This window comes from Rhodospirillaceae bacterium, from assembly GCA_002728255.1.
GTDB lineage: Bacteria > Pseudomonadota > Alphaproteobacteria > UBA7887 > UBA7887.
The window spans coordinates 57,672-107,043 of record PBWV01000044.1; the positions used below are offsets into that span (position 1 = coordinate 57,672).

General features: G+C 47.7%; 55 protein-coding genes and 2 tRNA genes (1 of these 57 running past the window's edge). 2 read left to right on the forward strand and 55 right to left on the reverse strand.

Annotation, left to right across the window (positions count from 1 at the left end; translation table 11 throughout):
- From CMM32_11130 to CMM32_11150, 5 genes are all read right to left on the reverse strand, one after another.
- A protein-coding gene (locus CMM32_11130; GenBank protein ID MBT07447.1) for a cytochrome C biogenesis protein CcdA crosses the window boundary here: on the reverse strand, positions 1 to 213 show its 5' end (the start). The gene continues 342 nt to the left of window position 1, outside the view; only the first 213 of its 555 coding nucleotides appear in the window; it begins with the start codon at positions 211 to 213; its stop codon lies beyond the left edge, outside the window.
- Positions 200 to 1,546: a sulfite dehydrogenase gene (gene soxC, locus CMM32_11135; GenBank protein MBT07448.1), complete on the reverse strand. Its 1,347-nt coding sequence runs from the start codon at positions 1,544 to 1,546 to the stop codon at positions 200 to 202. The genes CMM32_11130 and soxC overlap by 14 nt, the downstream gene beginning before the upstream one ends.
- A gap of 90 nt (positions 1,547 to 1,636) precedes the next feature.
- Positions 1,637 to 3,727 (reverse strand): hypothetical protein, encoded by a 2,091-nt coding sequence (locus CMM32_11140; protein MBT07449.1) that lies wholly within the window; start codon positions 3,725 to 3,727, stop codon positions 1,637 to 1,639.
- A gap of 40 nt (positions 3,728 to 3,767) precedes the next feature.
- Positions 3,768 to 4,829 carry an NAD-dependent dehydratase gene (locus CMM32_11145; protein MBT07450.1) on the reverse strand — a complete coding sequence of 354 codons (1,062 nt, stop codon included), beginning with the start codon at positions 4,827 to 4,829 and terminating at the stop codon, positions 3,768 to 3,770.
- Entirely contained in the window at positions 4,808 to 5,641 is an 834-nt protein-coding gene (locus CMM32_11150; GenBank protein MBT07451.1) for a hypothetical protein, read from the reverse strand. The genes CMM32_11145 and CMM32_11150 overlap by 22 nt, the downstream gene beginning before the upstream one ends.
- 138 nt (positions 5,642 to 5,779) lie before the next feature.
- Between CMM32_11150 and CMM32_11155 the strand changes: the two genes are divergently transcribed.
- Entirely contained in the window at positions 5,780 to 6,970 is a 1,191-nt protein-coding gene (locus CMM32_11155) for a carnitine dehydratase (GenBank protein MBT07452.1), read from the forward strand.
- On the opposite strand, the gene CMM32_11160 is transcribed toward CMM32_11155, so the two are convergent.
- From CMM32_11160 to CMM32_11170, 3 genes are all read right to left on the reverse strand, one after another.
- Positions 6,967 to 8,190 carry a mandelate racemase/muconate lactonizing protein gene (locus tag CMM32_11160; protein ID MBT07453.1) on the reverse strand — a complete coding sequence of 408 codons (1,224 nt, stop codon included), beginning with the start codon at positions 8,188 to 8,190 and terminating at the stop codon, positions 6,967 to 6,969. The two genes, CMM32_11155 and CMM32_11160, sit on opposite strands and share 4 nt — an antisense overlap.
- A gap of 57 nt (positions 8,191 to 8,247) precedes the next feature.
- A complete protein-coding gene (gene mgtE / locus CMM32_11165) occupies positions 8,248 to 9,615 on the reverse strand; it encodes a magnesium transporter (GenBank protein MBT07454.1) in 1,368 nt (455 codons plus the stop codon).
- A gap of 111 nt (positions 9,616 to 9,726) precedes the next feature.
- Positions 9,727 to 9,813: transfer RNA gene (locus CMM32_11170), tRNA-Leu, on the reverse strand.
- Between the two features lie 85 nt (positions 9,814 to 9,898).
- Between CMM32_11170 and CMM32_11175 the strand changes: the two genes are divergently transcribed.
- The gene (locus CMM32_11175; protein MBT07455.1) at positions 9,899 to 10,552 is read left to right on the forward strand and encodes a lipoate-protein ligase B; all 654 of its coding nucleotides are present in this window, start codon (positions 9,899 to 9,901) and stop codon (positions 10,550 to 10,552) included.
- A 16-nt stretch (positions 10,553 to 10,568) separates the two neighbouring features.
- On the opposite strand, the gene CMM32_11180 is transcribed toward CMM32_11175, so the two are convergent.
- The 47 genes from CMM32_11180 to CMM32_11410 all read right to left on the reverse strand — a co-directional run bounded on the left by CMM32_11180 (position 10,569) and on the right by CMM32_11410 (position 49,372).
- Positions 10,569 to 12,581 (reverse strand): acetyl/propionyl-CoA carboxylase subunit alpha, encoded by a 2,013-nt coding sequence (locus CMM32_11180; protein MBT07456.1) that lies wholly within the window; start codon positions 12,579 to 12,581, stop codon positions 10,569 to 10,571.
- Between the two features lie 100 nt (positions 12,582 to 12,681).
- Positions 12,682 to 14,214, reverse strand: coding sequence for a methylmalonyl-CoA carboxyltransferase (locus tag CMM32_11185; GenBank protein ID MBT07457.1), 1,533 nt, complete (start codon positions 14,212 to 14,214; stop codon positions 12,682 to 12,684).
- Between the two features lie 172 nt (positions 14,215 to 14,386).
- Positions 14,387 to 15,445, reverse strand: a complete 1,059-nt coding sequence (locus CMM32_11190; GenBank protein ID MBT07458.1) for an RNA pseudouridine synthase — start codon at positions 15,443 to 15,445, stop codon at positions 14,387 to 14,389.
- Positions 15,334 to 15,714 (reverse strand): fluoride efflux transporter CrcB, encoded by a 381-nt coding sequence (gene crcB / locus CMM32_11195; protein ID MBT07459.1) that lies wholly within the window; start codon positions 15,712 to 15,714, stop codon positions 15,334 to 15,336. The genes CMM32_11190 and crcB overlap by 112 nt, the downstream gene beginning before the upstream one ends.
- 124 nt (positions 15,715 to 15,838) lie before the next feature.
- Entirely contained in the window at positions 15,839 to 17,080 is a 1,242-nt protein-coding gene (locus CMM32_11200; protein MBT07460.1) for an AAA family ATPase, read from the reverse strand.
- A 59-nt stretch (positions 17,081 to 17,139) separates the two neighbouring features.
- Positions 17,140 to 18,648, reverse strand: coding sequence for a serine protease (locus tag CMM32_11205; GenBank protein MBT07461.1), 1,509 nt, complete (start codon positions 18,646 to 18,648; stop codon positions 17,140 to 17,142).
- The gene (locus tag CMM32_11210) at positions 18,629 to 19,066 is read right to left on the reverse strand and encodes a 50S ribosomal protein L17 (protein ID MBT07462.1); all 438 of its coding nucleotides are present in this window, start codon (positions 19,064 to 19,066) and stop codon (positions 18,629 to 18,631) included. The genes CMM32_11205 and CMM32_11210 overlap by 20 nt, the downstream gene beginning before the upstream one ends.
- 26 nt (positions 19,067 to 19,092) lie before the next feature.
- Positions 19,093 to 20,109 (reverse strand): DNA-directed RNA polymerase subunit alpha, encoded by a 1,017-nt coding sequence (locus CMM32_11215; protein MBT07463.1) that lies wholly within the window; start codon positions 20,107 to 20,109, stop codon positions 19,093 to 19,095.
- Positions 20,110 to 20,208: 99 nt separating this feature from the next.
- Positions 20,209 to 20,601, reverse strand: a complete 393-nt coding sequence (locus tag CMM32_11220; protein MBT07464.1) for a 30S ribosomal protein S11 — start codon at positions 20,599 to 20,601, stop codon at positions 20,209 to 20,211.
- Between the two features lie 22 nt (positions 20,602 to 20,623).
- Positions 20,624 to 20,995: a 30S ribosomal protein S13 gene (locus tag CMM32_11225; GenBank protein ID MBT07465.1), complete on the reverse strand. Its 372-nt coding sequence runs from the start codon at positions 20,993 to 20,995 to the stop codon at positions 20,624 to 20,626.
- 95 nt (positions 20,996 to 21,090) lie between these two features.
- A complete protein-coding gene (locus CMM32_11230; protein ID MBT07466.1) occupies positions 21,091 to 21,750 on the reverse strand; it encodes an adenylate kinase in 660 nt (219 codons plus the stop codon).
- Positions 21,747 to 23,090 (reverse strand): preprotein translocase subunit SecY, encoded by a 1,344-nt coding sequence (locus tag CMM32_11235; GenBank protein ID MBT07467.1) that lies wholly within the window; start codon positions 23,088 to 23,090, stop codon positions 21,747 to 21,749. The genes CMM32_11230 and CMM32_11235 overlap by 4 nt, the downstream gene beginning before the upstream one ends.
- A gap of 33 nt (positions 23,091 to 23,123) precedes the next feature.
- Positions 23,124 to 23,645 (reverse strand): 50S ribosomal protein L15, encoded by a 522-nt coding sequence (locus CMM32_11240; protein MBT07468.1) that lies wholly within the window; start codon positions 23,643 to 23,645, stop codon positions 23,124 to 23,126.
- Between the two features lie 37 nt (positions 23,646 to 23,682).
- The gene (rpmD, locus tag CMM32_11245; protein MBT07469.1) at positions 23,683 to 23,880 is read right to left on the reverse strand and encodes a 50S ribosomal protein L30; all 198 of its coding nucleotides are present in this window, start codon (positions 23,878 to 23,880) and stop codon (positions 23,683 to 23,685) included.
- A complete protein-coding gene (locus CMM32_11250; GenBank protein ID MBT07470.1) occupies positions 23,867 to 24,478 on the reverse strand; it encodes a 30S ribosomal protein S5 in 612 nt (203 codons plus the stop codon). Before CMM32_11250 ends, rpmD begins: the two co-directional genes overlap by 14 nt.
- Positions 24,479 to 24,497: 19 nt before the next feature.
- Complete coding sequence (locus CMM32_11255; protein MBT07471.1) at positions 24,498 to 24,860, reverse strand: 50S ribosomal protein L18; 363 nt, start codon at positions 24,858 to 24,860, stop codon at positions 24,498 to 24,500.
- 8 nt (positions 24,861 to 24,868) lie between these two features.
- Positions 24,869 to 25,402, reverse strand: coding sequence for a 50S ribosomal protein L6 (locus tag CMM32_11260; protein MBT07472.1), 534 nt, complete (start codon positions 25,400 to 25,402; stop codon positions 24,869 to 24,871).
- Between the two features lie 37 nt (positions 25,403 to 25,439).
- Positions 25,440 to 25,838, reverse strand: coding sequence for a 30S ribosomal protein S8 (locus tag CMM32_11265; GenBank protein MBT07473.1), 399 nt, complete (start codon positions 25,836 to 25,838; stop codon positions 25,440 to 25,442).
- 10 nt (positions 25,839 to 25,848) lie between these two features.
- A complete protein-coding gene (locus CMM32_11270; GenBank protein ID MBT07474.1) occupies positions 25,849 to 26,154 on the reverse strand; it encodes a 30S ribosomal protein S14 in 306 nt (101 codons plus the stop codon).
- A 33-nt stretch (positions 26,155 to 26,187) separates the two neighbouring features.
- Positions 26,188 to 26,727 (reverse strand): 50S ribosomal protein L5, encoded by a 540-nt coding sequence (locus tag CMM32_11275; GenBank protein ID MBT07475.1) that lies wholly within the window; start codon positions 26,725 to 26,727, stop codon positions 26,188 to 26,190.
- A 7-nt stretch (positions 26,728 to 26,734) separates the two neighbouring features.
- Positions 26,735 to 27,058: a 50S ribosomal protein L24 gene (locus tag CMM32_11280; protein MBT07476.1), complete on the reverse strand. Its 324-nt coding sequence runs from the start codon at positions 27,056 to 27,058 to the stop codon at positions 26,735 to 26,737.
- Positions 27,058 to 27,426: a 50S ribosomal protein L14 gene (locus CMM32_11285; GenBank protein ID MBT07477.1), complete on the reverse strand. Its 369-nt coding sequence runs from the start codon at positions 27,424 to 27,426 to the stop codon at positions 27,058 to 27,060. Before CMM32_11285 ends, CMM32_11280 begins: the two co-directional genes overlap by 1 nt.
- Before the next feature lie 43 nt (positions 27,427 to 27,469).
- A complete protein-coding gene (gene rpsQ, locus CMM32_11290; protein ID MBT07478.1) occupies positions 27,470 to 27,703 on the reverse strand; it encodes a 30S ribosomal protein S17 in 234 nt (77 codons plus the stop codon).
- 35 nt (positions 27,704 to 27,738) lie between these two features.
- Positions 27,739 to 27,936, reverse strand: coding sequence for a 50S ribosomal protein L29 (locus CMM32_11295; protein ID MBT07479.1), 198 nt, complete (start codon positions 27,934 to 27,936; stop codon positions 27,739 to 27,741).
- Positions 27,933 to 28,358 carry a 50S ribosomal protein L16 gene (locus CMM32_11300; protein ID MBT07480.1) on the reverse strand — a complete coding sequence of 142 codons (426 nt, stop codon included), beginning with the start codon at positions 28,356 to 28,358 and terminating at the stop codon, positions 27,933 to 27,935. The genes CMM32_11295 and CMM32_11300 overlap by 4 nt, the downstream gene beginning before the upstream one ends.
- Before the next feature lie 15 nt (positions 28,359 to 28,373).
- Entirely contained in the window at positions 28,374 to 29,054 is a 681-nt protein-coding gene (locus tag CMM32_11305; GenBank protein ID MBT07481.1) for a 30S ribosomal protein S3, read from the reverse strand.
- Positions 29,055 to 29,057: 3 nt separating this feature from the next.
- The gene (locus CMM32_11310; protein MBT07482.1) at positions 29,058 to 29,435 is read right to left on the reverse strand and encodes a 50S ribosomal protein L22; all 378 of its coding nucleotides are present in this window, start codon (positions 29,433 to 29,435) and stop codon (positions 29,058 to 29,060) included.
- A 3-nt stretch (positions 29,436 to 29,438) separates the two neighbouring features.
- Positions 29,439 to 29,717: a 30S ribosomal protein S19 gene (locus tag CMM32_11315; protein ID MBT07483.1), complete on the reverse strand. Its 279-nt coding sequence runs from the start codon at positions 29,715 to 29,717 to the stop codon at positions 29,439 to 29,441.
- A 13-nt stretch (positions 29,718 to 29,730) separates the two neighbouring features.
- Complete coding sequence (locus CMM32_11320; protein ID MBT07484.1) at positions 29,731 to 30,561, reverse strand: 50S ribosomal protein L2; 831 nt, start codon at positions 30,559 to 30,561, stop codon at positions 29,731 to 29,733.
- A gap of 13 nt (positions 30,562 to 30,574) precedes the next feature.
- Positions 30,575 to 30,868 (reverse strand): 50S ribosomal protein L23, encoded by a 294-nt coding sequence (locus CMM32_11325; protein ID MBT07485.1) that lies wholly within the window; start codon positions 30,866 to 30,868, stop codon positions 30,575 to 30,577.
- The gene (locus CMM32_11330; protein ID MBT07486.1) at positions 30,865 to 31,485 is read right to left on the reverse strand and encodes a 50S ribosomal protein L4; all 621 of its coding nucleotides are present in this window, start codon (positions 31,483 to 31,485) and stop codon (positions 30,865 to 30,867) included. Before CMM32_11330 ends, CMM32_11325 begins: the two co-directional genes overlap by 4 nt.
- Positions 31,485 to 32,258: a 50S ribosomal protein L3 gene (locus CMM32_11335; GenBank protein MBT07487.1), complete on the reverse strand. Its 774-nt coding sequence runs from the start codon at positions 32,256 to 32,258 to the stop codon at positions 31,485 to 31,487. The genes CMM32_11330 and CMM32_11335 overlap by 1 nt, the downstream gene beginning before the upstream one ends.
- A gap of 10 nt (positions 32,259 to 32,268) precedes the next feature.
- Entirely contained in the window at positions 32,269 to 32,577 is a 309-nt protein-coding gene (locus CMM32_11340; GenBank protein MBT07488.1) for a 30S ribosomal protein S10, read from the reverse strand.
- 55 nt (positions 32,578 to 32,632) lie between these two features.
- Entirely contained in the window at positions 32,633 to 33,823 is a 1,191-nt protein-coding gene (tuf, locus tag CMM32_11345) for an elongation factor Tu (protein MBT07489.1), read from the reverse strand.
- A gap of 66 nt (positions 33,824 to 33,889) precedes the next feature.
- The gene (gene fusA / locus CMM32_11350) at positions 33,890 to 35,965 is read right to left on the reverse strand and encodes an elongation factor G (GenBank protein MBT07490.1); all 2,076 of its coding nucleotides are present in this window, start codon (positions 35,963 to 35,965) and stop codon (positions 33,890 to 33,892) included.
- Between the two features lie 33 nt (positions 35,966 to 35,998).
- Positions 35,999 to 36,469: a 30S ribosomal protein S7 gene (locus CMM32_11355; protein ID MBT07491.1), complete on the reverse strand. Its 471-nt coding sequence runs from the start codon at positions 36,467 to 36,469 to the stop codon at positions 35,999 to 36,001.
- Positions 36,470 to 36,489: 20 nt separating this feature from the next.
- Positions 36,490 to 36,861 carry a 30S ribosomal protein S12 gene (locus tag CMM32_11360; protein ID MBT07492.1) on the reverse strand — a complete coding sequence of 124 codons (372 nt, stop codon included), beginning with the start codon at positions 36,859 to 36,861 and terminating at the stop codon, positions 36,490 to 36,492.
- A 242-nt stretch (positions 36,862 to 37,103) separates the two neighbouring features.
- Positions 37,104 to 41,312: a DNA-directed RNA polymerase subunit beta' gene (gene rpoC, locus CMM32_11365; GenBank protein ID MBT07493.1), complete on the reverse strand. Its 4,209-nt coding sequence runs from the start codon at positions 41,310 to 41,312 to the stop codon at positions 37,104 to 37,106.
- Positions 41,313 to 41,382: 70 nt separating this feature from the next.
- The gene (rpoB, locus tag CMM32_11370) at positions 41,383 to 45,696 is read right to left on the reverse strand and encodes a DNA-directed RNA polymerase subunit beta (GenBank protein ID MBT07494.1); all 4,314 of its coding nucleotides are present in this window, start codon (positions 45,694 to 45,696) and stop codon (positions 41,383 to 41,385) included.
- A 185-nt stretch (positions 45,697 to 45,881) separates the two neighbouring features.
- Positions 45,882 to 46,259 (reverse strand): 50S ribosomal protein L7/L12, encoded by a 378-nt coding sequence (locus CMM32_11375; protein ID MBT07495.1) that lies wholly within the window; start codon positions 46,257 to 46,259, stop codon positions 45,882 to 45,884.
- Positions 46,260 to 46,340: 81 nt separating this feature from the next.
- Positions 46,341 to 46,847: a 50S ribosomal protein L10 gene (locus CMM32_11380; protein MBT07496.1), complete on the reverse strand. Its 507-nt coding sequence runs from the start codon at positions 46,845 to 46,847 to the stop codon at positions 46,341 to 46,343.
- Between the two features lie 315 nt (positions 46,848 to 47,162).
- Complete coding sequence (locus CMM32_11385) at positions 47,163 to 47,876, reverse strand: 50S ribosomal protein L1 (GenBank protein MBT07497.1); 714 nt, start codon at positions 47,874 to 47,876, stop codon at positions 47,163 to 47,165.
- A gap of 4 nt (positions 47,877 to 47,880) precedes the next feature.
- Complete coding sequence (rplK, locus tag CMM32_11390; protein ID MBT07498.1) at positions 47,881 to 48,312, reverse strand: 50S ribosomal protein L11; 432 nt, start codon at positions 48,310 to 48,312, stop codon at positions 47,881 to 47,883.
- 83 nt (positions 48,313 to 48,395) lie between these two features.
- Positions 48,396 to 48,926 (reverse strand): transcription termination/antitermination protein NusG, encoded by a 531-nt coding sequence (locus CMM32_11395; GenBank protein MBT07499.1) that lies wholly within the window; start codon positions 48,924 to 48,926, stop codon positions 48,396 to 48,398.
- A gap of 6 nt (positions 48,927 to 48,932) precedes the next feature.
- Positions 48,933 to 49,130 (reverse strand): preprotein translocase subunit SecE, encoded by a 198-nt coding sequence (locus CMM32_11400; protein MBT07500.1) that lies wholly within the window; start codon positions 49,128 to 49,130, stop codon positions 48,933 to 48,935.
- Between the two features lie 48 nt (positions 49,131 to 49,178).
- Positions 49,179 to 49,254 (reverse strand) — tRNA-Trp (locus CMM32_11405).
- A gap of 49 nt (positions 49,255 to 49,303) precedes the next feature.
- A complete protein-coding gene (locus CMM32_11410; GenBank protein ID MBT07501.1) occupies positions 49,304 to 49,372 on the reverse strand; it encodes a hypothetical protein in 69 nt (22 codons plus the stop codon).

Genomic DNA, 49,372 nt, shown 5'->3' on the forward strand with positions numbered 1-49,372 from the left:
ATCCGTGAAAACTGTGAACCCCAACCGAGAATCGCCTTCACCATTGGGTAAACCGCTCCCCTCTGGACCAATGCTTATATCCCAGCCAGAAAGCGCCCCAGGTTCAACTGAAACCCCCAGTTTGGGCCCCTGTAATTCTCCCCCTAATGCAAAACCTGAGAATGCAAACCCTGCAAAGAATACAAGCACCCGAAACGTCTTATATAAAAACATTAGTTACCTCTCCGTTTCGAGCAATGCTCCAGGTTTGAATAGCATTACAATGATAAAGCTGGCCTTCCGCATACTGTGCAGACCATACATCTCTTCGAAGTTGCGTATTACCTGCCTCATCAGTAGCACGGCTTTGCAATAATGTTGGCAAGCCATCCCACTTCCATGGAAGGCGAAAACGCGTCAGCGCCATTGATAAAGGCTCCCCATCCAGGGCCGCAACAGCCCAAGTTGCCCCTCCATCCGCAGAAACTTCAACTTTTACTATTTTACCGCTTCCAGACCATGCTAAGCCGGATATCTCGTAAAACCCTGGACCATCCATTACTAGACCACCCGCTGGCCTAGTAATGGTAGACTTAACGCCCATCGTGTAAGTGAACTGACGAGCCACACCATCAGGCATTAAATCAGAATATTTAGATGTCTCATCCTTAGTGTAGGTGGGGCCGCTGGTCACCTTGATTCGCCTTAGCCATTTGACCGACATATTTCCCTCAAAACCAGGAAGCAACAACCTCATTGGATAGCCCTGTTCAGGCCTCAACATTTCTCCATTTTGGTAAATCGCTATTATGGCATCATCCATTGCCTTTCGCAGAGGAATGCTGCGGCTCATCCCAGCTGAATCTGCTCCCTCCGCCAATATCCATTTCCCCTCTGGAAGTAGTCCCGCCTCATCCAATAAAAGGTTTAAGGGAATGCCAGTCCACTCAGCACCCGACACGAGTCCGTGAATCATACCTACCGAAACTTGGGTGGCCTCGGGAAACAAATTACTGTTAAAGAAACTATTTCCCGCGCACTCTATAAAATAGTTTCTTGAAATCATTGGATAGCGACTAAGGCTAGCCATCGAAAACTTGAGCGAACGCTGAACCAGCCCGTGAATAAGAAATTCGTGCTCATCTGGGTTAATCGTGGGGCGCCCATTATGGCTACGCTCAAAATGTAACCCATTGGGGGTAATAGTACCTTCTAGTGACTGCAACGGTGTCATAGCCACCCCGGCACCTGGCGCAAGGTCTCCGTAGGGCTGCAAGATTTTTCGCTGGACAGAACTTTCAGCCCCTGCCGGCTTCCCATAGCCCCTGAAACTCGCGCCGGGGATCTTCATAGAATCCGGTAAAAAGGCTCCGATAGATTGGGCGCCCGATTGTGAATCAAATACGGGAGCCTCATAATTTATAGCCTCCTCCGTCGAAGTATCATCCGCCCTTCCCGCCTTCGCAAAAACAGCAATTGATCCTGCTAACAACCCACCTTGCACAAATAAACGACGATCCAACAAGCCATTCTTAGCTGCCAAATCAGCCTCTAACTCAGTTCTCATCAGATCTTTGCCTGCCTTACCTTTACTCTTCATTCAGAGCCCCCTATGACTAATATATGCAATAACCCGTAATACACTCTTGTTCGACGCCTACGATACCACCAGCTTCTCCCGCCTTTCACGCCTCTGTATTAATGGTGGACAGACCATGTCATCGTAATAAGCAGTTTGGCACTTTAGACATTGATAACACTCGCTTATATTTATCTCTCCATCTAGCTGAATAGCCTGAACAGGACATAAGTCTCTACAAATATTGCAACTACTTCCACATTCAGGGCGCCGTTTTAACCATTCCAGCACCCGAATCCTTCCGGCTATTGCCAACCCTGCTCCCAGCGGGCAGAGATACCTACAAAACGGCCTCTCGACAAATAAGCTAATGCCCAGGAGCAATAGGGCAAACAAGGTGTACGGCCAAGAGCGGATAAAGTGGGTCATTATGACCGTATTGAACGGCTCCACCTCTATGGCTTTCGACAGGTAAACCGGACTAAAAAATGTCAAAGACACTAGGCCTATAAGTACAAAATATTTCAGTGCCCATAGTCGCCTATTTACCACAGAAGAAATATTCAACTGCTTGATACTTAACCAACGCGACAATTGACTCACGACATCTTGCAGAGCACCAAAAGGGCACAACCAACCACAAAAAACACCTCTGCCAAGGAGCAACGTAACTATCAGAGTAAAGCCCATAATTATCACAATTAGCGGGTCAAGGAGCAGAGATTCTAGGGACCACTGCAGTTTCGGAGCTCGCATTAATGATAGAAGATGCATTACCGACAACTGAGCCCCTGTATACCACCCCACCCAAATTAGAGTGAAAACCATGAACCCATTTTTAATAATTCTTAACGTTTTTGGTGTTCGTACTATTGTCCCCTGGAGCACCAGAATTGTGCATAGAATTAAGAAAGCGAGGAACATAATTGCAAGTGCAGAACTCGCCTCAAGCCAAACACTTACCCAAAGAGGCGTTACTTTTTCTCTCTTTCTTTGTTCCACAGCAACCTGATGTGGAATAGGTTCTATTACTATTTCCTGTGGCGGAGAATAAGGTAGGCTCCACGTATTACCATAACTCTCATCACCAATAGACTTTATTTGAATTGCCCAAGGGCGCGTCGGATCAAACTTTTCCTGGGATCCAATGGTCAACAACCAAGCACGCGATAAACCCAGGAATGGAACGTTTTCGACTTCCCTCGTAGGCACCCCATTTAGGCTCTTAACCCAACCATTTTGCCTGAGACTAAGCTCAAATAACGCCTGAGTATCATCCTTAAGCGAGAGAGCTACCTCCTCGGGAAACAACGAGCCGCCTGCCCCAAGCCAAATTAGAGCTCCACTAGATTCGGGTTCTTCTATATCCAACCCTAAACTGAGATCATTTGCCAGAAGATTTTCCCTGATTAGCCTCGGTGAGGCGAGGGCAAGAAAAATTTGTTCTTTTGCAGTTGCAAATAATCCATTCACGCCATCAGAACCAACGTCCAGAGCGGTTGAAGAAAAAACAAAAGAGTCATCCAGAATCGCACTTCGTACCGCACCAATTGATAAAAGATCTTTCCAACTCAATTCCCTCTGACTGTGTAAATCAAGGCGACGACCTTCCCTTTCACCAGGACCATATAACTCCCTAGATACAGCCACAGCTCTCCCCGCCTCATAAACTGCCTCCAACATAATCAAGCTACTTCTCTTCGCTCCTTCAGCGTATACGGCAAGGTCTATGGGATTCGAATCTAAAACATCAAGCCCAGATAAAGCACTAACCATTTCCTCTAATGGAAGTCGTGAAGCTACACTGCCCACTAAAGGCTCTTGATGAGCAATGAGCGCCGCTCCAGTTATAATACCATTCATATCGACAGCGGAGATAATTTCGAAGGACTCACCGGCATAGCCTTCTGTCCCTAGCAAATCCCCAACAGAAAACGCGTACCCAACTATGGACAGGAAACCACTATTATTGACTTCCCCATAAACAGGCGCCGCAACAATTCGACCAGACGGCCGGCCGGCAGTCTCGGCACCGGGGAATATACTCTGTAACAAGCTAATAGGAATACTCTCTATAAAATGCTTTGGCCCCATGTCTGCCCTCAAACGATTACCACAATCCACTAACGCAATGAGTATGGAAATCAGGAGAATCTTAACCATATTCATATTGGGGACCTACCTGAAGTGCTTATACAGTTTTGTAATTTTAAGGTATTATCTTGGCGGCACGGTATTGTTGAAAATAGTCTAACAACATAGCGCGTGTATCAACAACCTCAACGAATCCCGCTGCTGTCAATTTTGTGGTACTCGTTAACAAATCCCAATCCTGACCAAAAATAAAGTCCCCGAAAGACCACTGCGCCAATGTGTCAATACTGTTCGGCTTCAAGTTCTGGCTTTCCACAATATTTTTCCATATCAGTGCTTTATCATTCATCACTTTTGTTAGTGTTAAGCCTCTTGGAATACCCAACGGCAACTGAAAAAAATTAGCAATTTCTGGCCACAAATTAGCCCATCGAAAACAGTCCCCATTAGTTACATTAAACGCTTGGTTAGCACATTGGCCGTTTGTAGCTATCCAGATAATAGCTTTAGCTAAATGGGATGCGGAAACAGCCTCCGCAATAACATTATAGTTCTTATCAGAGCCAGGAAACTCTAGAGGGATACCCAATGCACGGCTTAGTTCTGCATAAACCGCAATCAAAGATACCGGGTTTCTAGACTGCTGAGGCGCAAAATCATAGACAAGACAAGGCCGTGATACTGACCATCGCCACTCTCCACTTCTGGATGCCAAGTAATCTTGCTGGTCATAATAAAAATTTGGCCCCATATGTCGTGGGTCTTCCTCCCGGGCTGGCGTTCTGTAAGGTCCCAGATGGCATCCGTAATATTTAGCTCCATGAACAGCATGAATATGCTCAAGGGTCGGGCAAGATTTTTCAACTAGCCCCACAAGATTCTTGAGCATAGTAAGATTTTCTTCCACGGGTTCCACCATTCCTTCCCCGTGGTTAGCCCGTGCTGCGTAAAAGACATGAGTTATATCAGAGAGCCTAGACAAGACTAGTTTGCTAGATTCATAATCTAACAAATCTGTCTCTATATAATGGACGTTCCGAGAAACTCTCGTTGCTCTTCGGCAGAGGCCAGTCACCTTAAAATCAGCCTGCCCAAGTTGTTCGACTAGACGAAACCCCACCGTCCCCGTCGCCCCAGCCACTAATGCATGCCTCCTCACAATACTCTGCCTTTCCATCCAAGATTGGCAAGCTTCTTCCAACTCTCAACAAGATCATGGTCCGGATTTGTTGATATGATCTCCATAACAGACAACCCCTCAAAAGAAATCTTCCCAAGAGCCTCGTGAACGGAAGCAAAATCTACCTCGCCGGCTCCAACAGGGTCATGACGCCATTCGTGGCGGCCCGTATCAGATAGATGAATGAGGTCTACCGCACCCTCCAATTGCAGTAATTCTTTTGCTGGATTTTGTCCTGCATAATACCCATTAGCAACGTCATAAACTATTCCTACGTTTGGATGATTAATCTGACCTACTATATTTAACAGGTCCTTAGCTAACGGCACCGTCGTAATAGGCACATTTTCAATCAGCACCTTTGTCCCAGATTTCTTTGCGTGCTCTGCAAGAATCAAAACCCCCTCGAGAAGCCATTCTAGCATTAGTTTTTTTGGAGCAGGAAAGAGGGGGGACACCTTGCCTGGCACTAACACCACATATGGAACCGACCACAAACCTGCCAACTCAATCAACTCCTTAAAGCGCTGCTGCGTAAAATTCCTAGTGTCTGGGTTAGGGCTGGTGATATTATGGTCCATGATGGGCAAATTAAATGAGGTGACTCTTAGTTTCTCATCAGAGATTATGGCCGGCCTCCTATCACGCGACTCCCTGGGAATCTCTGATACCCAAATATGCGGAGAATTAAAAAGAAACTCAAAATTCTCAAATCCAATTTTTCTTAAATGTCTAGCGGCCTCAAATGCATGGTGACTATAAATATACGAATATGTATTTACAGAGATTGTTAGCGAAGGAGAACTCATTGTTTACTATTTTCTATGCATAACTGGTTGAAAATCATAAAATCAGTTGGCTTTCTAAAAGCTAACCACTACTACATATAGCATATGTAATAGATTGCTACTCAATACTATCCCTCTATTTGTACCCAGGAAAATGATATGTCCCCCAAATCAGCTAGCTTACTATCCGGAATCCGGGTGCTTGATTTTACGGCCTTTGTTGCTGGACCCTATTGCACAAGGCTCATGGCTGACCTAGGGGCAGATGTCGTAAAGGTGGAGCCTCCCCATGGCGACCTGCTCCGCCAAGTTGCACCCGTGCGGAACGGACATAGTACCTACTTTGGACAGTTAAATAGTGGGAAACGAAGCCTTTCTATAAATATTAAAAAGCCTACTGGAATCGCTGCAGTAATTCAGCTGGCTAATAAAGCCGATGTGATTGTCGAAAACTTTAAACCCGGAATAGTAAAGAAATTTGGGCTCGATTATGAAAAGCTCGCCACAAAGAAACCCAGCCTAGTATATTGCTCCATATCAGGTTATGGACAAACGGGACCTGGGGCCCAAAGACCGGCTTTTGCACCCATTGTGCATGCATCCAGCGGGTTCGATATGGCCCAGGCCGAATACCAAAATGGTATGACTACCCCTGCTAGAGGACGCCCCGTGGCTGCAGACGTATTAGCTGCCGTGCACTCATTAGCGGCTATTAATGCCGCGCTGTTCAGGCGCGAGCGAACAGGGGAAGGTGAGTATATCGATGTGGCCCTGATGGACTGCATCCACAGCATCCTTCCCTATGAATTTCAAAAGGCCTATTTCCCTGAATCTGCTGAAAAAGTGCCTGTCTACGCGCCCATTGAGACTCTAGATGGTTATATTCTTATTGCCCCCGTAACGAACAAGAATTTCACCGGTCTAGCGAAGGCTATAAACAAAGAAGAATGGTTGACTGACCCTAAATTTTCCGACTCTAAACAAAGATATTCAAATCTAGAGATTATATACGATTCGGTTGGAGAATGGGCGAACAAACGAACATCAGCCCAATGTGAAGAGACCCTCAACCTTAGCGGCTGTCCATTTGGAATATACAAGACTATTGGTGAAGCTCTAAAGGACCCTCAATACATTACCCGTAACAGTATTGCTGAGGTAGAAGATGCTGCTGGAAAATTCAAAGTCCCAAATTCACCTCTCCATCTTACGGTCGCAAAAGCTTCTCTTGGCACAAGAGTGCCATACCTCGGAGAACACAATAAGGACGTATTATCTGACTGGCTTGATTTTGAACAAGATACCATCCAGGATTTGCAAAATGACGGAACTCTCCAATCAGCACCCTAATGAGGATGAGCCTCAGAGTAATCACCAGGCGGGAAAATTTCTTCCTCAGATTCAATGCAGTCTTCAGCCAACGCCATATTCATTCCTGGTTGGTCTGTCAGGGAAAAGACCCCACTCTGCGGAACAAGTTTATTCTTTAGGAAATGCTGGTTGATTTGGTTCCACTTCAGTAAAAACTCTTGGTACGGAGTATGAATTGGGGACTGTGCAAACGAGAACGGAAGAGTGACATGCGTTGATCCACCGTGTGGGATTACCATTAGATCATGAACAGAGGCATATGCAGCTATCTTTAGTGTCTCAGACAACCCTCCACACCAATAAATATCCGGTTGAATTATATCCAAGGCCTCCGCATCAATAAAACGCTTAAACCCCCACCTGGTGTATTCATGCTCGGCTCCCGATAAGGGAATAGAAATTTTATCCTTTATTCTTCGGTAACTTGAAATTCGATCAGGCATAACACATTCCTCAAGCCAAAACGGACGATACTCAGCAATACGTTCCGCTAATGATAAAATATAGGGAACATCCATACTTTGCCAACAATCGAGCATAATCGCATCATGATCCCCTAGAGTTTCTCTGAGGGTCTTCACTAAAGTCACATTTTTATCTAATCCTTCGGGGCCACTCATAGGGCCATGGCGGAAAAACCATTTTTGCGCTGTGTACCCCGCCTGTTGGGTCTCTTTCGCTCTTTGCCTCACCAAGCCTTGATCTTCAACGTCGTAGCCTAACATACTGGCATATGCCGGCACCTCCTTCCTAGTGGGCCCGCCTATGAGCTTATGAACGGGCGCTCCAAAAAACAGACCCTTAAGATCCCAGAGAGCACAGTCAACCACACTTACCGCCCACATCGCCTCACCTTGTCTGCCATGGACAAGGCTTCGGTGCATCTGATCCCAGAGTAACTCGCTTGCCAAAGGATCCTTGCCCAATAACAGCTCCCTCAATTGGGTCGCAATGATGTAGGCCACCGCATCAGAAGTCGGACCAAAAACCCCGTTCAATCCCTCATCCGTCCCAATCTCCAAAAATACATTCGACAAGCGAAATTTCCCTGCTGAATCCTGGGTGCCTCCCCAGAACGGCATCGCATTTCGGTATTCAGGGTAAATATCAATTGGTCGGGCCAAGCGCGATTCCCAAAATGTTCCATCCCAATCAAAAGATCCTCGCACCTTTCTTAAGGTTACTCTATCAATTTTCATCTCTCTATCCTCGATGTTCGCCGGAAAGCAAAAGACCCCTCATCAGAATTCTAACTTTCAGAGCATAATTAATTTGGCAAGGCTAAGAAAAGCAAAAAATCCAACGACATCAGTAACTGTTGTCAAGAGGATACCAGCACTAATCGCCGGATCCAAACCAACTCTCCACATTCCTACTGGAATCACAATGCCTGAAACACCCGCTACTAGTAAGTTCACTATCATTGCCATCGCAATCACACTTGCCAATAATCCATCGGCGAACCAGAAATACGATAATGCGCCAGCCAAAAGTGCAAAAAAACATCCATTGTATCCACCGACAATCGTTTCCTTCCAAAAAATCCTCCAGGCATTCGTTGCCGTAAGCTCTCTGGTCGCCAGGGCCCTTACCGCAACTGTAAGGGTTTGAGTGCCGGCATTTCCACCCATCGACGCGACTATTGGCATAAGTATAGCTAGGGCAACGATTTGCTGTATGGTATCAGCGAACATAGCTATGGTTATTGAAGCTATTACAGCTGTGAAGAGATTCACAATCAACCAACTTGATCGCCTTCGGGCAGTTTGCACCGGACTAAAAAACAAATCACCTTCCGCAATCACACCGCCGAGACGATGTAAATCTTCTTCATGTTCTTCCTCAATAACATCAACCACATCATCTATAGTAATTTGCCCAATTAGGCGGCCTGTTGGATCCACTACCGCCGCCGACGTCAAATTATATTGCTCAAACTGGAAGGCTATCTCCTCTTGGTCCATGTTAACCGGGAACAGCTTTTGCTGATTTTCCATTATATCAGCCACAGCAACTGGCCTTTTAGTGCGCATAGCCCGACTTAAAGGGACCGCACCAATCGGCCTATGGCTCGCATCTACTACAAACAGTTCATAAAAGTCTTCTGGAAGATCGTCGCTGTCTCTCAGCCAATCGATGACCTGACCCACATTCCAAAGATGAGGTACCGCTACATAGTCTCGCTGCATTAGCCGACCAGCACTACTCTCCGGGTAGGCCAACGCTTCCGCAACAAGCTGGCGATCCGAGGCAGGCAATGCATCTAAGACCCGTTGCTGCTCCTCTTCACCCAAGTCCTCGAGGACTTCCGCCGCATCATCAGTTTCTAGCTCAGCAACATGGCCAGCGAGAATCCCTGGGTCCAGGTGATCCAATACTTCATCCCGAACCTGCTCATCTAATTCAGCCAACATCTCTGGATTAAGATCCTGACCGAGAGCAGTCACGAACAGATCTCTAAGCTCAGATGGCAGAGCCTCAGTCAAGTCAGCAATATCGGCGGCATGAAGGTTGCTGGCCAGTGCAGTTGCCACCTCACCTTTTTCCTCACGAAGAGCGGCCTCCACATCACGAACCAAATCCAGTGAGACGACCTGTATACCCCCCGATTTTTGATCCACCATAAATACACCATTCACTCGTCGGCTAGGCGCCCTCGCCCACCACTAGAGACCCAGTTCAGAACGTCAGCCAGTTTCTGCTTAGTTTACGTCTACAACCAAAAATAGGAAGGCTGGTGCGGTCGAGAAGACTCGAACTTCCACGGGATCTCTCCCACAGCGACCTCAACGCTGCGCGTCTACCAGTTCCGCCACGACCGCTTTCGCCTATTTCCTATGAGGCATGGCTGTACCGAGCCAGATAGCAAATCTACTATAACTGCGCAACATATGATAAACTATTAGCATGGCCACAATCCATTGGACAGCCTCAAATACCGTAGTCGATTACTTGGAATCTTTAGATTTTATGGCCAAAATCGTAGATTCCATTATAGCTGGAACAGGCCCAGAGGTAGTCTGGCTCCTTGAGCATCCTGAACTATACACTAGAGGCACCAGCGCACAACCGGATGAGCTCAAATACCAGCCTAATGCGCCAATTTACACCGCTGGAAGGGGCGGACGCTATACTTACCATGGTCCCGGACAAAGGGTCATTTACTTGATGATGGACCTTCGCAACCGCGGGCACGATATTAGAAAATATATATATGACCTAGAAACCTGGCTAATAAACTCCGTGGCGGAGTTTGGCATTGAAGGTCAACGAAGAGCGGGTCGGATTGGTGTATGGGTTGATCAGGGCAACAATGTTGAGGTAAAAATAGCAGCCATAGGAATTCGTATACGGAAATGGGTCACATTTCACGGGATCTCTCTAAATATCTCACCAGATCTCACTATGTACGAGCCTATAATCCCCTGTGGCATAAGAGAACATGGGATCTCCTCGCTACACCAACTCGGGATCCCCGCACTAATGAAAGATGTTGATGAAGCTCTTCTACGTAACTTTCAAAAAGTTTTTGGAAAAATTAGCGTAAATTCGGCTTTGTAAAGCATTTTTAGTAACGCTATAGATCAGCCTCATTATCTCCGGTCGACGCTATCTCCAGTATTATTTGATCCACAGATAAGCTATCGCCAGGAGCAACGTGAATAGATTCAACAATACCCTCGCTTTCAGCACACAAAAGATTTTCCATCTTCATAGCGTCAATTATGACTAAGCTATCCCCAATTCTCACCTTCTGGCCTTTTTCTACAAACAGCGAAATCACCTTGCCAGGCATAGGCGAAACTAAGCGGCCTCCATAGTTATCGCTCTCCTTTATTGGCATACGTCCCAGGAGTTCCGCAGCACGAATTGTATGAACCGAAGCATTTACCATTAGCCCTTGTCCCCACAACCTGTAGCCGTCTCTGCTCTTCTCGACCTGAAGGACTATTTCTCCTTCCGACAACTCCCCCAAAAATACGTCCTGGCCAGGGCTCCAATCGGTCACTACCCTATCTGTTAGGCCATCGTCCCACTTAATCTCCACGCCACCCTCACTTAAGGTGGCCTCCAATGCCACTTCTTCTGAATCTATGATCACAACCCATTTCACTGACGGTATATATCTACCCCCATCTGTCCGCCCAGAAATCTTTGCTCGACGGGTTAGTTCCAGCACCTCCATAGAAACAGCTGCAGAACAAAAACTTTTCTTCTCCTTGTCTTTTAAGGGACCGCCCTGAAATCCATTTGGATACACCCGTGATATTAAACTTGTACTGATATTTCCCGAACAAAACTCGTCGTGTTTCAAAATAGCACTGAGGAATGTGAGATTGTTGGCAACGCCTCGTATGCAAAAATGATCGAGTGACTTGGATAGTATATCAATAGCTGCTCGGCGGTTGGAACCATGGCCTATGACCTTAGCAATCATTGGATCATAAAATATTGGCACCTCATCACCCTCAACCACTCCTCCATCCACTCGACAGCCGGGAATTGATGGCTCCCTATACTTCTCCAAAATTCCGGTGGCAGGCAAAAAACCCTTGGTGGGGTCTTCCGCATATAAGCGAGCCTCCACCGCCCAACCTGAAATCAAAACATCTTTCTGGCCTATGGTAAGACTCTCACCTGCGGCGGAACGCAGCATTTGCTCCACCAAATCTAATCCAGATACCATTTCAGTCACCGGATGTTCTACCTGGAGGCGCGTATTCATTTCAAGAAAGTAAAATTCCTTCTTTGGGCTCACCACAAATTCAACTGTACCAACTGAATCATACTTAACCGCTCGAGCCAAGCTAATGGCTTGTTGGCCCATTGACGCTCGCATCTGAGTGTCCACAAACGAACTTGGGCACTCCTCAATAACCTTCTGATGACGCCGTTGGATGGAACACTCACGTTCATTTAAGTGCACAATATTCCCATGCTTGTCCGCCAGAATTTGGACTTCTATATGCCGTGGTTCCTCAATGAACTTCTCTATTAGAATTCGATCATCGCCAAAGCTTGTCCGCGCCTCGCTTTGCGCCAGGGGGAGAGCTGTTTTAACGCTTTCCACGTCGGAGGCAACCCGCATACCCTTGCCTCCACCCCCTCGACTCGCCTTAATCATAACTGGGAACCCTATCTTTCTTGCAATGCTAACAGCATGATCCAAATCACTTATCTCGCCCAAATAACCTGGGATAACGTTAACGCCCGCCTCCTTAGCCAGTTTCTTGGACCCAATTTTATCGCCCATCGCCATAATTGAATCAGGAGAAGGCCCTACAAAAACTAGTCCGGCATCACAAACCCGTTGCGCAAAGATACTATTCTCCGATAAGAACCCGTATCCGGGATGAACAGCATCTGCTCCCGTTTTCTCTGCTGCTTCCAATATTTTTTCTATCAGCAAATAACTTTCTGACGACGGACCTCGACCCACACATAGACTTTCATCCGCCATATTGACGTGTTTCGAATCAACATCTACCTCAGAATATATCGCAACTGTTTTTATTCCTAACCGCTGAGCGGTTTTCATAATCCGACAGGCAATTTCACCTCTATTTGCAACTAGAATTTTATCAAACAATGTCATCCCCTAGAGAAAAGTCATACGACCCTGAACCACGCCAATGATTAAATTATGAATAGGATTTTCTTCAGACCGCCAGTTCTTGTAACTTCATTTACTATAAAGGGATGTTGTCATGTTTTTTCCATGGATTCTCAAGATGTTTGGTTCTCAGCAACCTCAAGGACTTGCAAATTCTCGCACGCGTTTCCCTTGGCTGGATTATATCATCGACATAACCACGCTGCGCCGCCACGAAAGGATTCGTAAACTGCTCTCTGTACTCCTCCTCTTTCTTCGCGACATCCTCCTTACTTCCCAAAGAGCCCCGGAATATAATCTCAACAGCCCCCTTCGAACCCATGACCGCGATCTCGCCCATTGGCCATGAATAATTAACATCACCTCTCAAATGTTTGGAGCTCATTACATCATAAGCCCCCCCGTAGGCCTTGCGGGTTATGACAGTCACCTTTGGAACAGTAGCCTCGGCAAACGCAAATAATAGCTTTGCACCATGTTTAATTATCCCACCAAACTCCTGGGATGTGCCAGGAAGAAAGCCTGGGACGTCAACAAAGGTAAGTATCGGGATATTGAAACAATCACAAAAACGAACAAACCGCGCTGCCTTCCTGGAACTGTCAATATCCAAACACCCAGCCAAAACCATTGGTTGATTGGCAACCACTCCCACTGTGTGCCCCTCAAAACGGCCAAAACCAATTACAATGTTAGCAGCATAATCAGGCTGCAACTCCAGAAAATCTCCTTCGTCCACCGTCTTACGAATAAGCATTTTCATATCATATGGTTGGTTAGCATTTTCAGGAATTAATTTATCAAGTGAACACTCCAGCCGATCAACAGGATCATTGGTTGGCCAAGTTGGGACTCCTGAACGGTTTGATAGGGGTAGAAAGTCGAAAAACCTGCGAGACTCCAGGAGGGCCTCAACATCATTTGTGAAATGTTCATCCGCTACACCAGATTTTCCAGTATGGGTTTGGGATCCCCCAAGTTCTTCATGAGTAACTTCCTCGTGGGTAACGGTTTTTACAACATCCGGGCCCGTCACAAACATGTAAGATGAGTCCTTAACCATAAATATAAAGTCCGTCATTGCAGGCGAATAAACTGCCCCGCCTGCACATGGTCCCATCACCAAGGAGATTTGTGGTATAACTCCTGAAGCAAGAACATTTCTCTGAAAAACCTCAGCATAACCTCCCAAAGATGCGACACCCTCCTGTATTCGGGCTCCACCGGAATCGTTAATACCCAGGATAGGAATACCAACTTTCATTGCCTGATCCATAACCTTGCAAATTTTTTCGGCGTGAGCCTCACTGAGACTACCCCCAAATACAGTAAAATCTTGGCTAAATACAAATAATGGTCTGCCATTGATAGTCCCATGGCCTGTAATAACACCGTCTCCTGGAATCTTACTTGATTCCATCCCAAACTCAGTCGCCCTATGCTCCACAAAGGCGTCATACTCCTCAAAAGAACCCGGATCCAATAAAACCTCTAATCTTTCACGAGCGGTAAGTTTTCCCTTTGCATGTTGAGCATCGACCCGAGCTGGACCACCGCCTGCATGAGCAGCATGCCTCCTTCTTTCTAATTCTTTTGTAATTTCCTTCATTTCAGGATTTCCTACAAAATTCCTTTACCACGCCAAATTACAATAGGTCGCTAACTTGATAAAATACAGATAACTTCAAAACCTAGACAACAAAAGATGGAGAATATAAAGTCACAGCGGATCTTGGTCATATCATTTCTCTCATGCAAATGGAGCCCCTTACCATAAGTCCTCAATTTGGCCCGGCAAACCCTAATCCCTTCAAACACATTTTCATGTGGCTAGGAAGCGGGGCCTCTATATGGAGTTCTCTCCCGCTATCTCTATGCAGCACTAATTTTCTTGCATGAAGTTGAAGATGTCCAGCCCATTTCATGTTAGCATATCTAGCACTAGAGTTGTACTTCCTATCTCCTATGATGGGAGCACCCAGATCAACACAATGGACCCTTAGTTGGTGCATGCGACCCGTCAAAGGATAAAGACCAAGAAGCGCCGCCTTAGCCGAACTCCTATCCAGAATCTCATACCTGGTCTTAGCCCAACGGCCTTCGTTTGGTCCCACAACCACACGCTCTACACCGCCTACATGTGTTTTCCCCAATAAGTTCTCTACCTGACCACTCGTATGTTGGGGAACCCCTTCCACAATTGCCCAATAAGTCTTCTCAACACGACTACTTTGAAACGCGGAAGTTAACTCCCGTGCTGCAATTAGCGATTTTGCTAATAATAATACACCACTAGTATCTTTATCCAACCGGTGCACCAAACGGGGACGAGGACCTTCCCCTCTCACTAGGCTATGCGAAAGATTATCAACGTGGTAACCCTGTTTGGTTCCACCCTGTACGGCCAAACCTGCAGGCTTATTTAGCGCAATCATCGCGTCATCCTCAAATAAGATCCTCGAACGTAAACCACGGGCTTTTTCTTCTAATTTTCTATCGTAAGAACCTTCTGATTTTGAGTGCTGGAATGTCAGTGGAGGAATCCTGATTAACTGTCCAGCCTCCAGTCGCAGACCACCCTTTGCCCGGGCCCCATCCACACGAACTTGTCCAGTTCGGAGTAATTTATGCACCAACCCATGGGTCAGTGTTGGAAAGCGCCTACACAACCATTTATCCAAGCGGGATTCACGTTCCTCTTCAGACACCTTGAGCATCAAAATTTTGGTCATGCCACTATGGCCTTCACAACCATAACCCCTCCGATCAATCCAAAAACTGAAATCAAGACCGATGCGCATATATAGAGGAGCGCGAAGGACCACTGCCCACGCTCGCATAACTCCACTATATCAAGAGAAAAAGCAGAAAATGTGGTAAAAGCGCCCAGGAATCCGACTGTCATGAGTGTTTTAATTTCAGGTGTAACAAGAACGCTTTGGGCCGCTAACTCAGTAATTGCGCCCAGAAAAAACGAACCAAGTACGTTTACCATCAGAATGGCCCAAGGAAACCCGCCACCTACTAATGGACCTAAGTAACTGGTCAATAGATAGCGCCCTAAAGCACCCGCAGCCCCACCAATAGCAACAATTATAGCTACCTTCATCTACTCACCACTACAAACACGACATTCATCTCTTGCGGTCCAAAAAAGAGCAAAAATATATTGGCAAAGCACTTAATGTGTCTAAAAATTGCTATCGGAACACCAAACTTACCACGAAGATAACTCAAGAACTCGAAGAATCTCTTAAAGCCTCCCACTGTCGCAGTCTTTCTCCTATCTCACGTTCATAACCGTGAATGTTCGGACGATAAAATTGCTTCCTTTGCATCCCAGTGGGAAAATAGCTCTGCCCAGAAAACGCTGATTCCGTGTTATGGTCATAAATGTAACCACGCGAGTAGCCTTGGTCTCGCATTAATTGCGTCGGAGCATTCAAAATATGTTTTGGTGGGCGGAGAGAGCCACTATCCCTAGCAACCGTTTGCGCCTCACCAAAAGATACGTACACAGAATTTGACTTAGGCGCAGTGGCCAAAAAAATAACACCCTGAGCCAAGGCTAACTCCCCTTCCGGAGAGCCAATAAATTCATACGCTTGTTTCGCCGCCAACGCCTGCAACAGGGCGTTTGGATCAGCGAGGCCAATATCCTCAGTAGCAAACCGAACTAATCTGCGAGCAATATATATCGGATCTTCGCCACCTTGCAGCATCCGAGCCAACCAATACAACGCCGCATCCACGTCAGAACCCCGCAAGCTCTTGTGAAGAGCACTGATCAACCCATAATGCTCCTCCTGCGCTTTATCATAGAGCGGGGCTCTCTGAGAGAAAAGTGTTGCTATCTGCTCTCTATCAAAAATAGAACCATCGGCGCAATCAAAAACAATCTCTGCTAAATTGAGCAGAAACCGCCCATCCCCATCGGCCATAGCCTTCAAAGTATTACGGGCATCCACAGTAACAGGAAGCGCAGAACCCAAAGTTTGTTCACAAGAATCCAGTAATGCCTCTAGAGCATCACTATCCAGAGGATGAAGAACCAGAACTTGGCACCGAGACAAAAGAGCAGGTATAAGTTCAAATGATGGATTTTGGGTAGTTGCTCCAATCAGCGTAATTGTTCCATCCTCAATATATGGGAGAAAGGCATCCTGCTGCGCTCTATTAAACCTATGAATTTCGTCAACAAACATCAACGTCTTCAATCCATCTCTTTGTCGCACCTTTGCATTCTCAAAAACCTTTCGGAGCTCCGCAACCCCAGAAAACACTGCTGATGTCGCACAGAATTCATAATTGGTGTGTCGAGCTAGTAAACGGGCCAAACTGGTCTTTCCACATCCAGGCGGCCCCCATAACACCATGGAGACTAGCTTCCCAGAAGCCAGCATCCGACTAATTGGGCCTTCAACCCCCAGCAAATGATCCTGCCCTACCACCCGGTTGATGGCCGCAGGTCGCATTTTGTCCGCAAGAGGACGGTCCAGTCCATCACCTGAGTCTAAGTTAAAAAGATCCTCTGTCACAATCTAACTACTACGCTCATTAACTTACCACCTCGATCTATCTTAATTTCCCACTCTACAGGCTCTTGGTTCAATATTTTTAATAGTTGCTTGGTGGAAGTTATTTTCTCCCCTGCAAGCTCCAAAACAATATCTCCCACCCGAAGTCCAAGGCGAGCTGCATACCCAGATTCAACTCGCAGCACTACTACTCCAATTCGCGTCCACTCTAGCCCAAGTTCTTGCGCAAATCCTGGCGAAAGATTGCCAACAGTTGCCCCTGATAAAGGATTAGAGCCCTCCAGTACCATGACGTCTCGCGGTGGATCCTCCGGCGGCATAACTACCTGCATTGTTGTTTCGAAAATTTTCCCCTCCCTAAAAAATATGATCGGAATGTTGACACCTAAAGCGCTGGTAACCATCCGATAACGTAGACCTTGGGGATTATCAATATCATGACCATCGATAGATAAAATCACATCACCAATCTTGAGTCCTGCCTCCCAGGCAGGGCTCAAGGCGTGCATAGCCTTTATAATCATTCCCCTTGGAGTAGGGAGACCTAAGGCTCTCCCGATTTCATAATCTACCGACTGGCCTAATATACCCGACCATGGACGGACCGCCTTGCCTCCCGCCACCAAACTATCAACAATTACCCTCACGAGATTGGCAGGGATAGCAAACCCGATACCAATAGAACCCCCGCTTCGAGAAAAAATGGCGGTATTGACACCAATTAATTCGCTACTCAAATTAACCAAAGCACCGCCAGAGTTGCCAGGATTAATCGCTGCATCGGTCTGAATAAAGGACCGCCAATCAGATAGGCCCACAGCGCTTCGACCTAAGGCAGAAACTATGCCGCTCGTAACCGTCTGACCAACACCAAACGGATTCCCAATCGCTAAAACTATATCTCCGACCTCCAGACCATCCGAGTCTCCAAACTCAAGAAACGGCAGAGGCTCACCATCCGGGTCGATCAAAAGGACAGCTAGGTCAATTTTATCATCTGAGCCAACAATTTTAGCTTCAAACTCTCTCCGATCCGAAAGGACGACAATTATTTCATCACTGCCAGCAATAACGTGTTGGTTAGTAATTATGAGACCTTCCGACCCGATAACCACACCTGATCCTAAAGAGCTCTCGATTCTTTCACGGGGAACTCCAAACGGCATCCCTTCGAAAAATCGTTCGAAAAATGGATCACTGAATAGTGATCTGCTGCTAGTTGAAACCCGCCGTCGCGTGTAAATATTAACGACGGCAGGGGCAACCTTTCCTACAACTGGAGCGTAAGATAGTTGTACGGCATGTCTATCGGAAGGTATGGAAGGTTCGGCCATCGTCGGCCAAGAAGCCCAAGTAACCCCTAGAATGAGGCATCCTAGAACCAACCATCTTCGGTGTGAGAACTCACAAATGCCAGTATAGACTGAAAAAATTGAGAGCGCGGACTCTATCGAACCCGATAGATGCAGCCCAAATAAGAAACGCTTAGGCCGCCGCCTCAGCATCCTCGTCGGGCCCCGCATCTTCATCTACCGGACCCGAATCCTTCCCCTTTGCAGATTCGTCCCTATCCACAAACTCTATCACTGCCATGGGAGCATTATCGCCAAATCGGTTGCCCGTTTTGACCACCCGCACATAGCCGCCAGACCTATCTTCATACCGGTCTTTCAAGGAGGTGAATAATTTTTCCACTAAAGCAGTATCTCCGCCGAGTCTGGATAACGCCTGACGTCTAGAATGTAACCCTCCCTTTTTACCCAGGGTCACCAAGCGTTCAACCACACCACGCAAATCCTTAGCCTTTGGAAGGGTAGTCTCGATCTGTTCGTGCTTAACTAACGCAGCAGCCAGATTAATAAACATGGCCTTCCTATGACTGTGGGTACGATTAAGTTTTCTCCCACTTAGTCTATGACGCATCTCTGAAGCCCCCTTCCCACAGGCGCCTAAAAAGGCTCCTCCAAACGTTTTGCCATTTCTTCAATATTTTCTGGCGGCCACTCCTCAATTTGCATCCCCAAATGGAGGTTCATGCCATTCAGAACTTCCTTAATTTCGTTCAACGATTTCCGCCCGAAATTTGGCGTTCGAAGCATATCAGTCTCTGATTTCTGAACGAGATCCCCTATATAGACGATGTTATCATTCTTAAGACAATTTGCCGAACGCACCGACAACTCAAGCTCATCCACCTTACGAAGCAGATGGGCATTAAAACTAGGTTCATCTTTCGCCTCCTGATCATCAGTCTTCGTCGGTTCCTCAAAATTGATGAATAACTCCAACTGGTCGGTCAAAATACGGGCCGCAAGAGCCACCGCATCTTCTGGTGAAATAGTTCCATCAGTCTCTAACGTCAGAGAAAGCTTATCATAGTCAGTGGCTTGTCCAACTCGCGTATTTTCCACTTTATAACTAACCTGGCGAACCGGGCTGTACACTGCATCAATCGGAATAAGACCTATAGGCGCCTCCTCCGCCGCATTTTGAGCAGCAGCAACATAACCTTTGCCACTTTCAACAACCATTTCCAAGTTTAAGGAAGCACCTTTATCGAGATTGCATATTACAAGGTCTTGGTCGATGATTTCTACATCATGGCCAGTCTCTATAGCACCCGCCTTAACGGCCCCCGGCCCACTAGCTGTCAACGAAATCCTTTTCGACCCTTCACCATGCATCCGCAATGATATGGCCTTCAAATTCAGGACAACCTCGGTCACATCCTCAATAACCCCTGGTATCGACGAAAACTCATGCAAGACACCATCAATCTTAAGGCCTGTTATAGCTGAACCGCGCAGACTGGAGAGCAAAATTCGTCGTAACGCATTCCCGAGAGTTAACCCAAACCCTCTTTCCAATGGCTCAGCTACTACAGTACCAGTTCGCCCCACTGAGCCATTGACCTGCACATCTAGTCTTGCAGGCTTTATGAGTTCTTGCCAATTTTTCTGAATCACCTAGTCCACCCCAATTATGTTTAAGGCAATGCACTTTCGCCCTAGTATCCCTAAAAGCCCCAAAACAGGCTACCCTCAAAACACACCTTAAAGTTCTTCCTACACCCGCCTTCGTTTTGGCGGTCTACAGCCATTATGCGGGATCGGAGTAACATCTCTTATGGAAGTAATATTAAAACCCACCACTTGAAGAGCGCGCAGCGCCGATTCACGGCCAGAACCTGGCCCCTTCACTTCTACCTCCAACGTCTTCATACCATGTTCAGCAGCCTTCTTTCCAGCGTCCTCCGCAGCCATCTGAGCGGCATATGGGGTCGACTTCCGAGATCCTTTGAACCCCAAAGACCCCGCAGATGACCACGCTATCGCGTTCCCCTGCAAATCACTGATAGTGATAAGGGTGTTATTGAAAGTCGCGTTAACATGCGCCACCCCTGAAATAATGTTCTTTCTTTCTCGACGCTTCACGCGTCCACCTGCCTCATTTGCCATATAAAAACCTATTTATTACAAGCTATGCGCTCTTTTTCCCCGTCACCGGTCGGGCACGACCTTTTCGAGTTCTAGCGTTGGTGTGTGTTCTCTGGCCACGCACTGGCAACCCACGGCGATGTCGTAGCCCACGATAACAACCCAGATCCATTAGCCTCTTGATATTCATCGCAACATCGCGCCGAAGATCTCCTTCGACACGATACTCATTATCAATCACCTCTCGTATTCTGGTAACCTCAGCTTCCGCTAATTCACTTACTCGATTACCCTCACCAACCCCCGCCTTCTGGCAGATTTCCTTGGCCTTGGTATCACCTAAGCCAAATATATAGGTCAGAGCGACAACCACTCTCTTATTCGTCGGTATGTTAACCCCGGCAATCCGCGCCAATTTTCGGCCTCCTATGGGAAAGTTTTCACGCAACAGGGCCCAGCCGTTGGGCCGGGTCGCCAAGCCGGCGCATTATAAACAGATACAACGCCAGGTCAACGGCTTGCCTCTAGAGCCAAGACATCCCTTATCTGGCTCCTAACCTCTTGCATACCTAACTCGCCATTTACTGTGTCCAACAAATTCCGCTCCTTATAATAGGGCAACAGTGGTGCCGTTTGAGCGTGATAGTTGCTCAATCTATCCTGCACCGTTTCCACACTATCGTCTTTGCGTGTACTAAACTCTTTCCCCCCACAACTGTTGCACACACCCGCTATCAGAGGTGGCTTAAACTTCCGATGGTAACCCACCCCGCATGCGGAACAAGAAAAACGGCCTGTTATCCGCTCTACCAGCAGCCCATCTGAAACCCTGATTTCGATAACACGCAAGCTATTGATTTTCTTCTCAGTTAAAAGTTCATCTAAGGCCGTGGCTTGTTTTAACGTTCTAGGAAACCCATCCAAAATAAACCCCACCGAACAATCATTCTCATCCAGGCGATCCGAAATAATTTGAATAACCACTTCATCAGGGACGAGAGCACCCGCATCCATAAGTTTCTTCGCCATCTCACCTGTTTTTGTTCTTGCTCGAACCGCGGCACGCAGCATGTCTCCAGTGGAAAGATGAGCCAATCCTAATTCCTCAACCAAAAATTCGGCCTGCGTACCTTTGCCGCTTCCAGGCGGTCCAAACAAAATTAAACTCACCCTCTCCTACCCCTGAGCCGTGACTTCTTAATAAGACCCTCATATTGATGAGCCAACAAATGAGAATGAACCTGACCTACAAAATCCATATTAACGTTAACCACTATCAATAGACTTGTACCTCCAAAATAGAACGGCACAGCATATTGGGAGATTAATATTTCGGGTAGCACACAAACTGCAGAAAGATAAATAGCGCCCACCGTTGTCAAACGCCGCAAGACGTAGTCGATATACTCAGCGGTATTTTTTCCCGGCCTGATACCAGGGATAAAACCATTATTTTTCTTCAAGTTATCCGCCGTATCCTCGGGGTTAAATACTACCGAGGTATAAAAGAAGGCAAAAAATACGATCAATGAGATGTACAACAACAAATAGGCTGGAGAACCTCTAGAAAGGAGCGCCGCAAAATCGGACAACCACCCGGGCCCACTCGCCGCTGAAAAGCTCATCGCTGTTATGGGTAACAGTAGAAGAGAACTGGCAAAAATTGGCGGGATCACACCCGCCGTGTTTAATTTTAAGGGAAGATGACTATTTTCCCCTCCAAACATCCTATTTCCAACTTGACGCTTCGGATACTGCACAATGAGGCGCCTCTGCGCCCTTTCAACAAATACGATAAACGCTATGACTGCGATCGCCATAACCATCAGAAGAATAATAAACAGGGCAGACAGGGCACCCGTGCGGCCTAATTCTAATGTGGTAGCCATTGCCGATGGGAGCTCTGCGACGATACCCGCCATAATTATCAGAGATATCCCATTACCTACCCCTCGAGCAGTTATTTGTTCGCCAAGCCACATAAGGAAAATTGTTCCACCTACCAAAGTAATAACCGTAATAGCACGAAAAGTAAGACCAGGATCCAAAACTGCAGAACCTTGGCTCCCCGTCATTCCTTCCAGACCAACGGCAATGCCAAGACCTTGAAAAGTGGCTAAAATAACTGTTCCATACCGCGTGTATTGCGTGATTTTTCGGCGCCCGGAATCCCCTTCCTTTTTCAACTGCGCCAAGTGCGGCGATACCGTGGTCATCAACTGAATAATTATTGAGGCGGAAATATAGGGCATTATATTTAGAGCAAAAATAGTCATTCGACCAAGCGCTCCACCCGAAAACATATTAAACATCCCTATTATTCCAGCCGCCTGCTGGCGAAAAACATCCTCCAAAATTATTGGGTCAATTCCAGGCAAAGGTATATAGGTCCCCAACCGATATACGATTAAAGCACCAAATGTGAACCACAACCTCTTCTTCAACTCCGTTGCTTTTGCTAGAGCTCCAAAGTTAATATTTGCTGCGAGTTGTTCTGCTGCTGAGGGCATTACCTACCTAGTACAAAAATAATTCCTGATCTCTTAATCACCGGTCGAAACAGAATCCGACCTATCCCGTCTCTCAGGGGCAACCTTTCCCGTGCCCTGCAAGATCTTTATTTCACCACCTACCTTCTTAAAGGCTTTCATAGCCCCCGCGGTGGCACCGCTAACCTCTATATTTATCTTAGCAGTTAAATCTCCATTCCCTAAAAGACGCACTCCATTAGGAGCCCCCGAGATCAACCCAGCCGTTTCAAGCGACTTTATATCCATAAAGCCCTCGCCAACTGTTAACCTACCTCTATCTATCGCCGCCTGGATCTGGCCTACATTGACTTCAGCATATTTTTTTGAAAACTTATTGTTAAAACCCCGCTTTGGTAAGCGTCTATAAAGAGGCATTTGCCCCCCTTCGAATCCTTTTATAGCAACTCCGGATCGCGATTTTTGCCCCTTATGACCACGGCCCGCAGTCTTCCCTGAACCCGACCCAATGCCGCGACCAACTCTCGAACGCTCGCGACTAGCTCCGGGGTTATCACGCAGTTCATTCAGCTTCATTCCCAACAACCTCCCAACATCCCTCCAACCATTCTGCTCACTCAACGATCTCCACATGAACAAGATGCTGGACCTTAGTTATCATTCCTCGTATGGAGGGACTATTATCTAGCACCCGAGTACGATTTAATTTATTCAACCCCAACCCAACCAACGTGGCTTTTTGATCTTTGGGCCGACCTATTCCACTGCCTATCTGTGTGACCCGCAATCGTCCGACTTCATTCTGCGCCATCGCGAACCCTTTCCCTGGCAACACCAGCTTTCCCACGATTAGCAAGGACCTCCCCAATCTTCTTATTTCGCTTTGCCGCCGTCGAGCGTGGCGATTCAATTTTAGCTAGTGCGTCAAACGTAGCACGCACCATATTATACGGATTAGCGCTCCCTATAGATTTGGTCACCACATCCTGCACACCCAGCGTTTCAAACACGGCCCTCATTGGCCCCCCGGCAATTATTCCTGTACCAGGAGGAGCCGCCCTCAGAACCACCCGCCCAGCTCCAAACCGACCGTTAACGTCGTGGTGTAGTGTTCGGCCTTCCCGAAGTGGAACCCGCACTAGGCGGCCCTGAGCTGTCTGAGTTGCCTTTCTGATAGCCTCCGGCACTTCCCGAGCCTTGCCCTTACCAAACCCCACTCTACCGCTTCCATCTCCGACCACTACTAAGGCAGCAAAGCCAAATCTTCTGCCGCCTTTAACAACCTTCGCAACACGATTAATACTTACCAATTTATCAAGTAAGTCTTGGCCCGGCTCTTGGCGATCTCCGCCTCTCCGGCCTCCTCGACGGCTCCGGCCCTCGGACCGCTTGTTTCCATCATCTGCCATTACATCGGCCTCTTCTAATCTAAAATTTAAGTCCGTGCTCACGCGCTGACTCCGCCAACGCTTTTACACGACCATGATAAAGGTACCCACCACGGTCAAAAACAAGATCACTACAACCCACCGCTTGTGCCCGCTTAGCTATTAATTTTCCGACCCGCCTAGCCGCCTCTATGTCCGCTCCACCTTTAAGACCCTCCCTCACTTCCTCATCCAAGGTCGATGCAGCGGCAACTGTTTTGCCTGCCCCGTCGTCAACAACTTGAGCATATATATTTTTATTCGAGCGGAACACGGTCAATCGCGCCCGCCCGCCAGAGACTTTGCGAAGACGTTGCCTGTTGCGCCGCCGCCTTCGTTGAAACATTTTAAGTGCCCCAAGCATCCATCCACCTATTTCTTTTTGCCTTCCTTACGTAGGATATACTCACCTACATACCTGACACCCTTACCTTTATAGGGTTCAGGCTTACGTAAATCGCGAATATCAGAGGCCAGTTGCCCAACTTGCTGCTTATCCACGCCCTTGATTTCAATCTCAGTCGGCTTTTCACAAATTACTTCTATTTCATCAGGTATCATGACCTTAATATCGTGACTGTATCCCAACTGAAGGGTGAGTATTTTTTTTTCAACTGCCGCGCGATACCCCACGCCCACGATCTCCAACTTGCGACTAAAGCCTTGTGAAACCCCCAAAATCATGTTGTTGACGATAGTACGCCCTAGTCCCCACATGGAACGCCCCCCGCTATCTTCCCTAATGGGTTTAATAAAAACCTTCCCATCCTTAGTGGAGATCTCCAACTCCGGAGATAGCTGGCTATTCAACTCTCCCAACTTACCTTTCACCGTAACCTCTCGGCCGGAGACAGCGACATCCACACCATCTGGAATAGCAACTGGATTTTTCCCGATTCTTGACATGGTCAGCATCCCTGTCCGTTAAACCAACAATCTCCGGCTACACCACGGTGCATAACACTTCCCCTCCGACATTAGCCATCCGGGCCTCTGCATCTGACATCACACCACGGGGTGTAGATAAGATGGATATTCCCAGCCCATTATTCACCGGACGCAGATCCTTAATAGACGCATATATCCTCCGGCCCGGCCGAGAAACTCTCTGTATCGCTCGAATCACTGGCGAACCTTCATGATATTTTAGCTCAATCTCTATTCGAGGTTGGGTTTTGGTTTCCTCCACCTCGCGAAATCCTCGGATGTACCCTTCCCGCTCCAGAACTTCCAAAACGTTCACCCGAAACCGAGAAGAAGGACAGTCGATCTGTGGATGCCCTACCCTTTGACCATTGCGTATGCGTGTCAGCATATCTCCAAGTGGGTCTGTCATTGTCATTTTTTCAACCCTACCAACTTGATTTAACCATGCCTGGCACCTGGCCAGATGAAGCGAGCTCTCTAAGCCCGATGCGCGAAATTTTAAGTTTCCTATAATAACCACGTGGCCGGCCTGTCAGCTGACATCGATTACGCACCCGAACCTTAGAACCATTCCTGGGCATTTGAGCAAGCTTCAGGGATGCAGCAAATCTCTCCTCAGGCGCCAACGTCTTATTATTAGCTACTTCTTTGATCGCCTTTCGTCTCGCGGCATTTTTTGCAACGAGCCTCTGGCGTCTATGATTTTTCTCAATGGCACTGCGTTTAGCCATGCCAATGCCTCCTCTTATACGTTACCAATATATTCATTCACCAAAAGGCATATTAAAACCCTTCAGCAGGGCCCTACCTTCCTCATTCGTCTGAGCCGTAGTGACGATAGCCACATCCAAGCCTCGCACTTCATCCACAGTATCATAGTCAATCTCCGGAAAAATAATCTGCTCCTTTAATCCTAGGGAATAATTACCTTTACCATCAAAGCTACTACTGGGAACTCCATGAAAGTCCCTCACTCTCGGCAGAGCAATCGTAACTAATCTATCCAAAAACTCATACATCCGATCCCTACGCAGGGTAACTTTGCAGCCGACGGTTGTTCCTTCCCGTAACTTAAAATTAGCTATAGACTTTTTAGCAAGGGTCACTACTGGCTTTTGTCCAGTAATTGCCATTAGGTCCGCAACAGCCCCCTCCACCTTTTTTGTCTCTCGACCAGATTCCCCCAGCCCCATATTAACGACGATTTTTTCTAACTTAGGTATTTGCATTTCATTGGAATATTGGAACTCCTCCACCAACGTCTGCCGTACAACTTTTTCGTAATGTTCCTGTAAACGAGGCATTTCCCACCTACTGATCAATAATTTCGCCGGAGCGCTTTGAAAAACGGACCTTGCGGCCATCCTCTAAAATTTTATAACCCACCTTAGTTGCCTTGCGATCCTTGGGGTCCAGAAGTGACACATTAGAAATATGGACAGACATCTCCTTATCGATCACCCCCCCCGGATTATTCGCTGAGGGCGCGGTATGCCGCTTAGCCAGAGCTATCCCCTGGACCGTTATCCTGTCACTGCTCGCCACAACTCGAACGACCTCTCCTGTTTTCCCACGATCACGACCCGAAACAACCACAACCTCATCACCTTTTTTTATGCGCTTTTTTTGGGTCATCACAACACCTCCGGCGCCAAAGAAATTATTTTCATAAATTGACGGGACCGCAGTTCCCTAGTGACCGGACCGAATATCCGTGTTCCGATAGGCTCATTTTGCTGACTGATTAACACAGCCGCATTTTTATCAAACCGAATAGCACCTCCGTCTGGCCGCCTTATCTCTTTTGCCGTCCGCACAATAACAGCTCTATGTATATCTCCCTTTTTCACCTTCCCCCTTGGGATTGCCTCTTTGACAGAAACAACAATAACATCACCAATCGAAGCCGTTTTTCTCCCGGATCCACCCAAAACTTTGATGCACTGGACACGGCGTGCGCCCGAGTTATCTGCGACCTCCAACTGAGTCTGCATTTGTATCATCTATAGTAACCCCCAAAATCAACACTTCCCATTGGCCACCCCATTAGATCTCAACCACTAGTTCCCAGTGTTTACTCTTAGATATAGGCCGGCACTCACGAATCTGGACCTTATCTCCCACCTTCTTGGTATTTTCAGGGTCGTGGACCATGTACTTCTTAGATCTGCGGATAAACTTTTTGTATAGCGGGTGCTGGATCAATCGATCCACTTGAACCACTATCGTCTTCTCAGACTTATCTCCCACAACCGTACCCTGTAAAACTCTTCTTGGCATATCACTTCTTACTTCCCGACTGTCCGCCTTTTAAGTTAAGAACTAGCTTGACTTCTCTGCTTCATAATAGTGTGTACGCGAGCGATATCTCGGCGGACAGATCTCACACGAGAGGTATTCTCCAACTGTCCTGTTGCCCTCTGAAATCGCAGATTAAATTGCTCCTTTTTCAGACTGAGAAGTTCCGTTTCTAGTTCCCCATCATTCTTAGCCCGAACGTCCTCTATCTTCATGACTGAATCTCCCCGCCTATGCGAGTAACAATCCGTGTACGGATAGGCAACTTGTCCGCTCCACGCCTAAACGCCTCCCTTGCAAGAGAGCTTTGCACGCCGTCCAACTCGAACATAATCCGTCCAGGTTTAATCCGACAAACCCAAAATTCCGGAACACCCTTACCCTTACCCATGCGCACCTCAACTGGCTTTTTACTAACAGGAACATCAGGAAAAACCCGAATCCACATTCGACCGGTTCTCCTTAAATGCCGGGTTATCGCTCTTCGAGCTGCTTCTATTTGCCTTGCCGTTATGCGCCCCGGTTGCTCAGCCTTCAGTCCATAGGCACCAAAATTGAGGTCGGTCCCACCTTTGGCCAAACCGTGAATACGACCCTTTTGTTGTTTTCTATACTTCGTGCGTTTTGGACTTAGCATTGCCTACACCTACAATCATACCCTTATACCTTGTGCCTCAGCCCGACGACGATCTTGCGCCATTGGGTCGTGCTCCATGATCTCGCCCTTAAAAATCCACACCTTTACTCCACAAGTACCATAGGCCGTATCCGCCCGGGCCACACCATAGTCAACATCGGCCCTTAGTGTATGAAGAGGGACCCGACCTTCCCTATACCATTCAGTACGAGCTATCTCAGCCCCACCTAACCTTCCACCAGCATTAATCCTAATTCCCTGCGCTCCCAGCCGCATGGCCGACTGAACGGCTCGCTTCATAGCTCGCCTGAAAGCGACACGCCTTTCAAGCTGCTGAGCAACATTCTCCGCAACCAACTGAGCCTCGATTTCGGGCTTTCTTACTTCGACAATATTTAGGTGCACCTCACTTGAGGTAAGAGCGGCAACAGCCTGCCTGAGCTTCTCAATATCCGCCCCCTTTTTTCCTATAACAACTCCCGGCCGAGCAGTATGAATAGTAATTCGGGCATTTTTAGCGGGACGCTCAATCACTACTCTACTAACACCCGCCTGATCCAAGCGCTTAAGCAAATATTTACGAATTTTAAGATCTTCCTGCAGTAAATCCCCGTACCCAACATCCGCATACCAACGCGAATCCCAGGTTCGGTTCACTCCAAGCCGCATCCCTATTGGACTAACTTTCTGGCCCATATCCTATTCTTCCCCCTGCTCCCGTACTACCACGGTCATTCGACTAAAAGGTTTAATAATCTGGGCGCCCCTACCTCTAGCGCGAGGCCGAAACCGCTTCATAACCAAACTCTTCCCTACGTAAGCTTCCGCCACGATCAATCGATCCACATCCAAATTGTGATTATTCTCAGCATTTGCTATCGCCGACTGGAGGACCGCCCTTACTTCACCTGCAATTCGTCTTGGAGAATATTTTAGTTGGGTGAGCGCATTCTCCGCTGGCAACCCTCGAATTAGCTTAGCAACCAAATTCAATTTTTGAGGGCTGGTTCTCAGCCGACCGGCTACAGCCATGGCCTCTGTCGCTGAAAGCCTGCGTTCTTGGCTCCGCTTACCCATTTACTAAACTCTCCTTACTCTCTTATCGGCAGCATGGCCAAAAAATGCCCGTGTCGGGGAAAATTCGCCTAATTTGTGGCCGACCATATCCTCCGTAACCAAAACTGGTATAAATTTCTTTCCGTTGTGGACCCCAAACGTAAGACCAACGAACTGGGGTAAAATAGTAGAACGCCGAGACCACGTCTTTATCACAGTCTTACGTCCCGACGCATTTACTTCCTCGACTTTCTTAAGCAAATAGCCATCCACAAATGGCCCTTTCCAAACAGCACGCGCCATCAAGCCCCCCTAATTATTTCTTACGCCGGCGACGACGAAGTATTAACTTGTCAGTACGCTTATTATTTCTAGTCCGTTTACCCTTTGTGGACACGCCCCAAGGCGTAACGGGATGTCGTCCACCCGAGCTTCGCCCTTCACCGCCCCCATGAGGATGATCAACCGGGTTCATGGCTACACCACGCACCTTTGGCCGTCTACCTAACCATCTACTTCGACCTGCTTTACCGATCTTGATATTCTTGCGATCCGGATTGGAAACGGCCCCCACCGTCGCCATGCATTCTGCGCGAACCATCCTTTGCTCGCCAGACGACAGACGCAGCAAAGCATAACCTGCATCCTTGCCAACAAGCTGAGCGTAAGTGCCACCCGCTCGCGCCAACTGGCCACCCTTACGTTCCTTCAACTCAATATTATGGACAACTGTGCCGACAGGCATATTTTTTAAGGGCATGGCGTTACCTGGCTTAATATCCACCCGGTCACCAGAAATGATTTCATCGCCTGGCCCAACTCGCTGCGGCGCCAGAATATAGGCGAGTTCGTCATCTTTATAGCGTACCAGTGCTATAAAGGCCGTCCGGTTCGGATCATATTCCAGCCGTTCCACTACCCCAATTATATCGAATTTTCGCCGCTTGAAATCAATTTTTCTGTAGCGCCGTTTATGACCCCCACCCCTGTGCCGCGACGTCATCCGTCCTTGGCTATTGCGTCCACCGGTGGATGTTTTACCGTGAGTCAAAGTCTTGATCGGACCGCCCTTATGGAGTGAGCTTCGATCTACGGTGACCAACTGCCGCTGGGATGGCGTCATGGGACGAAACTGTTTGAGTGCCATAACTTAGGTTCCTTTATAATCCAGCCAAGTAATCAATATTTTGACCCTCAGCTAGGGTGACCACAGCCTTCTTGTAGTTTGACCTACGCCCCAATGTTTGACGGAAAAATTTTGTTTTTCCAGTCACACGAATAGTATTCACCCCAGTAACTTTGACATCAAATAAGCGCTCAACGGCTCTACGAATTTGTACTTTGGTGGCATCTATACGGACTTTAAAAACAATTTGCCCGTGCTCACTAAGGCTGGTTGCTTTTTCCGTTACTATAGGTCCTAGCAGGACGTCAAAATCTTCAACACTAGTCATTTTAACCGCCCTTCCAGATCGTTAACAGCGGCAGTTGTCAGGACTAGAAAATCCCGTCTTAGAATATCATAAACATTAGCGCCTTCACTAGAAATCACATCCACCGATCCTAGATTCCCCGCCGCTAACTGAAGATTTTCGTCTAAATTAACGGAATCAACTATCAATACTGAAGACCACCCAAAAGCCTTCACCTTATCCGACAACATTTTGGTTTTAGGCTCCTGCAACTGTGCGCTGTCAAGAATTACGAGTTTGCCTTCCCTTTGTTTGGACGACAGCGCACACCGGAGAGCTAAGCGTCTTACTTTTTTGGGAAGGGCAAAAGCGTGACTGCGGACAACAGGGCCAAAAGTCACCCCACCACCGACAAATTGCGAAACTTTTTTGGAACCATGTCGCGCCCGTCCAGTGCCTTTTTGTCGATAGATTTTCGCAGTGCTCCCCCGCACCTCCCCTCTCTCTTTTACCTTATGAGTGCCCGACTGACGTTTGGCTAACTGCCACTTCACCATCCGGTGCAAAATATCAGTCCGCACTTCAACACCAAAAATACTCTCAGAAAGGTCTACTTTGCCAGAAGGCTTGTTTTCCAGGGTTAGCACGTCACATTGGATCATTGCTTCGCCTCCCCACCGACATTCGGCTTAGTGGTTTCACCCTGCTCCCCAGCACTCTGCCCCTCCAAAGTCTCCGACCCTGCCACCCGTGTCTTGCCCCCTTTAAGACCAGCCGGATAGGGGGCCGAGGCCGGCAAAGCATGCTTACAGGCATCGCTGATCTTAACATACCCGCCCTTAGGGCCCGGCACAGCGCCCATCAACAAAATAAGACCCCGTGCCTCATCCGTCCTGACAACATAGAGATTTTGTTCCGTAGTCTTACGATTACCCATCTGCCCGGCCATCTTCTTCCCTCTAAAGACCTTCCCTGGGTCTTGGGAATTACCAGTTGACCCATGGCTACGATGAGAAATTGAAACTCCATGACTAGCACGAAGGCCACCAAAGTTATGTCGCTTCATAGCGCCGGCAAAGCCTTTTCCAATCGATGTTCCCGTCACATCCACAAATTGGCCTTCCACAAAATGGCTTGCCGAAAGTTCTACGCCGACTTCCAAGAGGGCATCCTCAGTAACCCGAAATTCTGTTAACCTCTTTTTGGGCTCCACTTTGGCTGTCCCAAAGTGCCCTCTTAGCGCTTTATTTGTATTTTTGGCCTTAGCCACACCTACTCCAACCTGCAAAGCAGTATATCCATCCCGCTCCCGCGTCCGTTGCGCGACCACCTGACAATGCTCTACACTCAACACGGTCACAGGAAGATGGCTCCCATCCTCCATAAAGACCCTAGACATTCCCTCTTTACGAGCTAGTAGACCAGTGCGCATAAATCCGTCCTTACAGCTTAATTTCTACATCAACCCCGGCGGCGAGATCGAGTTTCATCAGCGCATCCACAGTTTGCGGGGTTGGNTCAACAATATCTAGGAGCCTTTTATGTGTTCTTATCTCAAACTGTTCGCGCGACTTTTTATCCACATGTGGACCCCTCAAAACAGTGAACTTTTCTATGTTNGTCGGCAGGGGGATGGGACCCCTCACCTCTGCTCCCGTACGTCGAGCAGTATTCACAATCTCCTGGGTTGACTGATCAAGAATACGATGATCAAAGGCCTTGAGCCGAATTCTAATATTTTGGCTATCCATCTTCTTATTCCCACAGCCCCTATCATTTAGTGTATCAATATACCTTCAACCCTGACTACTCGATAATTTCTGCAACAACACCGGCACCAACTGTGCGCCCGCCTTCGCGTATCGCAAACCTCAACCCTTGATCCATGGCGATTGGAACAATTAGCTCGACAGACATCGTTACATTATCGCCAGGCATGATCATCTCTGTTCCTTCTGGCAATTCCACGCTACCGGTCACGTCAGTGGTTCTGAAGTAAAATTGCGGCCGATAGTTAGTAAAAAACGGAGTGTGCCGACCGCCCTCGTCTTTCGTTAAAATATAAGCTTCCGCCTTAAATTTAGTATGTGGCTTAATAGAGCCTGGCTTAGCCAATACCTGACCTCGCTCAACCTCCTCACGCTTAGTGCCACGCAAAAGTGCGCCAATATTATCACCTGCCTCGCCTTGATCTAACAACTTGCGAAACATTTCAACACCCGTACAAACCGTTTTTGTAGTGTCTTTGATTCCAACAATTTCGAGTTCATCCCCAACATTCACAACTCCCTGCTCAACTCGACCAGTCGTAACAGTGCCTCGGCCCGAAATTGAAAAAACATCTTCAATCGGCATTAAAAAAGGCTGATCCTTAGGACGATCTGGGGTCGGAATATAACTATCAACNGCCTCCATCAACTTCATTATTGACTGCTTCCCCGCTTCGCCCTCATCCCCTTCCAAAGCCTGCAGAGCAGAGCCAGTCACTATTGGGATATCATCGCCTGGGAAATCATAGCTGGATAAAAGCTCCCGAACCTCTAACTCCACTAACTCCANGAGCTCCGGATCATCAACCTGGTCTGATTTATTGAGGTAAACTACAATCGCCGGAACCCCAACCTGACGGGCAAGCAAAATATGCTCTCGTGTCTGAGGCATAGGACCATCAGCGGCCGACACCACCAGGATAGCGCCGTCCATTTGGGCGGCACCTGTGATCATATTTTTAACGTAATCAGNGTGGCCTGGACAATCTACATGAGCATAATGTCTCGCCTCAGTCTCGTACTCCACATGAGCCGTCGCAATCGTTATCCCACGCTCACGCTCCTCGGGAGCCTTATCAATTTCATCGTAGGCTGTGAACTCAGCACCGCCCGCCTCCGCCAAAATTTTCGTAATTGCCGCAGTCAGAGTCGTCTTACCATGGTCAACGTGGCCGATTGTTCCCACATTCACATGGGGCTTTGTCCTCTCAAACTTTTCCTTCGCCATCTTATATCTACCTCTTTATCAAACCGGCTATATATTTTCCCATACCAGAACTCAAGGTTACCCCAACTAGGCCAACTTAGCCTGCATCTCTTCAGCAACCATTTGGGGAACATGCTTGTAGTGATCAAAAAACATTGAGTACTGCGCCCTACCTTGGGTCATGGAACGTAAATTATTAACGTAGCCAAACATTGTGGCTAATGGGACCATTGCACTAATGACTGTCGCATTTGCCCCCGGCTCCATCCCTTGCACATTCCCCCGCCGACTGTTTAGATCCCCAATAACATCCCCCATATATTCATCCGGAGTGACAACCTCAACGCGCATAATTGGTTCGAGAAGCTTGGGCTTCGCTTTCAACACAGCTTCACCAAAGGCCGATCGAGCTGCAATCTCAAACGCAAGAGCGCTCGAATCAACCTCATGATGGGCCCCGTCGATCAATGTAACTTTCACATCAATCATGGGATATCCGGCTACAACGCCGGCACCCATACCGCTAACCAGACCTTTCTCCACTCCCGGGAGATATTCCTTAGGAACTGAACCACCATGAATTTTATTTTCGAACACGAAACCCTCGCCTGCTTCACCTGGTTCAATCACCAACTTAACTCTTGCAAACTGGCCCGAGCCTCCCGTCTGCTTTTTATGTGTGTAATCTGTTTCAGCAAGCCGCGTTATAGTCTCGCGATAAGCAACCTGGGGAGCCCCTACATTTGCATCCACCTTAAACTCGCGCTTCATACGATCGACCAAAATATCTAAATGAAGCTCCCCCATCCCCTTTATTAGAGTTTGAGCCGACTCGGCATCCACCTCAACCTGGAAGGACGGGTCCTCAGCAGCTAACCTCTGCAATGCTGTTCCTAGCTTGTCCTGATCCGCCTTCGTCTTAGGCTCCACCGCCACTTCTATTACAGGGTCCGGGAACTCTATCCGTTCTAAAACCACTGGACTGGAAGCATCACACAAAGTGTCTCCTGTTGTCGTATTTTTCAAACCGCAGAAAGCAACAATATCTCCCGCACGGGCAATCTCAATGTCTTCCCTATGGTTAGCATGCATTGCCAACATCCGCCCTACCCGCTCACGCTTATCTTTTACACTATTAAGAAAGGAACTTCCGGCTTCCAAAACACCCGAGTAAACCCTAACAAAGGTCAGTGAGCCAACATAAGAGTCATTCATAATTTTAAACGCCAGCGCGGAGAAAGGCTCTTCATCACCACTGCTTCTTAAAATTTCACTATCGCCATCCATCGAAGATCCAGCAATCGCAGGCACATCTGTAGGAGCGGGTAAATAATCTACGACCGCGTCAAGCAAAGGCTGGACACCTTTGTTCTTAAACGCCGAACCATTCAAAACTGGCACAAAATCCCCCGCAATAGTGCCCCTCCTAATACATTCCCGAAGAGCATCCCCACTTGGCTCTGTTCCATCCAAGTATGCCTCAAGGACCTCCTCATTCTGCTCCACCACTGCCTCTATAAGCTTTTCCCTATACTCCTCAGCTCTCGGCAAATCTGAACTTGATATATCCTCTTCGACAAACTCAGCTCCAAGCGTCTCGTCCTTCCACCGCACAGCCTTCATACTAATAAGATCTATAATACCGCTATAATCAGCCTCAGCACCAAGTGGCAACTGCAAAACTAAAGGCACGGTTCCAAGGCGATCCACCATCATTTTAACGCACCTATCAAAATCAGCCCCGGTGCGGTCCATCTTATTAACAAAACAAATCCTCGGAACGCCGTACTTGTCTGCCTGGCGCCAAACAGTCTCCGACTGCGGCTCCACGCCAGCAACACTATCAAATACGCATACCGCGCCATCTAAAACCCTCAACGACCTTTCAACCTCAACCGTGAAATCCACATGTCCTGGAGTATCTATAATATTGATCCGATTATTACGCCAATAGCACGTTGTAGCAGCGGACGTAATAGTAATGCCGCGTTCCTGCTCCTGCTCCATCCAGTCCATGGTTGCGGCACCATCATGGACTTCCCCAATCCTATGGGAGCGCCCTGTATAAAAAAGGACTCGCTCAGTGGTAGTGGTTTTTCCGGCGTCTATATGGGCCATAATGCCAATATTACGATAATCACTTAGAGGTGTACTTCGGGTCATCAATACAAATCCTTAACTATTGCGAGCGCGAACTTACCACCGATAATGCGAAAAAGCTTTATTAGCCTCAGCCATCCGGTGGGTATCTTCTCGTTTCTTTACAGCCGTACCCCGGTTGTTTACGGCATCCATCAACTCCCCTGCCAAACGCTCAACCATGGTTTTCTCTGACCGGTGCCGCGCTGCATCAATTATCCACCTAATCGCCAAAGCTTGGGCCCGTTCTGAACGGACCTCAACAGGAACCTGATAGGTAGCGCCGCCTACACGTCGAGATTTCACCTCTATATCCGGCTTCACTGTATTTAGAGCGTCATGAAAGGAGCGAAGAGCATCCCCCCCAGTCTTGGAAGAAACATGATCTAAAGCCCCGTAAACAATCTTTTCAGCCGATGATTTCTTTCCTGCAAACAATAAACAATTTGTAAACTTCCCCAACACCAAGTCCCCAAATTTTGGATCTGGGTTAATGGTACGTTTGTCAGCAGCACGTCGACGAGACATTTTCTCTTCCTGTTACTAAACTATTTTGGGCGCTTCGCGCCATATTTGGAACGACGCTGTCGGCGGTCACTTACCCCTTGTGTATCAAGCACACCTCTAACGATATGATATCGAACACCAGGAAGGTCCTTTACCCGCCCTCCCCTGATCATCACGACCGAATGTTCCTGCAAATTATGCCCTTCACCCGGTATGTAACTGGTAACCTCAAACCCGTTTGTAAGCCTAACACGAGCCACTTTACGGAGCGCTGAATTTGGCTTCTTCGGCGTAGTGGTATACACTCGTGTGCACACTCCGCGTTTCTGCGGACATGCCTCCATTGCTGGCACCTTATTGCGAGTCACTACTCGCTTCCTGCCCTTGCGAACAAGTTGGTTAATGGTTGGCATTAGCTTCTCCACCGCCAAAATTTTCAGCACGCCCATTTCCCGCAATCCGTTATGGTTACGGCGACGGCCTTCTATAATTATCCCTTTACCAACGACAGTAGCGTCTAGGACAAAGCCTACTACCAACCCCCGCCTGATGGTGGCGCATACTATGAACCAAGAATTAAGCCGTCAAGACAAAATCTTACAGCAACCCCCAAAACCAATTGATTATGTCTGACCCGACCTATTACTGCAGTCAGTTAGGCCGTAGCCCCCATAGTCTCGGCCTCGAGATCACTCCCGCCCTCTGAAGAGACGTCAATCTCTTGGGCACGAGCATCCAATAATGCCTGATCTCTCTCTGCTGCAACCTCCTTAACATCGTTGACTTGCCTGCCTGTCCCAGCTGGAATAAGTCGTCCTACAATTACGTTCTCTTTAAGACCATGCAACCCATCGGCCCGACCATTAACCGCCGCCTCGGTTAAAACCCTGGTAGTCTCCTGGAATGAGGCCGCAGAAATGAAAGAATTAGTCTGAAGACTAGCTTTCGTGATCCCCTGCAATACGGGCAGGCTTACAGCCACCTTTCCACCTTCTTCAGCAACCTTTTCATTCTCGGCCTTGTAATCTCTTCTATCAACCTGCTCACCAACCAGGAAACTGGTATCACCTGGTTCTGAGATCTCTACCTTCTGCAGCATTTGTCGGCAAATCACTTCTATATGCTTGTCATTGATCTTAACACCTTGCAGACGATAAACATCCTGGATTTCGTTGACTAAATAATCGGCCAACTGCGCGACCCCTAACACTCTCAAGATATCGTGGGGCACAGGATTACCATCCATCAGCAGATCACCCTTTTGGACATAATCCCCCTCTTGAACAGTGATATGCTTACCTTTTGGAATAAGATACTCTGCTGCGCTATCTTCTTCTCCCTCCGGCACGACCATAAGACGTCTCTTCGACTTATAGTCCTTACCATACTGCACGAACCCGTCGCACTCGCTAATGATAGCATATTCCTTGGGCTTCCTAGCCTCAAACAACTCCGCGACCCGCGGAAGCCCGCCTGTTATATCTCGAGCCCTTGAGCCCTCCAGGGGAATTCGCGCGACAATATCTCCAGCTTTGACATCTTCACCATTCTCAACGCCGATGATTGCTTCAACAGGTAGTTCATACTGGGCGGCCTGCCCAGTCGGCAATTTCAGCGCTCGGCCCCTCGCATCCGCTATCACTAATCGCGGACGCAAGTCATCCCCCTTAGAAGACTGAGACTTCCAATCAATGACAACCTTGCTTGCTATACCAGTAGCCTCGTCAACAATCTCTCGCATACTGATGGCTTCAGTAAGGTCGGTAAATAAAATTTTGCCTGACTTCTCAGTGATTATGGGTCGAGTGTGCGGATCCCATTCTGCAAGCTTAGCACCCCTTTCAACTTCGGCGCCGTCATCGGCAAGCAATCTACTCCCGTACGGCACTCTATACCTTGCCCTCTCACGATCCCTTTCTCCCGTTACTAATAGTAGTTCGCAATTTCTGCTCATAACCACCGGCACATCGTCAGAGCCAATAACCACATTCCTATTTACAATCTTTACCCTTCCATCTATCGCACTCTCTATACTAGACTGCTGAGCGCCTTGATGCACAGCGCCTCCAATATGGAATGTTCTCATTGTTAACTGCGTCCCGGGTTCCCCAATTGATTGGGCTGCAATCACTCCAACCGCCTCACCAATATTTACCACCGTCCCGCGAGCTAAATCCCTTCCATAGCATTTAACGCACACGCCTTCTCGGCTCTCACATGTCAAAACAGAGCGAATACGAACCTCTTCGATACCCGCATCATCGATCCTACCCACTACAGCTTCGTCGATGAGAGTGCCGGCAGAGACTATTAGCCCCTTTTCCGTATCAGTTATATCAACTGCCGCAGTTCTCCCGAGCACTCTATCGGAAAGCGGATCGATGATTTCACCGCCATCAATAATAGCTCTAACCGACAAGCCCTCAGACGTCCCACAGTCATCCTCAGAGATAATTACATCCTGGGCGACGTCAACCAATCGCCTGGTTAAATATCCCGAATTTGCAGTTTTAAGGGCAGTATCAGCCAACCCCTTCCTGGCACCATGGGTCGAATTAAAATATTCAAGTACTGATAACCCTTCCTTAAAATTCGAAATTATCGGGGTCTCAATTATTTCGCCCGACGGTTTAGCCATTAAACCACGCATTCCAGCCAATTGCTTCATCTGTGCCTGCGAGCCTCGGGCCCCTGAATCAGCCATCATGAAGATTGAATTTATCTGCCTATCTTTTGTCGCAACCTCATCATTGGATGAACCAGATATCTCTTTCATCATCTCATCGGCAACGCTATCAGTGCATTGGGACCACGCATCAATGACCTTATTATATTTTTCACCTTGCGTAATGAGGCCTTCCGCATACTGGTTTTCAAACTCCTGAACTTGGTCGCGTGTCTGATTAACCAAGGCCTCTTTCTTCACCGGAACCACCATATCATCCTTGCCAAAGGAGATCCCTGCCTTACAGGCTTGATTAAAACCAAGTAGCATCAATTGATCAGCAAATATCACCGTCTCTTTCTGACCACAGTGTCGATAAACCTCATCTATGACCTGACTTATTTCCCGCTTGGTCCATAACTTGTTTACCAAACCGAAGGGGATCTTCGGGCTTTTTGGTAAAATCTCATACAGCAGTATGCGTCCCGGAGTTGTCTCAACAAACTCTTGGACCCTATTGGCCTCCGCGTCGAAGGTATCAATGCGAGCTCGAATGACCGAATGGAGGTGCACAGCGTTAGCCTCTAAAGCATGCTTTAACTCCGCCACTTCACCAAAAACCTTCCCTTCACCAACCAATCCTGCCTGACTGTATGTCTGGTAATACAGCCCGAGCACAATATCCTGGGTTGGCACAATAATGGGCTTACCATTAGCTGGACTGAGAATATTATTTGTGGACATCATCAACACCCTGCCCTCTAATTGAGCCTCTAGAGACAGAGGAACATGGACCGCCATTTGGTCACCATCAAAATCAGCGTTGAAAGCTGCACAAACCAGCGGGTGTAGCTGAATAGCCTTCCCCTCTACGAGCACCGGTTCAAAAGCTTGTATCCCTAGCCGGTGCAATGTCGGCGCCCGGTTTAGAAGCACGGGATGTTCTCGAATGACTTCCTCTAATATATCCCAAATTTCAGGCCGCTCCTTCTCAACCATTCGCTTAGCTGCCTTAATCGTGCTGGCCATAGCATAATGTTCCAAACGAGCGTAAATAAAAGGCTTGAATAGCTCCAAAGCCATCTTTTTAGGTAATCCACATTGATGAAGTTTTAGCTCTGGACCCACAACAATGACTGAACGACCTGAATAATCACAACGCTTCCCAAGCAGGTTTTGCCGGAACCTACCCTGTTTTCCCTTAAGCATATCTGCCAAAGACTTCAGCGGCCTTTTATTGGCCCCGGTTATAACCCTCCCGCGACGCCCGTTATCAAACAAGGCGTCCACCGACTCCTGCAACATCCTTTTCTCGTTTCGTACAATTATGTCGGGAGCTCGTAGGTCCAATAATCGTTTTAAGCGATTATTTCGGTTGATCACCCTGCGGTACAGATCATTTAAGTCTGAAGTGGCAAATCTTCCCCCATCTAATGGGACCAGTGGGCGAAGCTCAGGCGGAATTACTGGCAATACTTCAAAAATCATCCATTCTGGACGATTGCCGGAACTAATAAATGCCTCCACCAACTTTAAGCGTTTAACAATTTTCTTCCGTTTTGCCTCGGAATTAGTCTCCGCCAGGTCAGTCCGGAGCAAGTTACGCTCTTCTTCGAGATCGATCTCCGACAAAATACCACGAATTGCTTCAGCACCTATCCCGGCGCTAAATGCATCTTCACCATAATCGTCAACGGCCTGATTATACTCCTCTTCCGTCAGAGTTTGATTTCGTTCTAACGGGGTGAGCCCCGGCTCTACGACAACATAATTTTCAAAATATAAAATACGCTCTATGGATTTCAGCGTCATATCCAGAAGCAAGCCAATGCGCGAAGGCAAAGACTTCAGAAACCATATATGAGCAACGGGCGCTGCTAATTCGATGTGGCCCATCCGTTCGCGTCGAACCTTCGACTGTATTACCTCCACCCCACACTTTTCGCAGACAATACCGCGATGTTTCATGCGTTTATACTTTCCGCAAAGGCACTCATAATCTTTTATCGGACCGAAAATTTTAGCGCAGAACAGCCCTTCTCTCTCAGGCTTAAAAGTTCTGTAGTTTATAGTCTCAGGCTTCTTAACCTCCCCGTACGACCAAGACCTGATTTTTTCAGGACTCGCGATAGAAATTCGAATTTCGTCAAATTCTTGTGACGAATTGACGGGCGAAAATACACTCATCGCATCGGTCATTGGCCTCTCCTATCTGCAACCGAATATCTCGGCACGCTCCGAATAAAAATTTTATAAACCAACCAAGGTCCTAACTAATGTTCTTGAGATCAACATCGAGGCCCAAAGCCTGTAACTCCTTAATCAAAACATTAAAGGATTCTGGGATACCCGCTTCAAAACTATCGTCCCCACGTACCACTGACTCATAAGCCTTGGTACGCCCAGAAACATCATCTGACTTAACAGTTAACATCTCTTGAAGTGTATAAGCAGCACCATACGCCTGAAGAGCCCATACCTCCATTTCTCCAAACCTCTGGCCACCAAATTGCGCTTTGCCCCCGAGAGGCTGTTGGGTAACCAAGCTATACGGCCCAATCGATCTAGCGTGGATCTTATCATCAACGAGATGATGCAACTTCAGCATATAGATGTATCCAACAGTCACTTTTCTATCAAATGTTTCGCCCGTTCGACCATCAATCAATACGCTCTGTCCGCTAGTGTCCAGTCCAACCTCCTCAAGCATCTCCGCTATATCAACCTCATGAGCCCCATCAAAGACCGGCGTCGCAATAGGAACCCCCTTTCGGAGATTGCCAGCTAACTCAAGCAAAGCATCTTCCTTAAAAGATTTAAGATCCGCATCCTCTGCCTGTTTACCATAAACACCGGCCAGATACTTGCGAACAGGACCATCATCGCCAGTAGCCATAAATTGATCAACAACCTTGCCTATCTTGGCCCCTAATGCATGAGTAGCCCAGCCAAGGTGGGTCTCTAAAATCTGCCCGACATTCATTCGAGACGGAACACCCAAAGGATTAAGAACAATATCAACTGGCGTCCCGTCTTCCAAATGTGGCATATCCTCCATCGGAACAATTCGGGAAATCACTCCTTTATTCCCGTGACGGCCAGCCATTTTATCTCCAGGCTGAATCTTTCTTTTGACCGCAACAAATACCTTTACCATTTTTAAGACACCAGGGAGCAATTCGTCGCCACTCTGAACCTTTTCTACCTTCTCCTCAAAACGACCCTGCAAACGCTTCGTTGCCGTATCTAATTCCTTCCGCAACAACTCCACGCTTTGCATTACTTTTTCGACCTTAACCGCAAACTGCCACCATTCCTTTGGCTTGTAGTCGGACAGTATCTCCTCAGTTATTTTACTATTCGGAGACACACCTTTTGGACCGGAGACAGCAACACGATTAACGATTAACTCCCTAAGTCGGTCATAAATGTTGCTCTCAAAAATCTTCTGCTCATCTTCGCGATCTTTTTCTAGCCGATCTATCTCAGCAGCCTCGATGGCCAAAGCCCTCTCATCCTTATCAATCCCTCTTCGCGAAAACACTCTGACTTCGACTACAGTACCTGCCACCCCCGGAGGCAACTTCAACGACGTGTCGCGAACATCTGAAGCCTTTTCGCCAAAAATTGCTCGAAGAAGTTTCTCTTCTGGAGTTTGGGGCGACTCGCCCTTAGGAGTTATCTTGCCAACAAGAATGTCACCAGGGTCAACCTCTGCTCCAATATAAACAATCCCCGCCTCATCTAAATTTCTGAGAGCCTCGTCACTTACATTGGGTATATCGCGAGTTATATCCTCGGGCCCGAGCTTCGTATCACGAGCCATGACCTCAAACTCTTCAATGTGCACCGACGTGAATACGTCATCGCGGACAATTCGTTCTGAGACTAGGATCGAATCCTCAAAGTTATATCCATTCCATGGCATAAAGGCCACGAGAATATTCCGACCCAAGGCAAGCTCACCTAATTCAGTGGAAGGCCCATCAGCAATAATATCGCCAACCTCAACGGAATCTCCAACCGAAACCAACGGACGCTGGTTTATGCACGTGTTTTGATTCGAACGCTGAAATTTGAGTAAATTATATATGTCAACGCCAGTCGCCGTGTCATCTTCAACGTCAGTTTCAGCAGCTCTAACAACTATTCTTCTGGCATCTACCTGGTCCACAACACCGGACCGACGAGCCACGACGGTAGATCCTGAGTCCACTGCCACCACTTCTTCCATTCCCGTGCCCACCAGTGGGGCCTCCGCCCTGATTAGGGGGACTGCTTGACGCTGCATATTCGAACCCATTAAAGCCCGGTTAGCATCATCATTTTCTAAAAAAGGAATTAGCGCTGCTGCGACCGAAACTAACTGTTTAGGCGACACGTCAACGTAGTCGATTGAGTTCGGGGACACCATCACGAAGTCACCATTTACCCTACAGCTAACCAGGTCATCAGCAAATCGCCCTGACCGAGTCAGCGCCGCATTGGCCTGCGCTATGGTGTATTTACCCTCTTCCATAGCGCTCAAATACTCAATTTCAGGGCTAACCTTGCCCTTGACCACCTTACAATAAGGGCTCTCGATAAAGCCGTATTGGTTCACCCTGGCATAAGTAGCCAGGCTATTGATCAATCCAATATTTGGCCCCTCTGGGGTCTCAATGGGACAAATTCGGCCATAGTGGGTTGGATGAACATCTCGAACCTCAAAGCCCGCCCGCTCGCGCGTTAAACCACCTGGACCCAACGCCGATAAACGCCGCTTATGAGTAATTTCCGATAGAGGGTTAGTCTGGTCCATAAATTGAGATAATTGTGACGATCCAAAAAACTCACGCACAGCAGCGGTTGCTGGCTTAGCATTGACAATCTCATTAGGCATGACAGCATCAATCTCGGGCACAGAACTCATCCGTTCCCGAATCGCTCTCTCCATTCTTAAGAGACCAACCCGATATTGATTCTCCATTAATTCACCAACAGAGCGAACACGTCGGTTCCCTAAATGATCAATATCATCCACATCGCCCTTACCGTTTCGCAAATCAATCATTGTCCCAATAACAGCGATTATATCCTCCCTCCGGAGTTCGCGAACCGCATCGGGTGCAGTCAAATCCAGGCGGGAGTTCATCTTGACGCGCCCAACAGAGGAGAGATCGTAACGCTCGGAACGCTCTACCTTTATGTCCCCCTCTTTAATGCGAACTACACTGGGTAAACTGTGAGCTCGGCATACGCTGCAAGAAACAGCTATATCAGCATATCCATCATGCACATCCAACAACCACGCATTAGAATCCGCCTCAGCACGGGAAATATGGCCAACCGAAATCAACTCTGAAGAGCCCGTCCAAAAAAGTTCAGCCTCCGATTTCTGAAGTTTTACAGGACTTAAAAACAAACCATAGAAAAGTTGCTCAGCACTTTCCTCGTGAGGCGGCTCCCCTGGTCGCATCACCCTATAGATGTCTGTGAGGGCATCTAGCCTGTTTTTGTTTTTATCCACATTTAAGGTATTTAAGAGGTGAGGCTCCTCGCCTGAACCCACCAGCAAGGTTGCAAAAGACCTAACGCCGTTTGCTTGTAGGCGTTCCAAACCATCTTCTGTTACCTCATCACCTGCCTCTGCTATAACCAGGCCATCTTTATCAATTATATCGTTGGCGTAGAACTTGCTCGTTAACTCTTCCAGGGGGGCTATATAATCCTTCAACCCCGCTTTCTGAATTTCCTTGATGCGGCGCACATTTGCCCGCTCCCCTACTTCAGCCACCACGCTGCCCGTCTTCGCATCTACCAAATCATAAAGAAGTTTGGTCCCTCTAACGGATTCCACATCAAATTTTGCTCGCCACCCAACCTTGTCTCGCCTATATACAGTTTGTTTGTAAAATTTTGCCAGAATTTCTTCCGTACTAAACCCAAGAGCCCTCAAAAGAGTCCCCACCTGTAGTTTCCGCCGCCGATCAATTCTGACAAAAGCTATGTCTTTGGCATCAAACTCAAAGTCCAACCAACTTCCCCTATAGGGAATTATCCTAGCAGCAAACAACAACTTTCCAGAGGCGTGTGTCTTCCCCTTATCGTGGTCAAAGAAAACTCCCGGAGACCGATGCATTTGGCTAACGATGACCCGCTCCGTTCCATTTATAACAAACGTGCCCTTCTCAGTCATAAAGGGAATATCACTAAAGTATACGTCTTGCTCCTTTATATCTCGTACAGATTGCGCCCCCGTTTCCTCGTCGACATCTAGGACAGTTAACCGCAACGTAACCCTGAGCGGAGCGGCATATGTCATACCCCTTTGTTGACATTCTTCTACGTCATACTTTGGCTTATCAAATTCGTATTTGACGAAACTCAATTCAGTACGTTCAGAGAAGTCTAAAATTGGAAATACAGACTCAAAAACGTCCTGAAGGCCCCACGCCCCCCTACTCTCAGCGGGGATGTGCTGTTGTAAAAAATGGTCATATGAAGTCTTCTGAACCTCAATAAGATTTGGCATGGTCGTTAAAGTTTGAATGCGACCAAAGTTTTTTCTGATACGCTTGCGGCCGGTAAACGAAAGCGTCATGATGCCTCCTCAATACTGCTTTATATCTACTATTTTAAGTGCGAATGTTAGGGTCCTGCCTAAACTTCCACCGATTGCCTCGACAGTTTTTTTGCGGGCAAAAAACGGCGGAACCCTGGGTGCTTGGATCATAATAGCAATTGGATCCAAGCGTCGGGTTAAGTTCAACTCAGGTCCCAAGGAAATTACTTCACTTCCACAGTTGCCCCAGCACCCTCTAGTTTTTTCTTGAGTTCTTCTGCTTCATCTTTTGAAGCTCCTTCTTTAACAGGCTTTGGAGCAGATTCGACCAAATCTTTTGCTTCTTTCAATCCCAAGCCCGTGATAGATCTCACTTCTTTGATGACGTTTATTTTCTTATCACCCACCGACGCCAGGATTACTTCAAACTCTGTTTTTTCTTCGCCAGCATCTGTAGCAGCAGCCCCAGGAACCGCAGCTGCAACCGCGACAGGCGCTGCCGCAGAAACACCCCACTTTTCTTCCAAGAGCTTACTCAACTCAGAAGCTTCTATAACGGTTAGAGCCGAGAGCTCTTCCGCAATTTTTTCCAAATCAGCCATCTACGCTAATCTCCTTAATCTAACTAAGTAAAAAAATAAACCTACCCGCGTCCAAGAAAGCCCACAGATACCACTAAAAACTCATTTATCCCCATACACACCAAAAACCCTAGCCAATTGGGATGAAGGGGCGGCCAGCACTGAAACAACATTGGTAGCGGGCCTTTTGAGAAGAGACACCAGTTTTGCGCGGAGCTCATCAACCGATGGCAAAGCCGCCAACGCCTTTATTTCGTCACCACTCAAACGGTTCCCATCCAAGCTACCCCCAAGAATAACCAAATGATCACTGTCCTTCGCAAACTCGACGGATGCTTTAGCTGCCGCTACTGGGTCCTCCGAACACGCCACCCCCGTTGGGCCCTCGAACAAGTCTTCAAGGCCTCCAAAAGCAGTGCCATCCAGCGCCCTCCGAGCCAGACTATTTTTAGTGACCCGAAACTGAGCCCCTGCTGCCCGCATCTTACGCCTTAATTCGGCAGATTCGGCCGCCGTCAAACCCTTGAAGTGACTTACCACTATAGAGTTCGCCGCGTTAAACGTCTCTCGCAAAGAGTTAACTAATTCTTCCTTTTGGACTCGGTCCAATGTCCTTCTCCGACTTTAACAACAAGTACCCACAGGCCCTGCCGATCGTTGTACTCTGAACGCCATAAGCATTTACACACTGGCACTCCCTTGTACCTGCCCAATAAAGACGGAACCACCAGAAGAATTTGGATCAATTCAAATAGATCCCCCTTTCTCCTAGGCAACCCCATCTATATTGGCGAAGCACTCATAGCCACTTTAAGGATCCCCGAACGGGGGACGAACACCAATAGTCTTGGACGGGTATTTTCTATACTATCATAACCCCAATGGGCCATTTGTGGGTGTCTTACCACACCCACACTACTCCTCCTAAGTTTCGGTGCTCTTCACACCCAAAATCCCTGCTATGTCAATCCTTATGCCTGGGCCCATAGTGGCACTAATCGTCGCTTGCTGCAAAAAATTCCCCTTCGCCCCACTTGGCTTAGCACTATTCACTGCATCAATAAAGGCCTGAACATTTTCTTGAAGTGCACCCTCCGAAAAACTAGCCTTCCCAACACCAGCATGTACAATCCCAGCCTTCTCAACCCGAAAAGCCACCTGACCACCTTTCACAGCACTTACGGCGGCAGCCACGTCGTTTGTCACAGTTCCAAGCTTTGGGTTTGGCATCAAACCCCGAGGCCCCAGCACTTTTCCTAATCTGCCAACCACGGCCATCATGTCAGGAGTTGCAACACAACGATCAAATAGTATTTCTCCTTTACTGACGCTCTCTGCCAAATCATCTGCCCCTACTATATCGGCACCGGCCTTCCGAGCCTCGTCAGCCTTATCATCCTTAGCAAATACGGCCACACGCACCGTCTTTCCGGTACCATTCGGAAGCGAAACAGCGCCCCGAACCATCTGGTCCGAGTGACGGGGATCAACGCCCAAATTCAGCGCCAATTCTATGGTTTCATCAAACTTGGTGCTTGCTGTCTTCTTCACCAATTTAATAGCTTCAGATAGGTCATACTCAGTACCATTATCCAACTCTTCCAAAGCTAATTTCCGTCTTTTACTTTGTTTTGCCATATCCTCAATCCGAAACGCTTATTCCCATTGATCGAGCCGTACCGGCCAAAATTCGGCACGCCGCATCGACATCATTTGCATTTAAGTCCGCCTTTTTAACTTCAGCGATCTCACGCAAACTTTGCATACTAATACTTCCAATATTATCTGTACGACCGACCTCGCCATTCCCTTTATTCACCCCGGCTGCCTTTTTAATAAGAAAACTAGCCGGCGGGGACTTCGTCGTAAAACTGAAACTCCGGTCCGTATAGACCGTTATTACCGTAGGGATTGGCATTCCTTGCTCGACCTTTTGGGTCTCGGCATTGAAAGCCTTACAAAACTCCATGATATTAACTCCATGTTGCCCCAAGGCTGGACCTATCGGCGGCGATGGATTCGCCTGGCCCGCCGGCACTTGTAACTTTATAAAGCCATCTATTTTCTTTGCCATAGAACGATCCTTCAGCTCCCCGAGCCCCCCCTAACTAATATCAACCAATAACCCGTCGAACCAAAAGCAACACCATAAGTACTCTATAGTTTCTCAACCTGGCTATACTCCAATTCCACCGGGGTCGCCCTCCCAAATATAGAAACCGAAACTTTTATTCGGGCCTTATCCTCATCAACTTCTTCCACCATTCCATTAAAGGAAGAAAACGGCCCATCAGATACTCTCACCATTTCACCCACATCAAAAGTTATCGACGGCTTGGGCCGCTCAATTCCGTCCTGCACCTGACGCAGTATTCTATTCGCCTCGGCCTCTGAAATGGGCACCGGTTCATTTGCCGTTCCAAGAAAGCCCGTCACCTTAGAAGTATTCTTAACTAGATGCCAGCTCTCATTTGTCATAGTCATTTTTATTAAAACATAACCAGGAAAAAACTTTCGTTCGCTAGCTACCTTCTGGCCCCGCCGCATTTCCACCACTTCTTCCGTGGGCACTAGTATTTGGTCAAAAAGATCCGGCATTCCTTTCCGGACTGCCTGCTCTCCTATTGCCTGTGCAACCTTCTTCTCAAAACCAGAGTAAGTATGAACTATATACCAGCGCTGCTCCATGGACCTCTACACCCCAACGCCCAAAATCAGTTTGATACCCCAGGCCAAGATTTGATCAACAAAAAAGAAAAAAATCATTAAAAGGAATACCATGATGAAAACCATCACGGTAGTCACCCCTGTTTCCTTCCTTGTTGGCCAGGTAACCTTATCCACTTCCTGGCGAACTTCTCGCACAAATTGGCCTGGATTAACTTTGGCCATACTTAAACGCTCCCATTTTGGACCAAATGTCCAAGTTTAACCGACCCTTGGCAGGAGTGGAGGGACTCGAACCCCCAGCCCCCGGTTTTGGAGACCGGTGCTCTACCAATTGAGCTACACTCCTCCATGTCAGCGGAGTCCACAACACCACATCAATATACCTTCAACCCTGACTACTCGATAATTTCTGCAACAACACCGGCACCAACTGTGCGCCCGCCTTCGCGTATCGCAAACCTCAA

What these genes read in the sequence shown, in the direction of transcription:
- soxC (MBT07448.1), bottom strand. Translation starts at nt 1,546, where the DNA reads ATGAGAACTGAGTTAGAGGCTGATTTGGCAGCTAAGAATGGCTTGTTG.
- CMM32_11140 (MBT07449.1), bottom strand. Translation starts at nt 3,727, where the DNA reads ATGAATATGGTTAAGATTCTCCTGATTTCCATACTCATTGCGTTAGTG.
- CMM32_11145 (MBT07450.1), bottom strand. Translation starts at nt 4,829, where the DNA reads ATGGAAAGGCAGAGTATTGTGAGGAGGCATGCATTAGTGGCTGGGGCG.
- CMM32_11150 (MBT07451.1), bottom strand. Translation starts at nt 5,641, where the DNA reads ATGAGTTCTCCTTCGCTAACAATCTCTGTAAATACATATTCGTATATT.
- CMM32_11155 (MBT07452.1), top strand. Translation starts at nt 5,780, where the DNA reads ATGTCCCCCAAATCAGCTAGCTTACTATCCGGAATCCGGGTGCTTGAT.
- CMM32_11160 (MBT07453.1), bottom strand. Translation starts at nt 8,190, where the DNA reads ATGAAAATTGATAGAGTAACCTTAAGAAAGGTGCGAGGATCTTTTGAT.
- mgtE (MBT07454.1), bottom strand. Translation starts at nt 9,615, where the DNA reads ATGGTGGATCAAAAATCGGGGGGTATACAGGTCGTCTCACTGGATTTG.
- CMM32_11175 (MBT07455.1), top strand. Translation starts at nt 9,899, where the DNA reads ATGGCCACAATCCATTGGACAGCCTCAAATACCGTAGTCGATTACTTG.
- CMM32_11185 (MBT07457.1), bottom strand. Translation starts at nt 14,214, where the DNA reads ATGAAGGAAATTACAAAAGAATTAGAAAGAAGGAGGCATGCTGCTCAT.
- CMM32_11190 (MBT07458.1), bottom strand. Translation starts at nt 15,445, where the DNA reads ATGCGAGCGTGGGCAGTGGTCCTTCGCGCTCCTCTATATATGCGCATC.
- crcB (MBT07459.1), bottom strand. Translation starts at nt 15,714, where the DNA reads ATGAAGGTAGCTATAATTGTTGCTATTGGTGGGGCTGCGGGTGCTTTA.
- CMM32_11200 (MBT07460.1), bottom strand. Translation starts at nt 17,080, where the DNA reads ATGCGACCTGCGGCCATCAACCGGGTGGTAGGGCAGGATCATTTGCTG.
- CMM32_11205 (MBT07461.1), bottom strand. Translation starts at nt 18,648, where the DNA reads ATGCTGAGGCGGCGGCCTAAGCGTTTCTTATTTGGGCTGCATCTATCG.
- CMM32_11210 (MBT07462.1), bottom strand. Translation starts at nt 19,066, where the DNA reads ATGCGTCATAGACTAAGTGGGAGAAAACTTAATCGTACCCACAGTCAT.
- CMM32_11220 (MBT07464.1), bottom strand. Translation starts at nt 20,601, where the DNA reads ATGGCAAATGAGGCAGGTGGACGCGTGAAGCGTCGAGAAAGAAAGAAC.
- CMM32_11235 (MBT07467.1), bottom strand. Translation starts at nt 23,090, where the DNA reads ATGCCCTCAGCAGCAGAACAACTCGCAGCAAATATTAACTTTGGAGCT.
- CMM32_11240 (MBT07468.1), bottom strand. Translation starts at nt 23,645, where the DNA reads ATGAAGCTGAATGAACTGCGTGATAACCCCGGAGCTAGTCGCGAGCGT.
- rpmD (MBT07469.1), bottom strand. Translation starts at nt 23,880, where the DNA reads ATGGCGCAGAATGAAGTCGGACGATTGCGGGTCACACAGATAGGCAGT.
- CMM32_11250 (MBT07470.1), bottom strand. Translation starts at nt 24,478, where the DNA reads ATGGCAGATGATGGAAACAAGCGGTCCGAGGGCCGGAGCCGTCGAGGA.
- CMM32_11255 (MBT07471.1), bottom strand. Translation starts at nt 24,860, where the DNA reads ATGCTTGGGGCACTTAAAATGTTTCAACGAAGGCGGCGGCGCAACAGG.
- CMM32_11260 (MBT07472.1), bottom strand. Translation starts at nt 25,402, where the DNA reads ATGTCAAGAATCGGGAAAAATCCAGTTGCTATTCCAGATGGTGTGGAT.
- CMM32_11265 (MBT07473.1), bottom strand. Translation starts at nt 25,838, where the DNA reads ATGACAATGACAGACCCACTTGGAGATATGCTGACACGCATACGCAAT.
- CMM32_11270 (MBT07474.1), bottom strand. Translation starts at nt 26,154, where the DNA reads ATGGCTAAACGCAGTGCCATTGAGAAAAATCATAGACGCCAGAGGCTC.
- CMM32_11275 (MBT07475.1), bottom strand. Translation starts at nt 26,727, where the DNA reads ATGCCTCGTTTACAGGAACATTACGAAAAAGTTGTACGGCAGACGTTG.
- CMM32_11280 (MBT07476.1), bottom strand. Translation starts at nt 27,058, where the DNA reads ATGACCCAAAAAAAGCGCATAAAAAAAGGTGATGAGGTTGTGGTTGTT.
- CMM32_11285 (MBT07477.1), bottom strand. Translation starts at nt 27,426, where the DNA reads ATGATACAAATGCAGACTCAGTTGGAGGTCGCAGATAACTCGGGCGCA.
- rpsQ (MBT07478.1), bottom strand. Translation starts at nt 27,703, where the DNA reads ATGCCAAGAAGAGTTTTACAGGGTACGGTTGTGGGAGATAAGTCTGAG.
- CMM32_11295 (MBT07479.1), bottom strand. Translation starts at nt 27,936, where the DNA reads ATGAAGATAGAGGACGTTCGGGCTAAGAATGATGGGGAACTAGAAACG.
- CMM32_11300 (MBT07480.1), bottom strand. Translation starts at nt 28,358, where the DNA reads ATGCTAAGTCCAAAACGCACGAAGTATAGAAAACAACAAAAGGGTCGT.
- CMM32_11305 (MBT07481.1), bottom strand. Translation starts at nt 29,054, where the DNA reads ATGGGCCAGAAAGTTAGTCCAATAGGGATGCGGCTTGGAGTGAACCGA.
- CMM32_11310 (MBT07482.1), bottom strand. Translation starts at nt 29,435, where the DNA reads ATGGGTAAGCGGAGCCAAGAACGCAGGCTTTCAGCGACAGAGGCCATG.
- CMM32_11315 (MBT07483.1), bottom strand. Translation starts at nt 29,717, where the DNA reads ATGGCGCGTGCTGTTTGGAAAGGGCCATTTGTGGATGGCTATTTGCTT.
- CMM32_11320 (MBT07484.1), bottom strand. Translation starts at nt 30,561, where the DNA reads ATGGCACTCAAACAGTTTCGTCCCATGACGCCATCCCAGCGGCAGTTG.
- CMM32_11325 (MBT07485.1), bottom strand. Translation starts at nt 30,868, where the DNA reads ATGACTAGTGTTGAAGATTTTGACGTCCTGCTAGGACCTATAGTAACG.
- CMM32_11335 (MBT07487.1), bottom strand. Translation starts at nt 32,258, where the DNA reads ATGCGCACTGGTCTACTAGCTCGTAAAGAGGGAATGTCTAGGGTCTTT.
- fusA (MBT07490.1), bottom strand. Translation starts at nt 35,965, where the DNA reads ATGACCCGAAGTACACCTCTAAGTGATTATCGTAATATTGGCATTATG.
- CMM32_11355 (MBT07491.1), bottom strand. Translation starts at nt 36,469, where the DNA reads ATGTCTCGTCGACGTGCTGCTGACAAACGTACCATTAACCCAGATCCA.
- CMM32_11360 (MBT07492.1), bottom strand. Translation starts at nt 36,861, where the DNA reads ATGCCAACCATTAACCAACTTGTTCGCAAGGGCAGGAAGCGAGTAGTG.
- rpoC (MBT07493.1), bottom strand. Translation starts at nt 41,312, where the DNA reads ATGACCGATGCGATGAGTGTATTTTCGCCCGTCAATTCGTCACAAGAA.
- rpoB (MBT07494.1), bottom strand. Translation starts at nt 45,696, where the DNA reads ATGACGCTTTCGTTTACCGGCCGCAAGCGTATCAGAAAAAACTTTGGT.
- CMM32_11375 (MBT07495.1), bottom strand. Translation starts at nt 46,259, where the DNA reads ATGGCTGATTTGGAAAAAATTGCGGAAGAGCTCTCGGCTCTAACCGTT.
- CMM32_11385 (MBT07497.1), bottom strand. Translation starts at nt 47,876, where the DNA reads ATGGCAAAACAAAGTAAAAGACGGAAATTAGCTTTGGAAGAGTTGGAT.
- rplK (MBT07498.1), bottom strand. Translation starts at nt 48,312, where the DNA reads ATGGCAAAGAAAATAGATGGCTTTATAAAGTTACAAGTGCCGGCGGGC.
- CMM32_11395 (MBT07499.1), bottom strand. Translation starts at nt 48,926, where the DNA reads ATGGAGCAGCGCTGGTATATAGTTCATACTTACTCTGGTTTTGAGAAG.
- CMM32_11400 (MBT07500.1), bottom strand. Translation starts at nt 49,130, where the DNA reads ATGGCCAAAGTTAATCCAGGCCAATTTGTGCGAGAAGTTCGCCAGGAA.